This is a genomic window from Roseobacter sp. MED193 (genome assembly GCF_000152965.1).
GTDB lineage: Bacteria > Pseudomonadota > Alphaproteobacteria > Rhodobacterales > Rhodobacteraceae > Pseudophaeobacter.
The window spans coordinates 2,583,032-2,640,702 of sequence record NZ_CH902583.1 but is presented as its reverse complement, the minus strand read 5'-3'; the positions used below and the strand labels follow the sequence as shown (position 1 = coordinate 2,640,702).

The 57,671-nt window shown below is 56.3% G+C and carries 47 protein-coding genes, 2 tRNA genes and 1 pseudogene (2 of these 50 running past the window's edge); 19 read left to right on the top strand and 31 right to left on the bottom strand.

What is annotated here, in order from left to right; all coding sequences use genetic code 11:
• The 3 genes from istA to MED193_RS14970 form a co-directional block, all read left to right on the top strand.
• Positions 1 to 622, top strand: partial view of an IS21 family transposase gene (istA, locus tag MED193_RS14980; protein ID WP_039966242.1) — the 3' end only. Its footprint begins 908 nt before the window's first position; the window shows 622 of its 1,530 coding nt (coding positions 909-1,530); its start codon lies off the left edge, out of view; it ends in the stop codon at positions 620 to 622.
• Positions 612 to 1,403 (top strand): IS21-like element helper ATPase IstB, encoded by a 792-nt coding sequence (gene istB, locus MED193_RS14975; protein WP_009810588.1) that lies wholly within the window; start codon positions 612 to 614, stop codon positions 1,401 to 1,403. The genes istA and istB overlap by 11 nt, the downstream gene beginning before the upstream one ends.
• Before the next feature lie 115 nt (positions 1,404 to 1,518).
• Positions 1,519 to 2,676, top strand: a complete 1,158-nt coding sequence (locus MED193_RS14970; RefSeq protein WP_157041365.1) for a hypothetical protein — start codon at positions 1,519 to 1,521, stop codon at positions 2,674 to 2,676.
• 281 nt (positions 2,677 to 2,957) lie between these two features.
• Here the strand turns inward: MED193_RS14970 and MED193_RS14965 are convergent, their stop codons facing one another.
• The 3 genes and pseudogenes from MED193_RS14965 to MED193_RS23400 form a co-directional block, all read right to left on the bottom strand.
• Positions 2,958 to 3,629 carry a hypothetical protein gene (locus MED193_RS14965; RefSeq protein ID WP_039966240.1) on the bottom strand — a complete coding sequence of 224 codons (672 nt, stop codon included), beginning with the start codon at positions 3,627 to 3,629 and terminating at the stop codon, positions 2,958 to 2,960.
• 868 nt (positions 3,630 to 4,497) lie between these two features.
• Positions 4,498 to 4,800 (bottom strand): annotated as a pseudogene (locus tag MED193_RS22760) (IS30 family transposase); the annotation flags it as partial.
• Positions 4,709 to 5,080: a hypothetical protein gene (locus MED193_RS23400; protein WP_009810583.1), complete on the bottom strand. Its 372-nt coding sequence runs from the start codon at positions 5,078 to 5,080 to the stop codon at positions 4,709 to 4,711. The pseudogene MED193_RS22760 and the gene MED193_RS23400, both read right to left, overlap by 92 nt.
• Here MED193_RS23400 and MED193_RS23275 point away from each other — a divergent pair.
• Both MED193_RS23275 and MED193_RS14955 read left to right on the top strand, forming a co-directional pair.
• On the top strand, positions 4,974 to 5,375 hold the full coding sequence (locus MED193_RS23275) for a hypothetical protein (RefSeq protein WP_254655457.1): 402 nt from the start codon (positions 4,974 to 4,976) through the stop codon (positions 5,373 to 5,375). The genes MED193_RS23400 and MED193_RS23275 overlap by 107 nt on opposite strands.
• 169 nt (positions 5,376 to 5,544) lie before the next feature.
• Positions 5,545 to 8,862 carry a hypothetical protein gene (locus MED193_RS14955; protein WP_009810582.1) on the top strand — a complete coding sequence of 1,106 codons (3,318 nt, stop codon included), beginning with the start codon at positions 5,545 to 5,547 and terminating at the stop codon, positions 8,860 to 8,862.
• A 1,199-nt stretch (positions 8,863 to 10,061) separates the two neighbouring features.
• On the opposite strand, the gene MED193_RS14950 is transcribed toward MED193_RS14955, so the two are convergent.
• From MED193_RS14950 to MED193_RS14940, 3 genes are all read right to left on the bottom strand, one after another.
• Positions 10,062 to 10,682 carry a hypothetical protein gene (locus tag MED193_RS14950; protein WP_009810580.1) on the bottom strand — a complete coding sequence of 207 codons (621 nt, stop codon included), beginning with the start codon at positions 10,680 to 10,682 and terminating at the stop codon, positions 10,062 to 10,064.
• A 1-nt stretch (position 10,683) separates the two neighbouring features.
• Positions 10,684 to 11,001, bottom strand: coding sequence for a hypothetical protein (locus MED193_RS14945; RefSeq protein ID WP_039966239.1), 318 nt, complete (start codon positions 10,999 to 11,001; stop codon positions 10,684 to 10,686).
• Between the two features lie 93 nt (positions 11,002 to 11,094).
• Entirely contained in the window at positions 11,095 to 12,108 is a 1,014-nt protein-coding gene (locus MED193_RS14940) for a hypothetical protein (protein ID WP_157041363.1), read from the bottom strand.
• A gap of 629 nt (positions 12,109 to 12,737) precedes the next feature.
• Between MED193_RS14940 and MED193_RS14935 the strand changes: the two genes are divergently transcribed.
• Both MED193_RS14935 and MED193_RS14930 read left to right on the top strand, forming a co-directional pair.
• The gene (locus tag MED193_RS14935; RefSeq protein ID WP_009810577.1) at positions 12,738 to 13,355 is read left to right on the top strand and encodes a hypothetical protein; all 618 of its coding nucleotides are present in this window, start codon (positions 12,738 to 12,740) and stop codon (positions 13,353 to 13,355) included.
• 107 nt (positions 13,356 to 13,462) lie between these two features.
• Positions 13,463 to 15,058 (top strand): hypothetical protein, encoded by a 1,596-nt coding sequence (locus MED193_RS14930; protein ID WP_039966237.1) that lies wholly within the window; start codon positions 13,463 to 13,465, stop codon positions 15,056 to 15,058.
• Positions 15,059 to 15,147: 89 nt separating this feature from the next.
• Here MED193_RS14930 and MED193_RS14925 read toward each other — a convergent pair whose 3' ends face one another.
• Positions 15,148 to 15,525 carry a hypothetical protein gene (locus tag MED193_RS14925; protein ID WP_009810575.1) on the bottom strand — a complete coding sequence of 126 codons (378 nt, stop codon included), beginning with the start codon at positions 15,523 to 15,525 and terminating at the stop codon, positions 15,148 to 15,150.
• Positions 15,526 to 15,767: 242 nt separating this feature from the next.
• On the opposite strand from MED193_RS14925, the gene MED193_RS14920 reads away from it, so the two are divergent.
• Complete coding sequence (locus MED193_RS14920; protein WP_009810574.1) at positions 15,768 to 16,457, top strand: recombinase family protein; 690 nt, start codon at positions 15,768 to 15,770, stop codon at positions 16,455 to 16,457.
• On the opposite strand, the gene MED193_RS14915 is transcribed toward MED193_RS14920, so the two are convergent.
• The 17 genes from MED193_RS14915 to MED193_RS23100 form a co-directional block, all read right to left on the bottom strand.
• Positions 16,399 to 19,095, bottom strand: coding sequence for a DNA polymerase (locus MED193_RS14915; protein ID WP_039966924.1), 2,697 nt, complete (start codon positions 19,093 to 19,095; stop codon positions 16,399 to 16,401). The two genes, MED193_RS14920 and MED193_RS14915, sit on opposite strands and share 59 nt — an antisense overlap.
• A 975-nt stretch (positions 19,096 to 20,070) precedes the next feature.
• A complete protein-coding gene (locus MED193_RS14910) occupies positions 20,071 to 20,436 on the bottom strand; it encodes a hypothetical protein (RefSeq protein ID WP_009810572.1) in 366 nt (121 codons plus the stop codon).
• Between the two features lie 83 nt (positions 20,437 to 20,519).
• Positions 20,520 to 21,707 (bottom strand): site-specific integrase, encoded by a 1,188-nt coding sequence (locus MED193_RS14905; RefSeq protein ID WP_254655456.1) that lies wholly within the window; start codon positions 21,705 to 21,707, stop codon positions 20,520 to 20,522.
• Between the two features lie 99 nt (positions 21,708 to 21,806).
• Positions 21,807 to 21,881: transfer RNA gene (locus MED193_RS14900), tRNA-Phe, on the bottom strand.
• An 82-nt stretch (positions 21,882 to 21,963) separates the two neighbouring features.
• Complete coding sequence (locus tag MED193_RS14895) at positions 21,964 to 22,167, bottom strand: DNA gyrase inhibitor YacG (RefSeq protein ID WP_009810570.1); 204 nt, start codon at positions 22,165 to 22,167, stop codon at positions 21,964 to 21,966.
• On the bottom strand, positions 22,164 to 23,186 hold the full coding sequence (locus MED193_RS14890) for a ribonuclease E/G (RefSeq protein ID WP_009810569.1): 1,023 nt from the start codon (positions 23,184 to 23,186) through the stop codon (positions 22,164 to 22,166). The genes MED193_RS14895 and MED193_RS14890 overlap by 4 nt, the downstream gene beginning before the upstream one ends.
• On the bottom strand, positions 23,183 to 23,764 hold the full coding sequence (locus tag MED193_RS14885) for a nucleoside triphosphate pyrophosphatase (RefSeq protein ID WP_009810568.1): 582 nt from the start codon (positions 23,762 to 23,764) through the stop codon (positions 23,183 to 23,185). The genes MED193_RS14890 and MED193_RS14885 overlap by 4 nt, the downstream gene beginning before the upstream one ends.
• A 175-nt stretch (positions 23,765 to 23,939) precedes the next feature.
• Complete coding sequence (gene infA / locus MED193_RS14880; protein ID WP_005620785.1) at positions 23,940 to 24,158, bottom strand: translation initiation factor IF-1; 219 nt, start codon at positions 24,156 to 24,158, stop codon at positions 23,940 to 23,942.
• Positions 24,159 to 24,242: 84 nt separating this feature from the next.
• A complete protein-coding gene (locus MED193_RS14875; RefSeq protein WP_009810567.1) occupies positions 24,243 to 25,121 on the bottom strand; it encodes a carbon-nitrogen hydrolase family protein in 879 nt (292 codons plus the stop codon).
• Between the two features lie 88 nt (positions 25,122 to 25,209).
• Positions 25,210 to 25,812 carry a GNAT family N-acetyltransferase gene (locus MED193_RS14870; RefSeq protein ID WP_039966235.1) on the bottom strand — a complete coding sequence of 201 codons (603 nt, stop codon included), beginning with the start codon at positions 25,810 to 25,812 and terminating at the stop codon, positions 25,210 to 25,212.
• A 13-nt stretch (positions 25,813 to 25,825) separates the two neighbouring features.
• Positions 25,826 to 26,230: a ketosteroid isomerase-related protein gene (locus MED193_RS14865; protein WP_009810565.1), complete on the bottom strand. Its 405-nt coding sequence runs from the start codon at positions 26,228 to 26,230 to the stop codon at positions 25,826 to 25,828.
• A complete protein-coding gene (locus MED193_RS14860; RefSeq protein ID WP_039966234.1) occupies positions 26,227 to 26,685 on the bottom strand; it encodes a low molecular weight phosphatase family protein in 459 nt (152 codons plus the stop codon). The genes MED193_RS14865 and MED193_RS14860 overlap by 4 nt, the downstream gene beginning before the upstream one ends.
• Before the next feature lie 3 nt (positions 26,686 to 26,688).
• Positions 26,689 to 27,168 (bottom strand): UPF0262 family protein, encoded by a 480-nt coding sequence (locus MED193_RS14855; RefSeq protein WP_009810563.1) that lies wholly within the window; start codon positions 27,166 to 27,168, stop codon positions 26,689 to 26,691.
• A gap of 283 nt (positions 27,169 to 27,451) precedes the next feature.
• Complete coding sequence (hisD, locus tag MED193_RS14850) at positions 27,452 to 28,756, bottom strand: histidinol dehydrogenase (RefSeq protein WP_009810562.1); 1,305 nt, start codon at positions 28,754 to 28,756, stop codon at positions 27,452 to 27,454.
• Positions 28,757 to 28,925: 169 nt separating this feature from the next.
• Positions 28,926 to 29,402, bottom strand: coding sequence for a DUF2948 family protein (locus tag MED193_RS14845; RefSeq protein WP_009810561.1), 477 nt, complete (start codon positions 29,400 to 29,402; stop codon positions 28,926 to 28,928).
• Positions 29,403 to 29,405: 3 nt separating this feature from the next.
• On the bottom strand, positions 29,406 to 30,674 hold the full coding sequence (murA, locus tag MED193_RS14840; protein WP_009810560.1) for a UDP-N-acetylglucosamine 1-carboxyvinyltransferase: 1,269 nt from the start codon (positions 30,672 to 30,674) through the stop codon (positions 29,406 to 29,408).
• Between the two features lie 6 nt (positions 30,675 to 30,680).
• Positions 30,681 to 30,836, bottom strand: coding sequence for a hypothetical protein (locus MED193_RS23100; protein WP_009810559.1), 156 nt, complete (start codon positions 30,834 to 30,836; stop codon positions 30,681 to 30,683).
• Positions 30,837 to 30,919: 83 nt separating this feature from the next.
• Between MED193_RS23100 and MED193_RS14835 the strand changes: the two genes are divergently transcribed.
• Positions 30,920 to 30,994, top strand: a tRNA-Thr gene (locus MED193_RS14835).
• A 451-nt stretch (positions 30,995 to 31,445) separates the two neighbouring features.
• On the opposite strand, the gene MED193_RS14830 is transcribed toward MED193_RS14835, so the two are convergent.
• Positions 31,446 to 32,375 (bottom strand): ABC transporter ATP-binding protein, encoded by a 930-nt coding sequence (locus MED193_RS14830; RefSeq protein WP_009810558.1) that lies wholly within the window; start codon positions 32,373 to 32,375, stop codon positions 31,446 to 31,448.
• A gap of 82 nt (positions 32,376 to 32,457) precedes the next feature.
• On the opposite strand from MED193_RS14830, the gene MED193_RS14825 reads away from it, so the two are divergent.
• From MED193_RS14825 to MED193_RS22320, 4 genes are all read left to right on the top strand, one after another.
• The gene (locus tag MED193_RS14825) at positions 32,458 to 32,640 is read left to right on the top strand and encodes a zinc-finger domain-containing protein (protein ID WP_009810557.1); all 183 of its coding nucleotides are present in this window, start codon (positions 32,458 to 32,460) and stop codon (positions 32,638 to 32,640) included.
• Entirely contained in the window at positions 32,637 to 33,350 is a 714-nt protein-coding gene (locus MED193_RS14820) for a TIGR02117 family protein (protein WP_009810556.1), read from the top strand. Before MED193_RS14825 ends, MED193_RS14820 begins: the two co-directional genes overlap by 4 nt.
• A gap of 151 nt (positions 33,351 to 33,501) precedes the next feature.
• Positions 33,502 to 35,235, top strand: a complete 1,734-nt coding sequence (locus MED193_RS14815; RefSeq protein ID WP_009810555.1) for an alpha/beta hydrolase — start codon at positions 33,502 to 33,504, stop codon at positions 35,233 to 35,235.
• A gap of 120 nt (positions 35,236 to 35,355) precedes the next feature.
• Positions 35,356 to 35,772, top strand: coding sequence for a hypothetical protein (locus tag MED193_RS22320; protein ID WP_009810554.1), 417 nt, complete (start codon positions 35,356 to 35,358; stop codon positions 35,770 to 35,772).
• A 225-nt stretch (positions 35,773 to 35,997) separates the two neighbouring features.
• On the opposite strand, the gene MED193_RS14805 is transcribed toward MED193_RS22320, so the two are convergent.
• On the bottom strand, positions 35,998 to 36,432 hold the full coding sequence (locus MED193_RS14805) for a hypothetical protein (protein WP_009810553.1): 435 nt from the start codon (positions 36,430 to 36,432) through the stop codon (positions 35,998 to 36,000).
• 287 nt (positions 36,433 to 36,719) lie between these two features.
• Here MED193_RS14805 and polA point away from each other — a divergent pair, with 287 nt between their 5' ends.
• Positions 36,720 to 39,527 (top strand): DNA polymerase I, encoded by a 2,808-nt coding sequence (polA, locus tag MED193_RS14800; RefSeq protein ID WP_009810552.1) that lies wholly within the window; start codon positions 36,720 to 36,722, stop codon positions 39,525 to 39,527.
• A 364-nt stretch (positions 39,528 to 39,891) separates the two neighbouring features.
• Here polA and MED193_RS14795 read toward each other — a convergent pair whose 3' ends face one another.
• The 3 genes from MED193_RS14795 to MED193_RS14785 form a co-directional block, all read right to left on the bottom strand.
• A complete protein-coding gene (locus MED193_RS14795) occupies positions 39,892 to 40,128 on the bottom strand; it encodes a DUF2798 domain-containing protein (protein ID WP_009810551.1) in 237 nt (78 codons plus the stop codon).
• Positions 40,129 to 40,196: 68 nt separating this feature from the next.
• Positions 40,197 to 40,958, bottom strand: a complete 762-nt coding sequence (locus MED193_RS14790) for a hydroxypyruvate isomerase family protein (RefSeq protein WP_009810550.1) — start codon at positions 40,956 to 40,958, stop codon at positions 40,197 to 40,199.
• A 117-nt stretch (positions 40,959 to 41,075) separates the two neighbouring features.
• Entirely contained in the window at positions 41,076 to 41,663 is a 588-nt protein-coding gene (locus MED193_RS14785) for a DUF1285 domain-containing protein (protein ID WP_009810549.1), read from the bottom strand.
• Between the two features lie 64 nt (positions 41,664 to 41,727).
• Here MED193_RS14785 and MED193_RS14780 point away from each other — a divergent pair, with 64 nt between their 5' ends.
• From MED193_RS14780 to MED193_RS14765, 4 genes are read left to right on the top strand one after another with little or no spacing between them, the layout of a single operon-like run.
• Positions 41,728 to 42,735, top strand: a complete 1,008-nt coding sequence (locus MED193_RS14780) for a MoxR family ATPase (RefSeq protein ID WP_009810548.1) — start codon at positions 41,728 to 41,730, stop codon at positions 42,733 to 42,735.
• A complete protein-coding gene (locus tag MED193_RS14775) occupies positions 42,732 to 43,643 on the top strand; it encodes a DUF58 domain-containing protein (protein ID WP_009810547.1) in 912 nt (303 codons plus the stop codon). Before MED193_RS14780 ends, MED193_RS14775 begins: the two co-directional genes overlap by 4 nt.
• Entirely contained in the window at positions 43,640 to 46,450 is a 2,811-nt protein-coding gene (locus MED193_RS14770; RefSeq protein WP_009810546.1) for a DUF4159 domain-containing protein, read from the top strand. Before MED193_RS14775 ends, MED193_RS14770 begins: the two co-directional genes overlap by 4 nt.
• A gap of 11 nt (positions 46,451 to 46,461) precedes the next feature.
• Positions 46,462 to 48,531, top strand: a complete 2,070-nt coding sequence (locus MED193_RS14765; RefSeq protein WP_009810545.1) for a membrane protein — start codon at positions 46,462 to 46,464, stop codon at positions 48,529 to 48,531.
• Positions 48,532 to 48,550: 19 nt separating this feature from the next.
• On the opposite strand, the gene pbpC is transcribed toward MED193_RS14765, so the two are convergent.
• Together pbpC and MED193_RS14755 are read right to left on the bottom strand one after the other, a co-directional pair.
• Positions 48,551 to 50,554, bottom strand: coding sequence for a penicillin-binding protein 1C (gene pbpC, locus MED193_RS14760; RefSeq protein ID WP_157041489.1), 2,004 nt, complete (start codon positions 50,552 to 50,554; stop codon positions 48,551 to 48,553).
• A 104-nt stretch (positions 50,555 to 50,658) separates the two neighbouring features.
• The gene (locus tag MED193_RS14755; protein ID WP_157041361.1) at positions 50,659 to 56,025 is read right to left on the bottom strand and encodes an alpha-2-macroglobulin family protein; all 5,367 of its coding nucleotides are present in this window, start codon (positions 56,023 to 56,025) and stop codon (positions 50,659 to 50,661) included.
• A 358-nt stretch (positions 56,026 to 56,383) separates the two neighbouring features.
• Here MED193_RS14755 and MED193_RS14750 point away from each other — a divergent pair, with 358 nt between their 5' ends.
• Positions 56,384 to 57,671: the 5' portion of a response regulator gene (locus MED193_RS14750; protein WP_039966231.1), read on the top strand. 1,046 nt of this gene lie beyond the right edge of the window; only the first 1,288 of its 2,334 coding nucleotides appear in the window; it begins with the start codon at positions 56,384 to 56,386; its stop codon lies beyond the right edge, outside the window.

Here is a 57,671-nt window from a genome sequence, read left to right as displayed (position 1 = left end):
GGCATTGCCGCCCGCCTTCGACGGCTTTGTAGAACACAGTAAGCGAGTGTCGCCGACATGTTTGATCACTTTTGAGCGCAATCGCTACAGTGTGCCTGCCAGCTTTGCCAACCGGCGCGTCAGCTTGCATGTTTATCCAGAACGGCTGGTTATTGTGGCCGAGGGGCAAACCGTTTGCACACATGAACGCCTCATAGATCGATCACACCGTAAATCCGGTCGTGTTGTCTACGACTGGCGTCACTACCTTGCTGTAATCCAACGCAAACCCGGCGCTCTGCGCAACGGAGCACCGTTCATTGAGATGCCAGAGGCCTTCCGCAACCTGCAGGGTCATATGCACCGCAGAGAAGGCGGTGACCGCGAGATGGTCGATATCTTGTCATTGGTTTTGCACCATGATGAGAATGCCGTTCTATGTGCCGTAGAATTGGCGTTGGAGGCTGGCGTGCCAACCAAGACCCACATTCTGAACTTGTTGCACAGGCTGATAGATGGAACGCACAAAGATATCCCAGAGGTCGATCCACCTGATGCACTCGCATTGGAAACAGCGCCAAAGGCAAACGTGGACCGCTATGATGATTTGAGACAGGCTGGGGAGAAGTACCATGCGTCATGACCCAGCAGGAGCCTCAATCGTGATCATGCTGCGCAGTCTCAAGCTCTATGGCATGGCAAATGCGGTAGAAGATCTGGTTGCCCAAGGTGGCCCAGCTTTTGAGGCCGCAACACCCATGTTGTCCCAATTGCTCAAAGCGGAGATTGCCGAACGGGAAGTGCGTTCAATCACATATCAAACAAAGGTGGCCCGCTTTCCGTCGTACAAAGACCTCGCTGGCTTTGAGTTTAGATCCAGTGACATCAATGAAGCGACCGTCAAGCAACTGCATCGGTGCGAGTTCATGGAGAACGCTGAGAATGTCGTGCTCATCGGCGGACCTGGAACGGGCAAGAGCCATGTCGCGACCGCAATCGGTGTTCAGGCCATTGAACATCACAGGTGCAAGGTTCGCTTCTACTCAACCGTCGAACTGGTCAACGCGCTAGAACAGGAAAAGGCGCTCGGCAAGACCGGAAAGATGGCAGAGATGATGACCAAAATTGACCTCGTGATTTTGGATGAACTTGGCTACTTGCCGTTCAGTCCATCCGGCGGCGCACTGCTGTTCCACCTGCTGAGCAAACTCTATGAACGCACCAGCGTCATCATAACCACCAACCTCAGCTTCTCAGAATGGGCCCAGGTCTTCGGAGATGCAAAGATGACCACGGCGCTGTTAGATCGCCTCACACACCGCTGTCACATCCTGGAAACCGGAAACGACAGCTACCGCTTCAAAGCCAGCTCAGAAGCCGCAAAGAAAACACGAAAGGAAACGCCGACATTGACCAAAACATAACCGCTGATACATAAACAAAGGTGGGTCAAATCTCGGTGAAAATACCGGGTCAGTTCTCAACGCAAATCAACAGATTAACCGGGAAGGCGTGACCCTCAGCCAAGCTGATTTTGTAATGTCCAAGATTGCAGCCAATGAAGAATTTGGTGGGAACCAGATGCGCAAGGCCATCGACTATTTTTGCCATTTGGCAGTTGCTCCGGAATTTTATGGTCACATAGACGGAAACGATTCAGAATTCTCAAAAACTGAATACTTCTCGGCAATGCGATGGTTGCGAAATGAGAACGATGATCTCTACGACCCTTCATATAATGACATGCTTCGCGTGGCATACACATCCCAGTTCTCCAGAGGCAAACTGGCTGACCTGGTGGGCCTGTTGTCCGGGCGGAATTTTGAAACTCGCAAGTTCGAGAATGAAATTGCGGAGAAGTCGTTCGCTGACCTCCGCGATGGACTTCTCGGCTTTATGAATCAGACCAACTTCAAACGCTTCTTGATGATCCTAAAATCCGCGGGCTTCGTGGATAGAAGTCTCATCAGCGGGCAGGCACCTTTAAACTTTGCCTATATTCTGTTTTTGAGGTTGCGAAAAGACGGCGTGGCTCCTGAACTGATCGAAAAGTATGTACGCAAATGGTTCGCACTATCGCTCCTAACTGCAAGATACTCCGGTTCAATGGAGACACGTTTCGATCAAGATATTCGTCAGATTTCCGAAGTGGGAATGGGGCCGTACTTAGAGAGCAACGAAAAAGCGGTTCTTTCTGACGCATTTTGGGATGTTGGCCTGGTGCAGGCGCTCACTACGTCCAATAGCAAACACCCTGCGTTTAGGACCTTCCTGGCATCCCAAGTCAAGTCAAACGCAAGAGGCTTCCTGTCCAAAGAAATCACTGTGCGTAGCATGTTGGAACACCGGGGCGATGTTCACCATATCTACCCGAAAGACTATCTCAAAAAGACTTTCGGACTGACACAGTCCCAGTACAATCAGGTCGGGAATCTGGTCTACACCCAGCAAGAAATCAATATAGCAGTGGGTAATGCCCCGCCAACTGAATACCTCTCGGATCTTCGGAACCAATGCAGCACAGGCTTCGCAAAGTACGGCGGGATTGTTAACTACACAGATCTCGAACAAAATTTTTCAGTGAACGCGGTTCCGCTCGAGCTCTTAACGGGTGAAGTCTCCGATTATCAGGAGTTTTTGACGTATCGCCGTCAGCAGATCGCATCGACTCTGAAAGCCTATTACGCTTCGCTGTAGCAATAGTCTCTCAAACAGTGATCAGTGCGACGCAGATGTTTGGCGTTCTGATGTTTGGCGTTCTACGGTGTCTCAGAACGAGCCTTGGTACGGTGAACGAAGTTCACCGTATACAACAGTTCACTTCGCAAACAAAACCAACGTACTTGGCGAACACACACATGGTGTGTTCGCCGCATTAGTCTATGCTGCTGTCTTCTCTGGTCCCGTCAGATTGTGTGACATCCTTCCGAAACCTTGAACTTTGAGCTTGAACCGCAGATCACTGTGGCTCAACTCGACTAGTTCTGTTGCTCGAGGAACCATTGTTCTATTTCGTCGTTTAGCTGAGTCGCAGCTTCCATTTGCGATGCTGTTCTTGAGGGATCTGGGTAGACAAGGATTTCTTCGAAACCAGATACCATACAGCGGTCTCCTGTTGTGATGTTGCTGATCTTTCCTACATCTTCGAGGCCTGAGGGATGCTTGGCAGAGACCACATACAAATTAGCGGGCCCTAAGTTGTGCTCTGTCAAGATTTCAAACTCCCAGTGCAACGAATGCCCACTGGGACATGTGGAGTACAAACCATCCTCAGGACGACCGGAAATAGATGACAAGGCGGCTTCTACTGACCCGTATTTCGAAAACTCCTCCCAAGCGCGCTGTGCGAAGTTTGAGACAACGAACATCTCAATGTCGGTGAGCCGTTCAAGTTCAGCTGTGCTTTGGCCCCGCTTCTCAAGATCACCCAAATGAGTTTCACAGACGGCGTTCCGAAGTTCCTTTGCCGGAACCGCGGCGCAACCGTTGATGGCATCGAGAACGTGAACCCAAGTTTGACGCGCTATTAGTGGATAATGGTTTCGCATCATCTCCCCAAGTTCGAACATCCCCGTGAGGTATCTGTCCGATCCAGGTGTCCCAAGATATTCGGTGTTCGAAGCAGGTGCTGAAGCGTTAAGGTTGGTCATTTCGACTAGGTCCTCGTTATTAGTTGAGGCACCAAAGTTACCACTCTCGGAAACTAATAAAAGCCCGATATCCTTGCTAACCAATTGTTTTTATTTGAAAAGAATAGACACACGGGATTCCAAAAATAGATTGTAGCTAAGCAAGGATAGCCACGCCCTATTCATGGTATAAATGCAACATCCAGCTTCGAGCCAGTAAAAGAAATTTGAACCTATCCTTGGCCCGAATTTCTGATTGCGGAAGAATCGGGTGCAACAAACGATAAACACCCAAGTAGTTTTCACAGTTTGATTCGGATGGGAACAGATTGATTTGAATTCAAAGTCGATAGGTATTTGACGGCTAGCAGCTTTGTTTTGAGCATAAGTGTGAGGTGTTCCCTGTCTGATTTTTGAGTGACATAAGAAACTCGCCTACATGAACAGGAACACCGTCTCAGGAGTTTGGCTCGGCTTACGAAATTGATACGCTTCTCGGCCAGATAAGGTTGTAAGCGATTCATCTGGCCCCATATTTTGGTGCTTTCAGGAGCCTCATGATCTTTCTATATTGGCGCTACGCGCCAATACGGGAAAATAGAATTGGTGACCTTTTTCCAAAATTAAAATGGCAGCACGGTACTCCGGGCAACCGTCTTTCGATGCGATGTGAGGCTGCTGTACACAGATGCAACCTTTGCAAAGTTGAGCAAACGGTGTGTACCAGACATAGAATTTTATGAAACATGCTTCGATGCACCTTTCTCGAAGAATCCATTAACGACGTATTGAGGCACTGCAATACCTAAAGGCTCAAATAGCGCGTCCTCTTCCCATAGTTGTTGGAAGGGTAATCCCCCCTAAAATTAGTGGTGATGGATTCAGCCGGTCATTGCAACATCTGCTCTAGCCTACGCGCTGGTGTTAGAAACCCCAAGGTTTTCCGTGGCCGGTTGTTCAGGTGGTTTGCGACCTCATCCAACTGTTTCTGCGAGTAGTTGGAAAGGCAGGATCCTTTCGGGAAGTATTGGCGCAGCAAGCCGTTCGTGTTTTCATTTGTCCCTCGCTGCCAGGGACTGCTTGGATCGCAGAAGTAGACGTCAATATCTGTCGCGACAGTGAACTTCTGATGGGAGGACAATTCCGTACCCCGGTCCCAAGTGAGACTTTGTTTCAGCTGACTGGGCAATTCGGTCATCCATCCTGGAGGGCTGCGAGGGCACAATCACTAAATCAGCGACAAGAACTGCATCTATGAGGGAGGCGTCTGCAGATCCCTCAACATCAACGAGAACATAGTCCGCTTGCTCGGCGGCCTCGAGAGCTGCGCCTGTCAGATCACTTTGTTGCACCTGCCTAACCTCTATGCCCGGTGGCATCGGTTTCAGCCCTGCCCAACTTGAAAGCCAACCCTTTGGATCGCTGTCCAGGATGACAACTGACAGGCCTGATCGTGCTATTTCAAGAGCCATCAGGATACAGGTTGTCGACTTCCCTGAGCCTCCTTTTGGGTTGCAAAATGAGAGTGTGGGCATTGAATTATGCCTTGTTTCAAATGTGTTATCTTTGAACCCACTATGGCAAACCAAGGTTTCGCAAGAATTTATTTCAAATGCCTTCCATTGGAAGGGGGGAAGGGTAACCCTTGAGAAGGCAAACCAAGGGTTGGAATTCCAAGGTTTCCCAAGATCTGGATTGCCTTCACTTGCCTTGGCAAGGCTCAGTTATTCAGCGCTGGCAAACGTAAAAGACGGGCCGTTTCCTTAAATTTCAGCGAAACCCTCCCCCCTCATGTTGCTCCAAGCCGAGCAATTTCGCCGGCTGCAACAAGAGCCGCAAAGGCCGGATTTGAGCACATGATTTTCAAGAAGATGTATTTATCTGACATTTTGATTGCCCTCCTCCCGCGCCCGCGCTGGTCCCAGGAGCAGAAAATATGGCCACCGAAGCCACTCAAACCTTTTCAAAACAGGACGCCATTTCACAAATCCCGGTCACCATTCTGGAAGCCCTTGGCGGCAAACGGCTGACTAAGCGCTTCCACCCAAAGGGGTGCGAACAGTACAGCCGAGCCAAATGGTTTCGACCTCATACTTGTAAAGTCTCCAGTTTTTTAGATCTAGCCGAGCTCCTGGGTGAGTTGGAAGCCGATGTCAGCAAGGTCATTGTCATGGGGTCAGTACGGCCCGAGTTTCGCGAGTCTGATAAGATTTTACGGCGATCTCGATCCCGAGAAAACGCCCCCGCCACTCTCGAAGATATGGGATCACACCTGGTTCACTTTGACGTAGATAATATTGAGAAACCGGCCCACCTATGCTGGGATGACCCTCAAACACTGGCCAAATGGACCTGGGATAATGTGACTAACCAGCTGCCTGCTCTGAAAAGTGCTTCAGTTTTTTGGCAGGCTTCCTCCAGCGCCGCCACCAAAGGCAAAGAGTACCTGGCAAAGTTTCACTTCTGGTGCCTTGCAGACAGGCCACTCACTACTACTGAACGAAAGTATCTTTTTGCAACTGTCGGAAGCGACAAAAGCGCCGCCGGCATCGCACAACCCAACTACACTGCAGCACCGGTATTTGACGGTGTCGAAGACCCTTTGGCTGGACGGTCGAGATCCGGGTGTTTCCTGGGAGCGCGAGAGTTCATCGACACTGCAAGCATTGGCTTTCCAAGCCTTTCCTTGCCAAGGCCAGCCAAGAAAAAGAAAGCCCATCCGCCGTCCTCTGGCACCAAACAGAAACTGTCGCCGCCGATTTCAAGCTCGTGTGCAACGACGACTGATAAGGGGCGCCAGATCTTGCAGGATGTATGCGAGCGGATTCGATCTGGCAAGATGGGCAATACCGCAATTTTCAACCAATCCCAGCGTGTCGGTGGCTACGTAACTGGTAGCAAAATCAATTTGGATGAAGCCCGGTCAGAATTATTGGCTGCGGCCGCGGCCACTGGCCACAACAGATACGAAGAAGCCGTTGATAACGGGCTGCGCGTCGGCATCGACCGCCCACTTATTCTTGGGGAAAAACCTAAAGCACTGGAACCGTTTCATCCGGCGCCCACCGAAAATCGCCAGGTTGCGATCAAGAAACACTCAGACACAATCAGAACTTGGTTTAAAAATTCGACGCATTTTTTAAATGTTCAAAAGTCGTGTCCCAAGACTGGACCTGACTTACTGCCTCCTCGGGCCTTTTTGTCTGGTGCCATGGGAGTCGGGAAAACTTCTGTTCTGGTCGGGCGAAATGGGCAATCAGGGCTTCTGCATGAAGCTCACGGATTGGTTTCAGCTATGTTCTTGCCTCAACACGAGAAAGCTGGAGAAGCGTTTACTGACTACACAACTAATGCCCCAGCGGGAGCCCCTCCGGCAGTTGTGGTACGTGGGCGTAACCAACCCGATCCATATGCCGTTACCTCAGATACTCGAATGTGCCTGGCTTACAAAGTTGCCCATAAACTGAACGAACACGGAGTGTCAGTTCGCACCAATCTCTGTCCAAGATGCCCACTTAGAACACAATGCGGGTACTTGCGGCAAGAAGCTGAAATTGAGTCACATTTAAAAGGCGGACGCGGGCTGGTTATGTTTGCGCCACATGACTTTGCATTCATCGATTTACCTGGAGAAGCAAAGCCAGATCTCGTTGTATTTGATGAACGCCCCCGAGATTTCGCCGTGGAAAACGTTCATGTGACGCTGTCCCAATTGGTGGATGACATCATCCCGGATATTTCCCCTCATGTTCGGTCTGAAGACGCAAAGACGGTTCTAATCGGCGAGGCCCTCTTCGAACAACAGGCGGCAATCCAACCAATCAAGCACGCGCTGCTGAAATCGGCGGGGCAGTCAGCTGGTGTCTCTCTCAACGCTTTAAGGGAACAGGGCATCACCAAGGTACTATTGCAGCAGGCTATCGATGATCTTAGGCAGTTTGGCCCTCTTGGTGCAGTCCGAGAAGTTCACAGCGTCCTGCAGACTGATGGCAGAGAGGCGACACTGAATGACCTGAATTTATTGGGAACACGGTTACTCAGACTTCCGACGAAGACAATCCAGCAATTACAGATCCTGTTTGAGTGTATGATGGAGGAAATTGATGGTCCTAATGAGTTTGCCACTTCGGTTACCAAAGCGAGGAATGATAAGCGCGACCCTAACCAGCAGCCAGGCTTTCAAGCCGTCCGGATCCGGCCACTCAAACATGGGGCAGATCAACCTTTTCTCTATCTGGATGGAACGGCCGACGCAGATGTGTCGAGGGCTGTCTTCGGGACTAATCTGGCTTGCCACCATCATCCTGTTGAACGAAATGCACATGTCACACAGGTTGTGGGTTGTAATTTCTCAAAGCGCCGAGTCCTTGGAATTCAGAACAACGGGGAGCCACTTTTTGGCAAGATTGCTACGGAGAGTAAAAACTTGTTTCGCGATCTCCAGAACGTACTGGAGCGGCATCCAGAGGCAGCCCTGTTCAGCAACAAACCAATAATCAAAGAACTGGCATCTGCGGGGTCGCACAAGGCAGGCCACTTCGGAGCCCTGCGCGGCCGCAATTACTGGGAAGATAAGGACACCGTGATCGTCATCGGAAGGGAACAACCAAGCCCGCAGAGCGTCGAGGGCATCGCTCGGGCCTATGCTGCAGCAAGTGGCGCTGGATTTACGTCCGGAGACTACAAGAAGGTGCCTAGAGGCATCAGAACATCCGGGGACACGGTTTCCATTGATGTCTTCGCTCACCCGGACCTATGGGGAGACCGGATACTTCGGCAGATCCGCGAGGCTGAGATCGAGCAAGCCATCGACAGAATCCGGCTCATCCACAACTCTGAACCGAAGGCCGTTTACTTGCTAAGTCCAGTTGTCGTCAATGCCACCGTGGACAAAGTGGTAGGCTGGCAGGATTTCAAGCAGGGCGGAACTCGAACCGAGCGGGCCATTGAAAAATATGGGGTGTTATTTCTGTCACCCCGAGACTGCGCTCGTTACATGCCAGATATCTGGACCAACCCCCAAACCGCTTCCGCCGACCTTAACCGCGCGAAGTTAGTGTCAGATCTGCCATATAGAAGTAATCTATATGGGGTTTCTGACGGTAAGGGCCCCAGCCTAGTCCAGTTTTGGCCTAAAGTTGGGAAAGGCCAAAGGTCTAGGAAAAAGTCAGCTCTGGCGTTTGGAAGAGCTGACCAATTGAAGTGCTTGATTGAGGCACTGACAGGTCCGCTAACTGACTTCCGCTCAGGTTGATCAGAGGGGACCCCCTTTTCTCGGAGCACGGCAAAAAAGGGGGGTCCCCTCCGCTTTAAGAAAATTACGTAATAATTGGGATACATTATGGACAATGCTTGCCTGTTCCGCATTTTTGCGATGCCTTTTGCGCCAACGTGAAAGCCATCCAATCTCCTCAGATGCGATATTCCATGCAGAACGTACCTGAGCTTCTACTTCTGGCCCTCAGTTGTTCGGACTATCGAGGCCAGTGAGCTGCAATGCGGCCATACGGGGCGGCTCATACCAATACCGGGACTGCTTGAGGAGGGCACCAGCCGACTTACCCAAGCCTGGCGCAGAGCCGGATCGTCAAATTCTTTAACATCAGATTAACTGAGCTCTGGGAAATATGTCGACATAACAATTACCAGGCGAAGATCTTTGAAAATAACAATAAAAAAAATGGAAGAATATCAAGTTTACTTGGCTAAGGCGATTGCGAGCCGATCCGACGGTAGCTTGTATGTGCCACTATTCGAGAGGATAGAGTCAGAACTGACAGCTTTGAAAGCCGAAACAGATACAATGGAGCGTATCCGGAGACTTGCAAACGCCTAAAGTATGCCCACAGCTAGGGCGAGAATTTCCACCTGACTGACTATTTCACTTAAACAATTCATTGAGGCCGCTTTCAGATTTCTGAGGCGGCCATCTTCTTGAGGCGTATGCTTGGCGCCGCTCTAACTCAGTCACGAACAATGTGGTTCAACAGAACAAGACAGATTGAACTCGTGCTGGCTATTTATGCCTCACAAGCCAAATCGAACGAAGAAAACTCCTATTCAAAAACACTTGCACAGTAGCGCCAGCGCAACACGGGCAAGCCCCGAAATGTGATACAGTCACCTCCCTCAGGAAGCGCCTGTCAACAGAAGTATTCATAGTAATCAATATATTACGTGTATTATCCGTGTGGATAATGGTGCCCGGGGGCGGAATCGAACCACCGACACGAGGATTTTCAATCACATTACCAATAATAAAATCAAATGGTTACCTGTGAGTGCTAAGTTATGTGTATAACCTTTCTACCGACCGCAGGTGAAACTGCGTTAAGGTATTGAAATTAAGATAAAAATAGACAGACCGCGCCTGTGGTTCGACTCAGCCGGAGGTGTGCGACATCACCATCCGGCACAGAGCACCGCCCCACCCTCGATTGCATAGCGCTACGGCTACTTTTTGGGATCATGCATCAAAGGAACAATGTGGTGCCTGGTGTAGTACGTGCATCCGGAGTTTGCACACGTGTGCTCTGTTCGAAAATACAAGCGCTGGTTCTCGATATCTTCAGAAACAGCCACATTGTCATTCGCAGCTGTAAGACGGTCCCGCCATTCCTCAAGCACTGCACGGCTATCACCCTGCCGGTGGTAGATAATCAGTTCGCCGTGATCTCTACCCTCCATGGCGGTACCATACCTCGTGGACAGTTGCTGAAAGCCGTCATCAAGCCACTTGTAGCCGCCATGCACCTTGGCTTCTCCGAGCCACATGAAATTACCATTAGCACGGATCACAAGGTCGCAATGCCCGTTGACGTGTTCATCATGAACAGCAGGGATGCCGCCTGCGGCAAGCATGTTCGCAAGCTGCATTGTCAAAGCGTCCTCGCCAAATTTCTTGTCTTGGCCCCGTGTGTCAACGAGACGACTGTAGTAGTCAGCCAAGGCCTCTTCGATGATCTGCACTCGTGCCGAATGGGTCTTAGCGATTTGCCAGCGAAGAACGCGCGCTGCCGGTCCTCCACCGCAGAAAGCCAGATATTGCTCTAGCGTCAGGTCTTCAGGCGACATCCTATGCATCACCCCGCAGCGAGTAGAAAATTCGGACATGCGCCATGGGGTTCGGGACCTGTTCGCCCGAAACTGGGTGAACCAATTGCCCCGATACTAGCAGCTCGCTGAAATCTTCATCCTGCAGATGCAGCTGCCCTTCCTCAGCATCATCCAGATACCCGTGCATCTCCAGAATCGCACCCTCGAAACTGCATAGGATGCTTAGAGCCGGCAAAATTTCATCGTAGGAGGTATTCCCTTCAAGTCTCTCACGAAAAAAAGCCAAGCCAAGGTGTTGACCATCACCGGGGCGCACATCAGACAGCACGTCCGTCAACGCTAGGCAAACGCCTAGCGTACGCGGTTCTAGCCTAGAACTAGCTAGACGCTCTCTGAAATCACCTAGGTCCATGCCCTCACGCGGTTCCGTTCAACTATCTAGCTTGGCCTTTTTCCCGAGTCTTTCAATAACAAACTCATAGTCCGAAGCTCGCACACAGTTCTTAACAAGTGCGCCAGAGATCAGAGGATCCTTGCTTTGGGCGCCAGCTGGCCCAGAAGCCCCGAGCGTCACAGATGGGATGAAGTTCAGGTCGTCCTCGGCAAAGCCCCACTCAACAGTGATCCGATAAATTGCGATAGCTTCAACAGCCTCTTTTCCAGCAACATGGTATGCTTCTGTCCGCTGATCAGCGTCACGCCGCCGCCTGGGCATCTTCTCGTCTTTGATTGCACCAGTAGTCGTCTGAAACGTCATCTGCGTTACAGTGCCTTCGGTAGCGTCCTCGTAGAAGGGGAGCACCGCAGGGAAAAGGTTCACCGAGCCTTCCAGCTTAACAACACCCCACGCGTTTACCTCATCCTTCATACGTGAGTGCAGCGCGTGTATATCCGCTTCGATGATGCCACGGGGAGCGTCTACGCGGATCTCCAAAAAGTCCCTATGGTGGGGCATCCAAACGACGTGGTACATCTGGACAGGCTTCCGAGCGAGGCCAATGACCTCCTCATAGCGGTTTTTCATATCCTGAGGGTGATCGAAGTCCTCGAAAGAGATTTCCTCTCTTGTTTTCACCCAAAGAACCGACGAGTAGATGATACCCACACCATCCTCGTTGCTTTCGACCTGGACAACGTTCAGGTCACCCGTCCCCTCAGCCAGCTCTTTCTCAGACATTAGGTAAGGGTACGATGCCGAAGCTGGCGAGGTGCCAACGCTCGCGTTTGCAATCTTTGTCTGGATGGCGTCTCGAAGCGCCGGATCAACGGGATACAGCTTGGTGTATTTTTCCCCGCAAAGCAGGTGCTCGACAAAGCAATCTTCGAGTTTGCCGTAGTCGACCTTCACACCGCTCTCGGTGACCTTCTTCAGAGTTTGATCCCAACCATGACTGGTGGAAACCCCTCCCATCCGGAGAAGCATGCGTGCATTTGTCCACGTCATTCGGTGCCGCATAGACCGCAAGAGTTCCTGCATATACCCCTACTCAACTTTTGGTGTCCTTCGCCCACAACCCCTAAGTGAATCGGCGGGCAAACACCAGCAGTTTGCACTCTACGGGGCCAAGTCTGAAAATACCTGCCCTTTCAGCGTTGAAAGCTTCTCTTTTGCTCCAGCGAGTTAGCTGCTACGACTGCTCCCGACATGGCAGACGCGGCCATGTTGGGGCGTGGAAACCCCTCACGTACTAGGCCGTAAACTCGGCTGAACACCTTTGACCTATGGTCGGGGTGCCTGTGTTATACAACAGGCTCCGGCTAAAGGCACAGGGTCCGTGTACGTGCGGATTTCCAACACCCCGATCACCAGTCAACCGCGAGGGCGCTCGCTGATCGGGGCCGCATGAAGCCAAACACATCATCACATTTCTTGTGCTGGCGACCACCTTCTATCGCCATAGGCGGATTGTCATATGGGTGCGCGACCGGGTCAAAAAATTTCCGCCTGCCGACAGGAAACAGCCGTTGGCCTCCACCCCGCCAGCAGTGACCAAGCTATTACAGCTCGGAAATCCCAAACGCGTCCCGAGCATGCCCACGCAAAGCATCATTAACAGGAAAGCGAATACCAGCATGACAGACACCCAGGAAGGCGGCGGCAAGACAACCGCTGAAGCGAAGGACGATGGCAGCATCATCGACGTCATCAAGCTGATCCTGTTTCTCGGCATCTGCTACGTGATCTACACCATTTTCTTCACTGATCCCCGAGAAAGCAAATTCCAGGATCTGGCTGCAACTCAGGCCCCCTCCGACCAACGACAGTTCCTCGGTATCGTTGGCAAAGCCATTGCAGCGGCCGACGAAGCTGTCAACGATGCAGCAAAGGCTGCCGCATACATCACCGGAAACCAAAAGCTGTGCGCCCGTGCCCCGTTTGATCGTAAGACGGGCTGGGTTGGTATCTTCGATGAGGCAAACCTGACCGACTCCAGCGAAGACATGTACGTCGAGGTCGAAATCGGCTTCGGCAACAAGATCAGGGCCGAGGTGCCAAGCTGGCTTCGCAGCACAGTCTTGGGCCTCGAAGAAGGTGCGCCGGTCACGTTCTCAGGCTCCTTCAAGCGCGGCAACATGGACGAAAACCAGTGCCTGCGGACGACTTGGTCAGTTCTGACAGGCGGTACTCCAAAGCTGGCCCGCAGAACGTATTTGTTCGATCTGCAGGACCTCTCTCCCGTTAGCGAATGACCACTGAGGACCGTGAAAAGGTTTTCTCCCGGCATGTGGTCGCGCGTTAGTTGATCGAAAATGGTAACGCCGCTAGCCTCCTGAAAACACCTAAGGCCAATGAGATCATGAAAAAAAATGCATTTTTAACTTTCCTTGCACTGCCCATTTTTACGTTTTGTGAGGCAGTGCCAAGCATCGCCCAAACGACAGCACAGTCACGGACTACTGAAAGCACACACTGGCTGTTGGAGAGCGAGTTTAAAAATCTGGGTGAGCGTGACCGCATCAGAATCCAATCCCACCTTGCTGAATACGGCTTGTATGACAGTACGCTGGACGGTCTTTGGGGAAGGAATACGGCAAACGCCCTCCGTCATGCAGCTGGCATGATGGAACAGAACATGGGAACTGAGTTGCACCTGGATAACGCCGAACGCGCACGTGCCTTCTTAAGCCAATTTGCCGACGGTTCGGCCAGCGCCTTTATGTGGGGTGAAGGAGGCGAATGCGACGGCTGCGACCAGGTGGAGCAACAGACGTTGGCAAGCGCCGATCTCACTGTCCGCCTGCCAAAGAATTTTCAATGCAACGCGCAGCCGAGAGATTACTGGACCGGCAACATGGAAGTTGGCAGCATCCCGTGGCAGCAGGTGCCAGACCAGGTGGAAAAAATCATCGAGTCACTTGAAAACTCAGCGAAGAACGGCAGCGCTCTCAGGCCTTCAGACCAACGCCAAATTGAAAATATCATTGCCGACCACGAAATACCCATCGCGGCTGAATATTATGGATATGTTCTGTATGATATCGGTGATCACAAAGGAGCGCATGAATTTTGGGCCAAGGCGGCTATTCATGGTGAGCCTTCCAGCGCGACACTCCTTACGATATCTCTCATGGGCGGATATGATGAGTTCAAGCATTTGAGCTTTGCTAATCCGCCGGATGCGCGTGTGATCGTGGATTGCCTGCAATATGCAGCAGCCGGGAAAGATGATACCGCCTTGATCTGGTTGGCCAGTGGTTTGGTTGGCGATCCAGACCTCCCACAAGGGGTGAACGAGGTCCTGGGGGTAAACACTAACAGGGCGCGCGAGCTGCTAGATGCCATATCCCAAGAACACCGCGAAGAATGGGCGGATGATATTGCTGAAATCCGCAAGCTTGCCGATGAGCTGGATCAAGAAAGGCAGGCTAAAGAGGTTGCACAGGCGACAGATGCCGCAACGGGGCTAACTTCGAGATGCGACGGACTTGTCACCCTGAAGGGTATCTGCTGGTCGCTTAAGCTGGCGGAAATGCAAACCGTTCTCTTGGCCCATGGATATGAATGCAGTGACGACCTGCTTGGAGGGCTTTCCTGTAGTCGCGGCGATGCGCTCATTGATATCACAGAAAAGGAGATCACCTTCAGCTGCGAAACCTTTGACGTCTGCGCCTACAATTTCGAGCAAGTTTCAGGCTTCCTCATGGAGCAAGGCGTTGTGGGTGCAATGGAAGCGAGCCGACAATTCATAACCCAGGACACCGCCGAGGCGCTAGCAATGTCAGCAATGGGGCTTGGCCCCGCACTCGCATTCAGGGAGCCATACTGGCAGCTATCCAGTTGCGGCAAGGGAGCCCAGGGTCAAGTGCTTTGCGTCGAGCAGCCGGAAAACCGTGAGGTCAGGCTTGTCCTCAAAAAGGCCACCTTGGGCGCAAGAACTCCAAGCTTCGAATAAGTCGTCGGGACTTTGCGACTGTGTGCGGGCGGAGAAACTCTGCCCGAACTACAGAAGGCCCGGGCAGTTTCCACACTCGCTCAGAAGTATTACTCACAAGTTGTCGGGGAGCCTTCCGCTAAAACTTCTTGCCAGTTGGACCCGAGCTGTTGGCGGGCGGAAAGTGCATTTTTGGCTTCCCGGCTACCCTCGGGAACTACTTTCACGACCATGGATTGGTTGTGGCTCCCGCTCCAAAAGTCGGACTGCGACGCGTCGCCCGTCAGCATAAATTTATCGCCACCCCGACGAATGACTTCGATCGCCGCAGTCTTGAATGCAACATTGCGCGCGCCATTAGGTCCGCACGCTGGTGCCGCCACAGTGGACACTTTGAATGTGTCCAGCGACATCGGCTGAATGGTGGACTGTGCGCAGGCGGCAAGCCCAGCAGCAATACAAAGTGGCAAGAGGAATTTGCGCTTCACAGAAACGTCTCCAAGGTAGTTTGCAGTTTAGGGGTGAAATCTGGTCCAGATCGCAAACGGGAACAACAAAACACTTAAGGTGGAATCTTTATTCAAAGATGAGTGGCAAGAATGCAACTCGCCTTTCGCGGAGGGGCTACAGAAAGCGGATACGGTTCGGGTGTCAACCTGTTGAGATTTCGCCCAACCTGCCGGACGCCGTCTACGACAAACCAACGTTTGTCGGCTACGGAGGGAGCGGAATGGCAGAATATGTTGTCTACTATCGGGTTTCGACGGAACGGCAGGGACGGTCTGGACTGGGGCTGGAAGCGCAGCGGGCGATGGTCGAGCAGTTCCTTCAGCCCGCCGACAACGTGATTGCCGAGTTCACCGAAATCCAGTCCGGCAAGCGTGACGACCGGGCAGAGCTGTGGAACGCGATCAACCTCGTCAAGAAAACCCGGTCCAAGCTGCTGATCCCGAAGCTGGACAGGTTCTCCCGGAAGGTGTCGTTCATATCGGGGATCATCGACCAGGGCATTGAGCTGACCGTCTGCGAACACCCGAACGTATCGACGTTCTTCCTGCACCTGCTGGCCTGCTTTGCCGAGGAGGAGCGCCGTCAGATCTCAGAACGCACCAGAGCCGCGCTCAGAGCCGCCAAGAAGCGGGGAACCGTGCTTGGCCGGAATGCCCAAGCCTTGGCGGCGCAACGGCGGCTAGAGAAGCAGGATTTCTTCGAGACGGTGCGTACCGAGTTCGAGCGGGCGATTGCCGACGCAGGATCATTTTCCGGCGCTGCAAGGCTGTTGAACGACCGTGGCGTGAAGACTGCCAAGGGCGGAAGGTGGTATCCACAGACCGTTAGAAACTATGTCTCCTGCTGTGACCTCAAGCTACCGGATCACGGGGTGGCAGCGACATCTCAGCAACCTCCACATCAAGGCTGAACGCAGCCTCCGGGGTCAGAAACTGCTCCACCTCCAATTCGGGGAACAGCGTCTCCTTGATGTATCCCAGCAGCTCTACGGTTTTGGCTGTCCGCGGCACCTGATGCGGAACGAAAGCTGTCTTCTTCCGGGCATTGTCCACATCCATCTTCGTGCAAGGAATGCCAAAGCCATCATTCAGGATGCGCGCAAAGTCTTTGACCTTGAGCTTGCTGTCCGGGGAGATACCGCCGCCGCTGAACGACGCCACATTGATTTTGTGGGTGCCCGCCTTCCGCAGCTTATGCGCTATGCTGAGGTCCCGGCGGAGGCGTTTCAGGACACCGTCCTCTTTGGCGATGTAGGCCCCAGCAGGCCCCTGTGCTGCTAGCTTGCCCTCAAAATACCCGGCCCATGCTTGATAGTCAGCGAGAGACTTCAGGCAATACGGGGTCTGCTTGTTGTAGTCCGCCCAGATGTCCCGCGTGGTGTTGAACTGATCCACTGTGTCCCAGGGCTGGGTCGAGAATGCCAAATGGGTGCGGCTTTGCCCGCCGCCGGTTGTGACAGTAACCTCTCCCGCCGCCTTTGGCCTGCGTTTCCAGTCGAACTCCATAGACAGCCGTTTGGTCATGGTCTTGTCTACAAAATCCATTCCCTGCTCATACATCTCCCGGATGCCAGCGCCCATCGTCACCGTCAGGGTGTCGGTTGGCTTGCGGTCAAAGAACAGATCGACGATTTTGTCATTCTGCTCAGGCTTGGACAGCATGGCGTCCAGCTTGATCCCGCCCTTAGCCAGCACCACCCGCTCATCCTCTTTGGGCACCATACCTGTGCCGTCCCAGTCAGCGGCCACAGATGGGCGCAGCGTGGCTTGCCCTCTGGTCCGCCACCCAACAGGTTGGCGGATGATGTGTTTGACTTCGTAGATGCCCCATTGAGCGGCCAGCTTGATCCGGGAGTCCAGATACCTGCGGCCCAGCTGCCCCTTTGCAGCCTCCGTCATTTGCGCATCTGTGGCCGTGGTCAGAAAGCCGTCTGTGGTGACGCTGAATATCTGCACGTCCGGAGGTAGGGCGTTCATGATCTCGCTTAGCACGCCCCGGCAGAAAGCCGTGATAAAGGCGGCATAGACCGGATTGGTGATTTTGCTCGGCCCCAGCCGTTTGGTGTCTGCATCCCTCAGATCGTAAATCCGGCGCTCCCGCAGACCCTGTGCCGTCTTGCCGTATGTGGAATTGACCAGCTCTTTCCAGAACAGATTGTCCAGGGTCTTCTTTGGGTGCTTGGCCCGCTCATCGATGCAGTGACGGGCGAAGTTGTGAAACGGCTGCTTGGCGTTACCACCATATTCTCTGACGCCATCGTCTCTGCGGCTAATAATGCGGTCAGAATCGAGCCGCCGCCCCTCCACCAGTTCAATCTTTGCGCCCAGTTGCTTGGCCAGCAGGATTTCACTGATATGGGTGGTGCTGTTGCCTCTGCGGGGGAACAGCAACCCGTTCTCTGTGCGCACCGGCAGGACCGGGTACCGGACGTCTTCCGGGAATTCAAAGTTCACATTGGCAAAAGCCAGGTCTTCGACCGTCAAACTGGGACCCAGCAATTCTTCCGTGCTGGCGATGGGTGTGATGGTTGACCAATCAGGCTCCCCGATGAGCGCCATGGCCGATGGGTATGCGCTGGCAAGATCATAGTCGTACCAGACACCCTCGGGGGCAGGGCCGAACCAAAACTGTTCATTGCGCCCGCCATGATAGCACTCGGTGAAAAAGTCCTCGCTCCAGAACAGCTTCGGCAGGGACTTAGCCTCAGTGCTGGTCACATAGCGATTTGTCTTGGCGTTCCACCGCTTCTCCGCCACCATCTCTTTGCCGACGATTTCAAGCGGGTTGAGCCCTTGGGACCGCCAGTGTTCCTGGATCAGATCAACGCCGATGGACGTCAGTGTCACCGGCAGCTTGAACACCCCGGTCTTGTCAAAATACAGCCGGATCATGCGGATAGTGTATTGTGCACAGACCTCGGCATCCCGGATGGCATAGTCCCGGAACAGCGGCCAATCGGCTTCCAGCAACTCCCCCATGTTTTCTTTGTAGTGCTGTTCCCGCTTTGGGTCGTCAGACAGCTTCAGCTTCTCATAGCCAAGGATTTCCCCCAGCTTGGCAAGGCTTTTGGCACCCGTGGGCGCAAGAGCAATGGTGTCCCGGATTTTGACATGCAGCTTGATTGGCTTGAGCTTGTCGCCCCGCTTCAGGCTGACCTTGATATCCTTGCTCACATTCATGAACAGGCTGCGGATATTGTCTAAGTTCATGGCTTTCCGGGTCTTCTCCTCCTTGAAGTCAGAAAATCCCGGCACGTCAGCCCGTGTAAAGTGGGCCACCAAGTAAACATCCACCGGCAGCTTCAGATTGGGGTGCGTCGTGAATCCGTCCCGCAATGCATGTTCCAAGAACTCAGCCAGGGTCAGCCGGTCATCGTCAGATGGTCCCTCCGGCAGCACAATGCCGGACCAATGCTGCTCTGCACCAGCGTTGTCGGGTGTGATGGCATGGCAGCTATACTGATAGGACAGCACCTGATTGCGGACTTCGGCCAGGCCATCTGCATTTACAATTGCCTCCCGCTGGTACTCGGTGTCGAAGCCGATCACAAGATAACGAATGTGCTTCGAGCTTTTCCTGTTCTTGGGAAAAAACTGATCAGGCCGAAAATTGACTTTGGCTTGCATGGGACCCTGGATTTTGGTGAGGCTATGAGGTGAACGAGCCGCCTTGGCAAAAATGGTAAAAGTTGTTCCACTACACCCATACAGAACAAATACTATTTTTGCCAGCTGTGACGGCAGCCGGGGCAAACCGCCGGGGCCGTGGGAGAATCTGCCCCGTTTCCGGGTGTCTGGGGGAGTTTCTCCCTTTTTGACCAAATCGCCGTGAAACTCGGGAAACCCGTGGTCCTCGGCGTATAAATAGCATCACACACCGATACCCACCGCACACACAGCCATATTGAACACAGCTCGCAGCTCTCTCGTATCAGGAACGCGATACAGACAACCACATAGACAGCCCGAAGCGTCATGCAATCAGAAGGTAATCTCCGCCGGATGGTGCCGAACCGAATCCAGTAGGTCAGCAGACAGGACGTCATCGAATAGTAGGGTTAGGAGACAGCGAAAGCGGGGGAAGGATGAAAGCCCCCATCAGAGAGCCAGAGCAAAATAATTGTCATCACGAGACGGGGAAGTGCCGTCGCCGAGCTAGCCGAACTGCCGTCCACGTAAAGCTAGCATATCGGTCCGCTGTTTGAGCAGCACGTAGGCTGAGACCGGATAACCGCCAGCCGCGCTTTGGAAAGCAATCGTGTGTGGATGGTTTGTCAGACCTTCGGGTCTCACAGGCTTCTCCTCAACGGATAGGAGAAGTATGTCCAATGTCCAATAATACCAAACAGATACAAACGCAGTTCTTGATCACAAAGTGATCAAGCGATTGGCCAAAAATTGGCTATGGCTTCACTTCGTGAAGTGCTTCGCATGTGCCATAGGATTTGCTGGCTGTTTGGGCTGGGCGGGCTGAGTTTTGAGTTCGGCCTTTGGTCAAACTGGTTCTGCAGCCCGCCTGCCGTCTCATTTGCCGAAGCGGCTGCGGATGGCCGACGCGGCCCCTTCCAGCACATCATCCAGCTTGCCTTCGCTTGCCAGTGCCTTCAGCTTCTGAAGGTTCTCGGCCACCTCCTTGGCATCGGTGCATTTGATGGCGTTCAGGCCAGGGGCCAGCTCAAGGGGAGCCTTCCCGTAGCGGGGCGAGATGAACCAATCGCCCTGATCCGATTTCCACACCCAAGTGCTTTTGATCGTGCTGGCATCACCATCCGGCATACCCGCCAGCTGCTTGTCGATGGCGGCGATGAATTTCTGACGGCGCTGGCTCGACGGCTGGCTTGCCTTCGGCTTCTCGGCGGCTTCAAGTTTGAACTGTTTCTCAAGTGCCATTGGGGTCTCCTTTGCTACCCCAACGGCGTCCTCCTTATCCCAATCGCAGACAACGCCACTGTTCCAGTCAACGGCCTGCGGGGCTAGTCATCCCCACGTGTCTGTAGGTTTTCGATCAGCTCTTTCGTCGGGGCCATGTTTTTCAGATAGAAGCGCTCCAGCTGATCCACCGACGTGCCAGCATTTTTGGCCAGGGTGTAAAGGTTCACCTTCCCCTGAGACCCCCTGAGACGTGCCTGGATGGCAAAATGCCGGAGGGAGTACGGAGACAGCTTCCTGTCTTCATCCAGCAGCTCGGCCTTTTCAAGGATATGGTTGAACAGACGCCGGGCCGTATTGATGGCTGTCCTGCGGTTGGAATATTCCGGCATCCACACATAGCCGTTCCGGTCAGGTCCGTTCTCGTCGAACGGGTTCAGGGTTCCCTGATAGAGCGGAACGGCCAAAGGCATTGTCACGCTAGTGCGGCCACCGGTCTTGCCGCCTCGGACGTTCATTTCCAAGTGCGGCGGGTCGCCTTTGATCTGAATGTCCTTGTGCTTCAGCCCGAACAGCTCGCCCTCAGTAGGCCGAAGGAAGGTGTGAACGACAAACCGGAACATCTTGGCATGGTGGCCGGTGATCTGGACGCCACGGACCATATCCCCACGCTTGGCACACTCACCGGCAGCCTTCATGAACCGTTTGTATTCGTCGTCCGTGAAGGTGTGTCGTGGCGTGTCCACGGTCTTCTGCTTGGGCATCACCGGCAGCACGTTCAGAATGCCGTCTTCCACCGCCAGAGTCAGAACTTTGCGGATGATGATTGTGTGTTTGGCCTTGGTCGATTCTGCCAGCCGCTTTGGCCGGTTCTCGTCCAGATGAATCAGGTAATCCCGAACCTTGCCGGTGGTGATTTTCGTGACGTCATACTTACCGAAATAGCAGATCAGCCCGTCCTTGGAGCGGTTCAGCAGCTTGTTGTCGCCGTCCGACCACTTGGACTTGCCCTTCTGAATGCCCATCAGCTTCTTGGCATAGTGCTCGAAGCTGGTGGCTTTCTTCTGAGCATGGTCGCTGTTGGCCTTGCTGCGGTATGAGTCGGCAAACTCATAGGCCACTTCAATCGCTTCGAGACGCGATGTCTCCTTGGAAGACCGGTGGACGTATTTCCCTGCAAGGGGGTCTCTGAAGCGAATAAGCCAGTACGGGCTTCGGGCTGTCAGCACGATGGCCAGCCCTTTCCGGAGATGCTTGATCTTGAGTATTCGGTTTTTGGAATCTTGGGACAAATCGAGCCCGTCAGAGGAGTGTATAACTGTGTGTAACTTTTACGGGTGAAATCTGACGATCTCAACGGACCAAATAAATCAACTATTTCAGTGATTTAGTGGTGCCCGGGGGCGGAATCGAACCACCGACACGAGGATTTTCAATCCACTGCTCTACCCCTGAGCTACCCGGGCACGGGAAAGGCTGTTCACCTTGGGTGTGGGCCTTCTATGACGTCCATGCGGTGGTGTCCAGAGGGTTTTTTAAAGAAAACTATTAATGCTGAGTTGGAGAGCTACTGGCAGGTGACACCCCGACTTCGCCTAGCTCTTTCAATGCGTTTTCAACATCTTCCGGGTTGTCACTGGGAAGCGCGTAGCTGCCATTCAACCATTTGGCCAGATCTAAATCTGCGCAACGTTTTGAGCAAAAGGGACGATGCGATTTTTCGGTTTCCGTTCCACAGATCGGGCAAATCATTTCAGAAGCTCCGCCAACACCACACGAGACCGTTTGCGCTGCAACTCAAAATTCCCCAGATTGGTCCACCCCAGCATAGTTGTCTCTTCGCTATCGGCGCGGAGCGCAGCGCGCAGGGTGCTTTCAAAGGTACTGCGATCTTTCTTAGGCATTGGGGCGACATCGATCACGATCTGCCCAGCAAGGCCGCGCAGGCGTAGAGCGCGCGGCAGAAGTTTCGCACAGGCGATATTCGCCTTGGTTCCGGCCGCAAAAGAGGTGTCGCTGCCGGTGTTTACATCCACAGCCACCAGGGCGCGCGTAGCTTCTATAAACAGATGCGCCCCACCAGTAAGAGGTTCGCGAATAGTGAGTGCGCTATCCAGCGCATCAAGCACACCGTGATGTTCAAAATCGCCAGCATCCCGAAAGACCTCTGCAGGATCCGACCACTCTCGCCAAGCCCGCAGATGAGGGCCATCCCCTTCGGTCAACACGTCCATGTCCCCCTCAGCATCCGCAAGCACTTGCGCAGCCAGATCTGCCATGGCCTCGATATCTTCTGCGACCTCATCCCCATCGGCCCCGGCACAGGCTGAGCGCAGAATCATACCATAACTCGCGCCCTCCAGCGCACCATGCGCAATCTCCAACAGCCTGTCGCGCTCATCATCGTCACGAATTGAGCGGGAAATATTGACGCCTGGCGCCCCAGGAGTCGCAATGGCATACCGGCTTTTGAACAGCAATTTCTGCGTCACAGGTATTGCCTTGCCTGGCTCGGCATAGCCGGTGACCTGCACCAGTAACATCTGCCCGGGCGCCAAGCCTTTAACCTGACGCAAAAATGCCGGTCCATCAGGAGTCGAAAGAAACATCCCGCCCTGCCCCTTAACGGGGCGATCTGCGCGGGCGCGATAAATGGTTCCAGGTAGTGGTGCATCACCGTCGATAAGGAAATCATCAAGCCTACCGTCTACCATGAGAGCTGCGGCTTCACGGCCTTGGATGTGGTCCAGAATAATTGAGCGCCCCTTCATGCGGCAGCCTCCTTATAGAGCTGACAGCCAGCGGCTTGCAGCATATTTGCAGTCTCAGCCAAGGGCAGGCCAACGATTCCAGTAAAAGATCCACTTATCCAGGGAATAAAGGCACCTGCCGCACCCTGAATACCATATCCACCGGCCTTGCCTTGCCAATCATTGCTGGCAAGATAGGCGTTCAGCTCGCTGTCAGACAGCCGCTTCATTTTAACCTGGCTCACTACGGATCTCTGCCAGAGCCGCTCGCCACAACGAACGGCAACAGCTGTAATGACTTGATGGCGACGCCCGGCGAGGGCCAGTAAAAATTCAGCGGCCTGGCCGGCATTCTCAGGTTTTCCCAAAATGCGCCGCCCCAGCGCCACGGTAGTATCCGCACAGAGAACCACATCACGAGCGTCAGAAGTCACCGCCGCTACTTTTTCACGGGTGACCCGGGTACAATAGTTTCGCGGCAGCTCCCCAGCCAAGGGCGTCTCATCAATGTCAGGCGGGCGCACATGGTCAGGCTTGATGCCCAACTGCGCCAAAAGCTCCAGCCGTCGCGGGCTGCCTGATCCAAGAATAAATGCCATCAGCCTGGCCCCTTTTCCAATTCACCCCGTCATAAAGCGGAAAGTTCCTGCAGGAAAGAGCAGCCGACCGCATCATCTTTCCATAAATATTCCCGCCGGAGGCAGTGGCCCGCAGGGCCACACACAAAAGCCCGGCACAGAGGCCGGGCTTTTGTGCAACGAGCGAATCAACAGCTTACTTAAAGCGGTAGTTGATCCGACCTTTCGTCAGGTCATAGGGGGTCATTTCCACCTGTACCCGGTCGCCAGCCAGAACACGGATGCGGTTCTTGCGCATCTTTCCTGCCGTATGTGCGATGATCTCATGGCCGTTTTCCAGCTCGACCCGAAACGTCGCATTAGGCAGGAGTTCCTTCACGACACCGGGAAATTCGAGCGTATCTTCCTTGGCCATGTTGTCTCCATCTTCACATTACCCCGCCTAGCTGCGGGAACTGGCACTAAATGAGCCTATTTGCCCAATATTTCAAGGGCGCAATCACTGCTTCATGAGGATTCTAGAGGTTTTTATCCTCTGATCCTGTTCTGGCCAATGGCTGCGATTGCGCACCACACCAGTTGTCCGCACCTCTGCTATGGTTTTCAGATCGACCTCTGCCAATGTCCAGCCAGGCTGACCGATCTGCCCCTCAGCCAAAACCCCAGTTGCAGGGAAGCCCTTATCTGGTGGACCAAAAACACCTCCCGTGCCGACATTGACTTCCACCGAAGTGGACCAGGGCGCAGTCCCCACTATTGAGGACTGCGCCGTCACGCATTGCCCCTCAAGCGCCCGCGACATTGCCCCTATGCGGACCCGCCAATAGCCCGCAAGCGCCTCAGTACAGGAGGGAACCAAGAGGATATCCGCCTCGTTCAACGCCCGGCCCAACAAAGGGAACTCGCTGTCATAACAAATGAGCACGCCAATCTTGCCCAGCGCCGTATCAAATAGCTTTAACGGCCCACCAGAGCCGATCGCCCAGGGGGCCCGCTCAAACAGAGTCATAATCTGCTTGTCCTGATGATCTCGCGCACCACATGGACTGTAAAACTCCGCCCGGTTTACAGGCAGGTCAAATTCAGCCTGCACCGGCGCGGAAGACCCTAGAATATATACGTTAAATTCAGCTGCGAGTTTTTGATGCAGCGCTGCGGCCTCTTCCATGCGCCCCGATACGGCATTGATAGAGGCCTGCAAATCCGCCGCCACATCTGCCCCGTCCAAAGTGGACAGCTCCATGGCGCCATATTCAGGGAATACCAACAGATCAGCCCCCTGCTCCGCTGCATCAGCCACCCAGGCCGCCAGTTTGTCTTCATACTGCGCCCAGCTATCGAGCCAATCAAGCGGGTAGGCAGCAGTTGCAATTTTCATGTGGGTAAATCCTCAGTCAACTTGGCTTTGCCACAACAGGCCAGACCACAGAAAGAATGGCAACTCTTCCTAATGATATCTTCCCGCCTTAAGGGGACGGAGACAGATCCTGCGCCCAAAATTGCAACGGCTTATCTGTTGCACAGGAAGAACCGATATCTTTCCAGGAAAACTGTGCAACAACTCCCTGCAGTGGCGCATAGCCCCGCTTGCGCCAAAATGGATCCAAAGGCGCATAATCTTTATCTTTCATGGGGTGGTCTTGTGGGCGCAACACGCCACAGAAAGCCGAAAGCAAAAACCCGCGGTCACGGGCATGAGATTCACGAGCATCAAAAAAGCTATGCCCCAGACCCAACCCTCGATAGGCCGGCAACAGAACTGATTCGGCGCAGTAGAAGACAGTGTTCAGATCGATTTCACTGCCCGCAAAAGCCACAGCAAAGTCCTCGGCATGGTCAACCAGTGGGGTTCCTGTGGAAGCCCCGACCAGCCTGTCACCATCAAAGGCCCCGACCACAATTGCATCCTTGCTATTTCGGTACCTCTGTAGATAGGCCTCCTCATAGGCTAGATCGCCATCATAGAGGTAAGGCCATTCGCGGAACACTTTAATTCGAAGTCCCGCGAGGGCTGGTAATGCAGCCTCCAGTGAGGGCCCTGTCAAAATTTCAAGACGAACAGTATGCACAGCGCCCTCAGGCTCAGCTCGATTTTTCAGAAACCTGCGCCATCCAGTCGGCCAGATTGTAATAGGTGGTCACCCGCTTGATCTTGCCGTCCCGCAGCTCACAAAATGATCCACCAGGCAGACGATATCTCTGCCCTTTGGCCTCTGGTAGCCCGTCATCGGTTTCCAGGTAGGTTCCGTTGACGATGAACTCCGCCGCCGCACGCGACCCATCTTCACTGCCAAACAGAACAATATCCGTAAGTTCCTCTTTGTAGCAGCGACTCATATGAGCGCAGAACTCCGCGAACCGATCCTTACCAAGGCGAATCTCACCCTCATTGACGTGATGCGCGACATCCTCACACAGACAGTCCAGCATGGCTGCGGTATCGCCAGCATTGAAAGCTTCAAAATAGCGGGCAAGGGTCTTGGTCATGTAATCTCCGTGGCTTCTCCCCAGCGGGCAGTAAGCTGCTGGATAATCTGATCGCGGGTCTGCCGATAGCTGTCCAGTTTAGCTTCGCGCGTCTCGCCAAGTCCGGTTGGATCCATGATCGGCCAATATTCAACGTCCAGATGAAAGACCCGCGTTAGTTCCAGCGCCCGCCTCTGGCTGGCAGGGGACAAGGCAATGACGAGGTCAAAGGAAGAAAGATCATCCCCCCATTGTTCCATTTCGTCGAAGGACCGCGACCGATGGCGTGACAGTTCGACATCGACTTCTTGGCAGACCGCAATGCAAAACCCGTCGATTTCCAAGTCATTCTTGACACCCACAGATTGAACATAAGTGCCGGTACCATAGAATTTCTTCATGATCCCCTCAGCCATGGGCGAGCGGACCGCATTGTGGTCACAGCAGAACAAAACAGACTGCGGCAACTCGCTCACGCATCAGCCCCCAAAATGCAGCACACAAATGAGCGTAAACAGACGGCGCGCCGTGTCAGTATCCACCTCCGCCTTTCCCTCCAGACGCTCTTGCAACACGCGACTGCCTTCATTGTGAATACCGCGCCGCGCCATATCGATGGTCTCAATTTGGCTAGGTGGCAGGGTTTTAACGGCCGAGAAATAGCTCTCGCAGATCTGATAATAGTCTTTCACGACTTGTCGGAAGGGTGACAACGACAGATGAAACTCCGCTGCTTTCTGTCCGGTCTCTGTCTCCAGATCAAACACCAAACGTTTTTCACGAATGGCTAGGCCCAAATGATAGGGACCATCAACAACGGGACGGTCATCCCGCTCTGGTAACGAAAAGCTGTTTTCTTCGATCAGATCAAAAATCGCCACCTTACGCTCCTGCTCGATTTCCGCAGTGGGCGGTGGCAGATTGCGGTCGTCCAACTCAATTTGGCTAATGCGGCTCATAGGCTTTGACCTCTGTCGAAAAAGCGGTTCTCTCATCTCTCTAATGTATCGCGGAGGCAGGGGCAAATAGACAGTCAAGGGATTAACACCCGTACAGCAAAAAGCTGCGGTGAACCTTACGAAAGCTGAACGCAAAAAGAGAGTCCATGCCTTCGGCGAGGATATTTTTCGACCAAATGAAGCCTCTCGGACTGCGCCCGCGCAGCACCGAGAGGTAACATCCATTCATTTGGCCCCAAATATCCCAGGGTGAATTGGCCAAAGGCCAAGAGGGGCAGCGCCCCTAATCTTCATTCAGCGCCTGGAGCCGCGCAGTCACCGAAAGGCCATGCGCCTCCAGTCTTTCACTTTTTGCAAGAACCTCTGCGGCAGGACCTATTTTGCGCAAAGCAGCAGGGGACATTTGGCTCAATGTGGTTCGCTTAACAAAATCCATTACCGACAGCCCTGACGAGAAGCGAGCAGATCGAGCGGTGGGCAAGACATGGTTAGGCCCCCCAACATAGTCGCCAATCGCCTCCGGAGTGTACTGACCTAGGAAAATGGCGCCTGCATGGACAGTTTTGAGGCTTAGCGCTTCCGGATCAGTAACACAAAGCTCCAGATGCTCCGGTGCAATTCGGTTTGAAAGCTGAGCCGCTTCATCCAGATCGGACACTGTGATTATGGCTCCAAAATCACGCCAGCTTGCCCCTGCAATCTCCCTGCGTTCTAGGGTTTGCAGGCGTGCCTCTACGGCTTCGGCAACCGCGCGACCAAATTCTGCATCATCTGTAATCAGCAACGATTGAGCACTCTCATCGTGTTCTGCCTGGCTCATCAGGTCCAGCGCGATCCAGTCTGGTGTATTGTTCTTATCCGCAATGACCAGAATTTCGGAGGGACCCGCGATCATATCGATACCAACCTTACCAAATACACGTCGCTTGGCGGCGGCGACAAATGCATTTCCAGGGCCCGTGATCTTATCTACGGGGGCGATGGTCTGGGTTCCATACGCCAGCGCGGCAATCGCCTGGGCGCCGCCGATGCGGTAGATTTCTGTAACGCCCGACAGCCGGGCTGCAAGCAGAACCAGTGGGTTCAGAACGCCGTCTGGCGCCGGGACAGTGATTGCAAGGCGTTTAACCCCGGCCACCTGAGCCGGAATCGCATTCATCAAAACAGATGAAGGGTAGGACGCAAGCCCGCCGGGCACATAGAGCCCTGCCGCAGACACCGGTGACCAACGCCAGCCAAGTATCGCACCAGTGGCATCCTCCCACTGCGCATCCACCGGCAATTGTCGCGCATGATAGGAGCGGATTCGCTCAGCAGCCAGTTCTAGCGCTGCGCGTTCTTGCGACGAAACCGTCGCAATTGCGGCATCCACTTCGGCTTCAGATATTGCCATCTTATCCGCTGTAAGATCCAGCCGATCAAACTTGGCAGTGAGCTCAAGTACCGCAGCGTCACCGCGGGTCCGCACGTCAGCAATAATTGCGGCGACTGCAGCGTCGACATCCGGGCTGTCCTCACGCTTTGCATTGAGCAGCTCAACAAAGGCGGTTTCAAAATCTGCGTCAGACGTGTCTAGGAAAACGGGCATATCTACTCTCTCGGACTGTTAGAGCCGACATATCGTCCCAAAGGGTCAGCGACAAGCATTACGGTACAGCCGCGGCAGTCTGCATCTAGAGCGCCACCGATATGCCGCAGGGGATACCTGTGAGGCAAGATCCGCGCCTTAACCGCCTATCGGCCTTCTTTGGTTTTCGCTAGGTGCCGTGCTCAGGTGCCTGCTTTGACGGAGCAAGATAGGGACGGGTCACATCGCGCAGGCTGGCGTCCAGTGCCTCTACTGCCAAACGGATACTGCCATCCCCTGCAAGGGTCAGCAAGACATGCCCTGCGCCCTCTGCACCGGGTTCAAAATGGACCGAGAGCAGGGATAAAACCATATCCTTATCCCTACGGTCGATCCCCTGCGAGGCAACCCCCAAAACGGTATCGAAGACCAAAAGAGATTGAACCCTTTCAAAGGGACGCCCGCGTTTTTCTGCGCTTGATAAATCCTCCCAACGGAACCGGTTCAGCAGTAGCGCAAAGCGGCGCTCCTTGGAACGCCAGCTCATTTCTTGGATAGGAAAGACAGCATCTTGCACCAGGGTTGAGATCACCTGGAGATCCTCGGCCTCCAGCGCGCCAAGGTTCAGAGGCGCCTCGCGCCCATCATGAAAGCTCGCGTCTGACATCCGTCAGCTCCCCTTAATACGTTCGATCTGAGCGCCAACACCCGAGAATTTGCGCACCACCTGCTCATAGCCCCGATCCAGATGATAGACCCGATTAACGATAGTCTCGCCTTCTGCAGCGAGCCCGGCAAGGATCAAAGAAACCGAAGCCCGCAGGTCAGTCGCCATAACCGGCGCGCCTTTTAGGCGATCAACACCTGTCACGGTGGCATGCCCACCCTGTACGTCGATCTTGGCACCCATACGGATCAGCTCAGGCGCATGCATAAAGCGATTTTCAAAGATTTTTTCTTCCAACACACTGGTTCCGTCAGCCGTGCACATCAGCGCCATCATCTGGGCCTGCAGATCTGTGGGGAAGCCTGGGAAAGGTTCCGTGGTCACATTCACCGCTTTAACGCGGTCTGCGCGGCGCTTGACCTTCAACCCCGCCTTGGTCTCGAGGACATCAACACCGGCCTCGTTTAGCTTTTCGACAAATGCGCCAACCAGATCGAGACGCCCCCCCAGCAATTCGACCTCGCCACCTGCGATTACAGGGGCCAGCATATAGGTCCCCAGTTCAATCCGATCGGTGACCACTGGATGTGTGGCACCATGCAACCGGTCTACACCCTCGATTGTAATATCACTCGTGCCTGCGCCATCGATATGAGCACCCATCTTTCTCAAGCAATCTGCCAGATCAACGATCTCGGGCTCGCGCGCGGCGTTTTTAATCACCGTCGTTCCCTTGGCCAGGGTCGCCGCCATCATGATGTTTTCAGTAGCGCCAACAGAGGCAAAGCTGAGCTCGATCACCGCCCCCTTGAGGCCGCGCGGGGCCTTGGCATGCAGATAGCCGTCCTTCAATTCAATCTCGGCACCCAACGCTTCGAGCCCATGAATATGCAAATCCATGGGGCGGGCGCCAATGGCGCAGCCGCCTGGCAGCGAAACCACTGCCTGCCCCAAGCGGGCCAGCATCGGACCCAGCACCAGGTTTGAAGCCCGCATCTTGCGCACGATTTCATAGTCCGCAACGTGATTATCGATATTGTGGCTCGACAGGGCCTGAACCTGGCCATCCTGCAGGCTGGAAACTTCGGCCCCCAGAGATTGCAACAATTCGGTCATGGTTTTGATATCGCTGAGCCGTGGCGCATTGGTTAAGGTCAGCGGCTCTTCGCTGAGCAGGGTCGCTGGCATCAGGGCGAGGCAGGCATTTTTTGCCCCCGCAATCGGAATTTGACCATTCAGGGGGCCGTTCCCTTTCACCAAAATCGAATCCATCTGCCTCTACCTTTCCGACTCTTCGGTCGTTGTGTCTTGTTTCTGTGCGCGCGCCTTTGCCTGCGCCTTACGACGCGCCATATTGGCCTTCAACGAGGCTTTTAGCCGATCCTCACGCTGGGAGGCAGCCTGGCTCAATTTCTGTTGTTTTTTCTCTGCCATAGACCTTCTGTAACTTAGTGAGAAAAAACCGTCCAGAAGCTCTTGCGCCCTACAAGGTTTATCCCTAAAAGCCCCTCACCGGCGCTGCTGTAGCTCAGAGGTAGAGCACTCCCTTGGTAAGGGAGAGGTCGAGAGTTCGATTCTCTCCAGCAGCACCAGGTTAACCCCTTGAAATTGATAATAATCTGTAATTTAACAGAAAAGCTCCACCTCTCTGGTACATGAAGGTGGTACATCATCGGAAACAGGCATTACATGCGAGTCGCCCCACCGGCTGACCTCGCTAAGGCCATCAAAAGCCAACGCATCTCCATCCCTTTAGATCCCCAATAGACGGCGCGTTCAAATCGGTGAGAATCGGAACACATGTGAAGGTCTCACTGGGCACAAGTGAATCGGTAGAAGCCCTGAAAAGATACCTACCAGCCTATCGGGCGGTTCTTGCCTACTGGGAGTGTCCTGCGAAATGGTCCGCAAGATCAAATCAAAAAGAATCGAGGCTCATGTGAAAGATTCGCCTCGAGAAATGCTAAATCGGCAGGCGTTTTGCAAAGATCCACCTGCCTGGGCACTGTGTTGACCAGAACAAGAGCCAGCATGCTCAGCGCTTCATCCAGATTTCGTCAGCGCCAGGAAAACCTCTTCGAGGTCCGCCTCGGCGGTTTTAACATCGCGGATGGAAATCCCGGCTCCATGCACTGCGGCCAGTACGTCTTCGGCACTGGTCTTTGCGCTGTGATACTGCAGCACAACTGCCCCATCATCTCGCAGCTCCGCGGTAATTCCTGCGCCCTGGGGAAGCTCGGTTACCGGAGAGGCCGGGTGAACCACCATGGATTTTGAATCCAGCCGTCCCAATAGATTGGCGGTGCTGTCACGCGCCACCATTTCTCCCTGATCGATAATGGCGATCTCGTCGCACATCTCTTCGGCCTCTTCCAGGTAGTGCGTGGTCAGGATGATGGTCATCCCCTGCTTATTGAGCTTGCGGATATTCTCCCAAAGCATCTGCCGCAGACCAATATCGACCCCGGCGGTGGGCTCGTCCAGCACAAGGATATGCGGATGATGCACCAGAGCCTTGCCCAGCAAAAGCCGCCGCCGCATACCCCCCGATAGGGTTCGGGCATAGGCATGGGCCTTATCTGTCAGCCCCACCATCTCAAGAATTTCATCGCTGCGGCGATCCTGTTTTGGCACACCATATAGACCGGCCTGTACCTCCAACGCGGCGCGCGGGGTGAAAAACGGGTCCAAGTTCAGCTCCTGTGGCATCACGCCAATGGCGGCGCGGCTTTGACGTGGATTGGCATCCTGATCAAAGCCCCAAATCGTCACTTGGCCGGATGTCTTACGCACCAGCCCAGCCAAGATATTGATCATGGTTGATTTCCCAGCGCCATTTGGCCCCAGCAAACCAAAAACGGAACCACGCGGAATAGTCAGATCAATCCCTTTTAGTGCCTGCTTTTCGGGTTGGCCTTTGGCACCGCTGTAGGTTTTGCGCAAGCTTTCAATACGGATTGCGTCATCTCTCATAGCAGTACTTGCCCCCGGTTTTTGCATCAGACATACATGGTTCCACCATGCGCCTAGCCGAAATTCATAAGGACCGCCAGCGATGACTATTGAAGCGCCCGAAACCAAGATCGTTGAAACCTACCGCGTTGCCTGCGACGGCAGCGAAGGCGCATTGGGTCACCCCCGGGTTTACCTGCAAATCCCCGAGGGCGAAGGCTTTGTTGAATGCCCCTATTGTGACTGCAAGTTCATCCACAAGGATTATGTAGACACCGCCGCATGACCTCCTCACTTCTGGCGAGAGCTCTGCTTTTGCCAGTGGGGTTTATCTGCGCCTATTGCCTCGCCGCCCTCTTGGGCGCCATGATCCCTGCGGGAGCGGCTATGACCCCCGCAACGGTGCGCAGCCATCAAGTGTTCCTGGTCGCGGGACCGATTCACTATGATTTTCTACTGCCTCTGGATGCGCAGGCGCGGGCGCAGTTCCAGTTTCTAATCCCCAGCGGATTGCCTGTGAGCCATCCCGATGCACGCTGGCTGGTCATTGGCTGGGGCGCCCAAGGCTTTTACACCACAACAAACTATCGGGACTTGACGCCTGCGACCCTGTTGAAAGCCGCCTTCGGAGATCGTTCTGTGCTGCGCGCCGAAGTACTGGGAGCCCTGAACACTGTGCCCGAGCTGCCTAGCCTCAACTTTGATGCCGTGGAATATCAGGCCTTCCTCTCAGCCATTGCCGAAAGCTTTGAAAAACCAGAATCCCCCCCAGTGCAAAGCCTGAAAGTCCCCGGATTCACCTTGGAGGACCGGTTTTACGCCGCTAAAGGGCGATTTCATCTGTTTCGCACCTGCAATACTTGGGTGTCCCGTATGATACGGGCCTCAGGACATCGATTTGGCATCTGGACCCCATTGCCCTATTCGGTTCGTCTGTCCCATTGGCTCTATGCCGATACAGCCAGATCCGCCCCCACGCCACTACCAGAGACATAGACCAAGGGGCCTGCTTCAGGTATTCTAAGGGCATTATTTGAGACCAAGACTCAGAATGCAGGGATTTTCTCTGGTTCGCAGGAGCTTGGCGACCAATTTTGCGACCGATATCACCCGTTTTGGGTTAAGTTTTTTGTGAGTGCATTTGTCTATGGCCAATCTATTGGATATCAGTGAATCCGACGCCGATCAGACCTCTTTGATACAGACTATCTATGAGGTTGCCGTGGATCCCCATGTCTATGACCGGTTGGTTGATCTATGGGGTCAACACCTGATGGCCAGCCTCAGCGAAAACCCCTTGGAGAGTGGTGGTCCTACGGCGCCCTCCGATGAGATTGCCAAGCATCTGTTGCGCTCGTTTGAAATTCTCGACCGTCTGGGACGGGCCGAACAGCCCAGCGCACGCCCGGCGCTGGACCGGGCGGAACTAAAAATCTCTCCGCGCGGCAAGATCATCAGCTGCAGCCCCCTGGCCGCTGAAACGCTTGGCGCGACACTCGGGGGGGAGCTGTTAGATCTGGCCATGTCCGCCGAAACCACCACCCGGCTCAATTGGGAGCTGAATGGCAAACAACCCGGCCTGCCGGGAGAGGTCTATTTGTTTTTTGCCAAAGGGGACAAACACCCCTACCCGATGGTGCGCGAGCAGATCGCAACTGAAAGTGGCGGCGACGGTGCAACTGGCTTTGTTCTGGCGGGGCTTCACAGCCGCTGGACCAAGGCACATGACCAGATCCTGCGGCAGATGTTTGGTCTCACTCAGGCTGAGACCCGCGTTGCACGCGAGTTACTGACTGGGGCCAATCTCCGTGAAATTGCTGAAACGACTGACCGATCGGTCGACACCTTGCGCACCCAGCTAAAAGCGATCAGGCGCAAGACATATACCGCCAACCAACAACAATTGGTGCGGATGATGACCGGGCTGGAAGCCCTTATAAAAACCAACGGGCCAGATGTGCCTGCGGGCAGCACCATGGATCGGGCCTTCACTTTGCCGGACGGTCGCAAGATGGCCTATCATCTCTTTGGGCCGACAGATGGCACCCCCTGTCTATTCATTCATAACATGTTGAACGGACCTAATTTTACATCAGGACTCATCGACGATCTGCATCGGTTGGGGCTTCAGTTCATCTGCCCTATCCGCCCTGGTTTTGGCACCAGCGACCTGGACCCCGTCTCCAAACGGCGCCCCGAAGAAGCCCCCGATCGCTTCTGTGCAGATATGGTTCCCTTTCTTAAGCATCTTGGCTGCTCAAAGATCTTGGCCATCGGGCATATGTCTGGTGCGCTCTTTGCTTTTCGTCTTGCACAAAAGCACCCAAATCTGGTGCAGGGGGTGTTTAATATATCAGGAGCGGTGCCGATCACCGAAATGAGCCAGATCCGCTCCATGCACTACCGCCAGCAGGTCATGGCACTTACGGCGCGGTTCACCCCCCGAATTTTGCCCACTCTGTTGCGCGCTGGCATTGCCCAGATTGACGCCGGCGGGGTTGAGGGGTTTCTCAAGGCGCTCTATCGCCCCGACAGTCCAGACCGTGCCCTGGCTGAACGCCCAGAATACCGGAACATGCTGTTCACTGGCTTTCGCCAGATCGTGCAGCAGGGCCATTGGAGCTTTGCCATTGATTCACATAATGTGGTCCGTGATTGGTCTCGTAACTGCAGCCACCTGTCACAACCCGTAACGCTGGTGCATGGTGGCGCCGACCCGGTTGTCACCCTCTCCAGCGTTCAGGATTTTGCGCGCCGCATGGGGTTTACGCTTCACAGCTATCCAGAGGTGGGGCAGCTGGTGCTCTATCAGGAGACATCGGAGGTCCTGCAACGCATCGCTGCCATGGCGCAGACCCAAAGCCCGGCTCTGGCCCAATAGCGCGCGGTTTTTTGCCAGAACGTAAATTTCTGGTCAAAATTCGTCCCCCTACCCCATCTGGGGTATGACCACAGACACTTCCGCTGGTTACCAGTTCCCTATTGTTAAGGGAGTTTCCTGATGAGTGATATTATCCTCTCATTGCGGCAGTATCCGGAGGTGCTGCAAATTATTGGTGTTATTGGTTTTTCACTATATATCACCGCCTTTACCCTGCTGCAGACCGGGCGCATCTGTGGCAATAGCATTGGCTATACTTGTTTTGTCATCAGCGCGGCCTCTTGCGTCTTGATCAGCCTCATTTCGGCCTTCAACCTGGCTGCTTTTCTGATCCAGGCAAGCTATGTCAGCCTGGGCCTTTTGGGCCTGTCGCGGCGCTTTGTTATCCACAAGCTGAAGCATACAAATTCTGAACCCGAGCCGCTGAGGCAAAGCTTTGCGGCGATGCGGCGCCAGGCTCGGCAACGCCCCCGCACCGGTCAAACCGCACAGCCGATGGCGCAACACAGATCACTAACCTCTTCACCGCAATACTGACCGAAAGTAAAACGGCACAGGACATGGGGGCGATTTCCACCAGATCTCTCCACACCCCCTTGTTCCCTGCCCCGGCGGTTTTACCTCCCACCGGGGCAGGGGTTATTGTGCGGTTCTCACGCGTCAAACCAAGAGCTATGACCAGAACAGAAGGATCCTGTGGGCGGTTCAGGAGTGCCGCAGGCATTCAGACATCTGACGAGGCCAATGAGACATCTGCAAAAATCAATCTGCGATACTGCGCCAATTCTGCGAGTCAAACAGGGTTTCGGCTGTCCCTTGTAGTCCCAGCCAGTTCATCGCGGCCTGAAGATCATCAAAGATCTGGATATCAAGCTTTGACGAGATATCCGCATAGCCCATATACATACGCGCAATTCCGTAGGGCAGAGCATGAGGCGCGTAGAGCGCTTGCTTGATCGGTTTGGCCAATCTCTCGACCTGCGCCTTGACCGCCGAACTCTGTGCAAACATATCACTGCTGGTGATCGTGGTCGATGTCAGAGCCGACATATCAGAGATAGAATTCGTAAAGGGCCCAACGCCAAACACTGCCGCCATTTCTTTGAACAATCTATCTTGCTGCGCGGCTGTGCTGCGCCCCTCATAGACCATCAACATCACTTCGGCCTGCGGCAGGTAGTTATATCGGACAGTCATGGCAGTACTCCCTGCAAATTCGCACGCAATCAGGCTGAACCTCGTCGCTCCCCAACGCCCCCTATCGGTCATATTACCATCGTTTCAAGATGACGCAGAGTAAAGTCACCCCTAGGCATCGAAGCGCACAGATCTCTACCGTTTTGCTCTGGCTCCGCAGCGCTGCGTTGCCCGAGCTTTGACGAACCAAAGAACCCTGAGGCTTCAACAGCAACGAATGGGCAATTGCCCTTATCCTCTGGATCGCGGATAACGGGGCAAACGCGTAACACCCGGAGCATCAGCCCATGAGCGAGAGTAAATTCGGCAAAGGCTGCCACCTGCATTTGATTGATGGCTCGGCCTTTATCTTTCGGGCCTACCATGCGCTGCCGCCGTTGACGCGCAAATCTGATGGGCTGCCCATCGGGGCTGTGGCGGGTTTTTGCAACATGTTGTTCAAACAGGTCGAAGACAACAAGGGGCCAGATGCCCCAACCCATGTGGCGGTGATCTTTGACCACTCCGGCAAGAGTTTCCGCAATGACATGTATGAGCTTTACAAAGCCAATCGCCCGCCCGCACCCGAAGATCTGCGCCCACAATTCCCGCTGACCCGAGACGCCACCCGCGCCTTTAATATCGCCTGCAAAGAGGTCGAAGGGTTTGAGGCCGACGACATCATCGCAACCCTCGCCCATCAGGCCCGCGATGCAGGCGGTCGTTGCACCATCATTTCATCGGACAAGGATCTGATGCAGCTGGTCGGCGGCGGTGTTGAAATGCTGGACGCCATGAAGAACAAGCGCATCGACAGCGAGGGCGTGCACGAGAAATTCGGCGTTGGCCCTGACCGGGTGGTCGATGTGCAAGCCTTGGCCGGCGATAGTGTCGATAACGTGCCCGGCGCGCCTGGCATCGGCATCAAAACCGCTGCTCTTTTGATCAATGAATATGGCTCGCTCGAGGAATTATTGGATCGCGCCGAAGAGATCAAACAACCCAAGCGGCGCCAGACTCTGATCGAGAAACGTGACCAGATCGAGATGTCCAAACGACTGGTGCAGCTGGATTGCGCCATGGAGCTGGATTTCTCCCTCGAAGACCTGGAAGTTCTGGATCCAGATCCAGAAGTACTGTTGGGTTTCCTCGCTGATATGGAGTTCCGCACCCTGACCAAACGCATGGCGGATCAGCTGGGGCGTGAGGCTCCAGCTATTCCAGAGGTCAGCACCTCTGGCGGTTCTGCTGCGCCCGAAACCCCCATTGCCGTGGCTTTTGATGCTGAGAAATATCAATGTATCAGCGATGCCGCAGGCCTGCAGGAGTGGATCGACCAAGCCTATGAGCGTGGCTATGTGGCGATAGATACCGAAACCACCGGGTTGGATGCCATGGTTGTGGATCTGGTGGGTGTGTCGCTTTGTGTCGAACCGGGCACCGCCTGCTATATCCCGCTCACCCATAAACAAGGGGGCGACGATCTCTTTGGTGGCGAAGGTCTGGCTGAGGGGCAGATGCCATTGGAACAGGCCCTCGAAATGCTGAAGCCGATGCTCGAGGATCCCGCGGTGCTGAAAATCGGCCAGAACATGAAGTATGACGCTAAGATCCTACATCGCTATGGCATTGATGTAGCCCCGATCGATGACACTATGCTGATGTCCTATGCCCTGCACGCGGGCGAGCATAACCACGGCATGGATATCCTGTCGGAGCGCTATCTCGATCATAAACCGATCCCAATCAAACCTCTGCTCGGCACCGGTAAATCCGCCATCACCTTTGACCGGGTGCCCATTGCCGACGCGGTGCCCTATGCCGCCGAGGATGCCGATATCACCCTGCGCCTTTGGCAACACTTCAAGCCCGAACTGCATCAGCGGCAGGTAACAGTGGTCTATGAAACCCTGGAGCGCCCGCTGGTCCCCGTGCTGGCTGAGATGGAACGCAATGGCATCAAGGTGGATCGCGACACCCTGAGCCGCATGTCCAATGCCTTTGCCCAGAAAATGGCGGCGCTGGAAGATGAAATCCACGCGCTGGCGGGTCAGCCCTTCAATGTCGGCTCACCGAAACAGCTTGGCGAAATCCTGTTTGATAAGCTTGAGCTGCCCGGCGGCAAAAAGGGTAAGACCGGCGCCTATGCAACGGGTGCAGATATCCTCGAGGATCTGGCCACCGAGCATGCCCTGCCTGCGCTGGTGCTGGATTGGCGGCAACTGAGCAAACTGAAGTCAACCTACACGGACGCGCTTCAGGACCATATCAATCCGGACACGGGCCGGGTACATACCTCCTATATCCAGACCGGGGCAAATACTGGCCGTATGGCCTCATCGGATCCCAACCTGCAAAACATTCCGGTACGCTCCGAAGAAGGCCGCCGCATCCGCGAGGCCTTTGTGCCGGAACAGGGCAATGTGCTCCTGTCGCTCGACTACAGCCAGATCGAGCTCCGAATTCTTGCCCATGTGGCCGGGATTGACGCGCTGAAAGCCGCCTTTGCCGCCGGTCAGGACATTCACGCCATGACAGCCTCGGAAATGTTCGATGTGCCAATGGAAGAGATGACAGCAGATATCCGACGCCAGGCCAAGGCAATCAACTTTGGCGTCATCTACGGCATCTCGGGCTTTGGTCTGGCCCGCAATCTGCGCATCCCTCGTGCCGAGGCGCAGGGCTTTATCGACCGCTATTTTGAGCGCTTCCCGGGCATCCGTGCTTATATGGACCGGACCGTGGAATTCGCCAAGGAACACGGCTACGTGCAGACCCTGTTTGGCCGTAAGATTCACACACCTGAAATCGCCGCCAAAGGTCCGCGTGCCGGCTTTGCCAAACGTGCTGCCATCAATGCGCCGATCCAGGGCACGGCCGCCGATGTGATCCGTCGCGCCATGGTGAAAATGCCGCCCGCCATCGCCCATCTGCCTGCGCGGATGCTGCTGCAAGTCCATGATGAACTGTTGTTTGAAGTGCCGGAAGCGGCGGTGGAAGAGACCATTGAGACTGCGCGCCGGGTCATGGAAAACGCAGCGGATCCCGCCCTTCATCTGGATGTAAAGCTCAGCGTTGATGCCGGCAGGGGCAACAACTGGGCCGAAGCGCATTAAATTCCTGTTGCAGAGGGGGGCTCCCGCCCGTCTCGGAACAATCAAAGATTGATCCTCCCCCGTTGGGCCTAGCGCCGCGCCGACGCGCGACGCGGCAGCGCCAATATGCAACCCATTTCCTATTGGTTCGGCCCTGTGGGGCCGATTCGGGTCAAGGGCGGCAAAGCCGCCGCGCTCTGGGCGGCTTGCCCTTGAGGCTACTCGGATTATTCTATCCTAGCAATCGCGCGTCAGGGCAGACCTGACCCTTATGCGTATCTCAGCAATTTCTCTGCGCGTCGCGTCAGCGCGGCGCCCCCCCAACAATAGAGAGACACCCTCGGGATGTCTCGGAATTTGCGGGAGCGCCAACCGTGGAAAAATTTCAGACCTTCGAAGACGACTTCACCCATTTCGAAACCAGACCACGCACCGCCGGTCCTGCGATTAGCACCACCGCAAAGGCAATCGGCCAGCCAAACAACCAAGCATTCAACCAAGTTGGAAACACTTCATCGTTCAAGCCTAGTGTTTTCACAGTTGCCACCAGAGTAACGATACAGGACATCAGTCCCGAGAGGATCAACCCAACCAGTGCAGGGGCAAAACGAGCGGGAATCAATGCAGCTTTCCTTGTGAAATGACAGAGGTGCTACAAGTTACACATTCCACATAAAGAATGTAAATAGCCTAACCTTGGGCAGGCAACCAGCCCAAGCTATCCTCTGTCCGTAGTGTAGAGGGGGTGTATTCCGCACTCACCCAGCCCTCATATCCACTGTCATCAATGGCTTGAAATAGGGCACCAAAATCAATTGGCCCGGTACCAGGTTCGCATCGGCTGGGTGCAGCACCAATCTGCACATGTACGGCCTGTTTGCCAAAACTCTCCCAGACCTTGGAGGCATCGCCATGGATCATCTGCGCATGATAGGCGTCATACTGCAGCCCCACATTGGGCCGGTCCACCGCCTCCAGGACCTCGGCCGCCAGATTGTAATCATCCAAAAAATAGCCAGGCTGATCACCGGCATTCAACGGCTCAATGGTAAAGCGCTGCTTGGGCGCAAAATCCGCCGCCCAGCGCAGGTTGGTGATAAAGGTATCTCGCGCCTCATCGCCTTTCGCATAGCCTGCCATGACATGGATGAGCCCCACATTCAGCACCTCGCCATAGCGCAGCACCCGGCGAATATCCCTTTGGAACCGGTCGGTACCGCCGGGCAGTGCCGCATACCCCGGCTCGCCACCAGTATAATTGGGCGGCGGCGCGTTGATCAGCAACAGATCCAACCCATTGGCCAACAAGGCCCTCTGGGTTTCCTTGGCTGCGAACTCATAAGGGGACAGGATCTCCACCGCTTTGAACCCTGCGTTGGCTGCCGCTGCGAAACGATCCAGATAGGGCAGCTCAGCAAAGAGCATAGAGATATTTGCCGCAAATCGTGGCATGTCAGAGACCTCCTGTCTGTCGTCGTCAACGGTCTAACCCCAACACGGGCCCTCAGCCAAGCAGAGAAAACAACGCATTTTTTCTAATCCCCAAAGCGGCCTTAGCCCCAAAAAACACTAGGGCAGTTCATCCGATGGGATCACCGGAAAGAACGCCCCCCCTGACCAGAGCCCAAACCAACCGTCATGATGACAGCCCAGCTCCACCAGGCGGTAGAAGCTCTTGCGATCAATCAACGCCTCCAGATCACTGCGCACCAGCACATAGGGGGAAGGTTCGCCGGTCTCGGCGTCGCGTTCGACCCGAATCGGATGATCATGGCCTGCCAGCATCTGGTCACCAACATGGGTGGTAAACAAAAGTTCCTGCGCCGCACCTTCGCCTCTGGCTTCAAAATCAACCGCAACAAAGGGGGCATCATCTACGGTGATGCCGACCTTCTCCACCGGGGTCACCAGAAAATACTTGCCCTCTTCGCGCTTTAGGATCGAGGAAAACAGCTTGACCAGCTCAAATCGCCCAATTGGCGTGCCCAGGTAGAACCAGGTGCCATCGCGGGCGATCCGCATATCCAGATCACCGCAGAAGGGCGGGTTCCACAGATGCACCGGCGGTAAACCGCCCTTTGCGCTAGCCTTGCCCGCTGCCTTGATCGAGGCAGCCAGCCCATCTGCCGATGGAGTCACAGTATTTTGTCCACTCATTGCTTTTGCCATTTCCCTCAACCGCGATACAGTAAGACCATATATGCGCCACGAAAGGAATGTCATGTCCGAACCTGACGATCTACTGGACCAGATTGAAGCTCTGGAAGCAAAACTACAGCTCGCACGAGAGTCGATCACCCGCCGCTTCATCGGACAAGAGAGGGTCGTCGACCTGACACTGGCCACCCTGCTCTGTGGCGGCCATGGTTTGCTGGTAGGGCTTCCGGGGTTGGGCAAGACCCGACTGGTTGAAACTCTGTCAACAGTCATGGGGCTAGATGGCAAACGGGTGCAATTCACCCCAGATCTGATGCCTGCAGATATCCTTGGCTCCGAAGTGCTGGATACCAATACGGACGGCAGCCGCGCCTTTCGCTTTGTGCCTGGTCCGGTTTTTTGCCAGCTTTTGATGGCGGATGAGATCAACCGTGCCAGCCCGCGTACCCAGTCGGCTCTGTTGCAGGCGATGCAGGAACGTCAGGTAACCGTCGCAGGCGAGAATCGGTCCTTGGGGCTGCCCTTTCATGTGCTGGCAACGCAAAACCCGATCGAGCAGGAGGGCACCTATCCCCTGCCCGAAGCGCAACTCGACCGCTTCCTGTTTCAGATTGATGTGCCCTACCCCACCCGCGATACTGAGCGAGACATCCTGCTGGCCACCACAGGGTTAGAAGAAGACACAGCGCATCAGGTCTTTTCCCCTGAAGATCTTATCGCAGCGCAGGAGCTGCTGCGACGTATGCCAGTGGGCGATTCCGTGGTAGAGATGATCCTTGACCTCGTGCGTGCCTTCCGCCCCGAAGAACCCGGCGTCTCGGACCGGGTGGCGCAGACCGTCGCTTGGGGCCCAGGCCCTCGCGCAGCCCAGGCCCTGATGCTAGCGGTACGCGCTCGTGCCCTGCTACAAAGCCGTCTGGCTCCCAATGCCGAAGACGTACTCGACATGGCGTTGCCGGTGTTAAGCCACCGGATGCAGCTGACCTTTGCCGCCCGCGCCCGCGGAGACAGCCTCAGCGATCTGATCGCACAGACCGCTACAGATCTGGGCCAGAACGGGATCGCCGCATGACCCAAACCGCCACGTCCCAACACACCGTCCCCACAACCGGGGCCGTACAGCTGCGCGTCGGTGCCGAGAGTGCCGCCAGTGCTCTGCCGCCGCTCTTGGTGCAGGCACAGCAATTGGCCGGCTCAGTGCTAGGCGGTGATCACGGACGGCGGCGGGCTGGTATGGGGGATGATTTCTGGCAGTACCGCCCGCTACAACAAGGCGACAGTCGGCGGATGATCGATCACCGCCGCTCTGCTCGCGGGGATCAGCAATTTGTCCGTGAACGCGAATTGCAGATTGCCCAGACAGTGCACCTCTGGATTGATCAAGGGGCTTCCATGCGCTTTGCCTCAACCCCCGAGCTGCCACGCAAGATTGATCGTGCCCGGTTGATTGGCATGGCCCTGTCGATCCTGATGCTGCGCGCTGGTGAGCGGGTTGGGCTCACCGGAGGGAGCTTGCCGCCGCGACGGGGCAACCTGCAGATCCTGCGGCTCTGTGATGCGCTGAGCGCCGATGACACCCAGGACTATGCCCCTCCCGAAGATCGCGCCATGGCACCCCATGCCCGCGCCCTTTTCATTTCCGATTTCCTTGGCCCCTTTGAGCCCTTGGAACGCGCCCTCTCCAAGGCTGCAGATCGCGGCGTGCATGGCGTCCTGCTGCAGGTGCTGGACCCGGCTGAAGAAGGCTTTCCTTTTGCAGGCCGCACCCGCTTTGAAAGCGTCAGCGGCGCGCTTTCCCATGAAACACTCAAGGCTGCATCCCTGCGCGATGAATACCTGAGGCGCTTGGCAGAACGGCGCGATGCACTGGACCGCCTGTGCCGCGCCGCGGGATGGCGCATGGGGCAACATCACTGTGATGACCCTGCGCTTGTCGCTCTGATGTGGCTCTATCACGCGATGGATCGGGGGCAGACATGACGGTGATTGGTGGCCTTGGCTTTACTGCGCCATGGCTGTTGCTGGGGCTGTTGGTGCTGCCGCTGCTGTGGATCCTGCTCCGCGCGGTGCCACCGGCACCAAAGAAACAGATCTTTCCTGCCGTAACTCTTTTGCTGGGGCTCACTGATAAGGACCGCCAATCCGATCGCACCCCCTGGTGGCTCCTCCTGTTGCGGCTTTTGGCCGTGACGGCGGCGATCCTTGGCTTTGCTGGGCCAGTACTGAACCCAGCCCGCAACGACGCCGGGTCCGGGCCGCTTTTGCTGGTGCTGGATGGCACCTGGGCCGGGGCCACGGGATGGCAGGAAACCACCAAGCAAATCACTGCCCACCTGGAAGAAGCAGGTCGCGCCAACCGTCCTGTCGCGCTGCTACAGCTCACCACTCCCAGAGCGCTACAATTCCAGGCTGCCAGTACTTGGCAACAGCAATTACCAGGCCTGCTGCCGCAGGCCTGGCAGCCCACTGGCGATCAAATCAGCAGCGCTGTGACCCATTTGGCCGCCAGTGCCGAATCTTTTGACAGCCTCTGGTTTAGCGATGGTCTGGCCTATGAGGGGCAGGATGACATAACTGAGGCTCTTAAGCTCCAGGGCCACGTGACGGTGATCTCCTCTGGCCTGCCTGTACTGGGGCTCATGCCCCCCGTTGCAAAAGATGGGGCGCTCGAGATTTCGCTAAGGCGCAGCCAGCCGCAGGGCACTGCATTGGGTGCCCGCGCAGTCCAGGTCTTGGCGCGCGGCCGCGATCCTGGCGGAACCCAGCGCACCCTAGCGCAGGGTACCGCAGAGTTTGCCGCAGGTGCCGATAGCGCCAGCCTGCAGCTCTCTTTGCCGTCAGAATTACGCGCCCGAATTGAACGCTTTGAGCTCCTGGACCAGCGCGCTGCCGGGGCTGTGGCGTTGAGCGACGACAGTCTGCGACGCCGCGAGGTAGCCCTGGTGTCTTCTGGTGCACCGGATGAAGGTCTCGCCCTGCTGTCACCGCTGCACTACCTGCGCCAGGCGTTGAAACCCACTGCGGATCTAATTGAGGGGACATTGGGCGAAGTTTTGCCTGCAAACCCGGACGTAATCGTTCTGGCCGACGTAGCCCGCATAGCACCGGATGTTCAAACAGAACTGACCGCTTGGATTGAGGCAGGTGGGCTTCTCCTCCGATTTGCCGGACCGCGCCTGGCGGCCAGCGATACTGCCCGCGACAGCGAAGAGGTGTTGCTCCCCGTGCGCCTGCGTATTGGCGGTCGCAGCATCGGTGGCGCCATGAGCTGGGGCGAGCCCAAAACACTGGCGCCCTTCCCTGAGGCCTCTCCCTTCTTTGGCCTCACCATCCCGGCCGAGGTCTCTGTTGCCTCACAGGTGGTGGCACAGCCCGACCCAAGTCTCGCGTCTCGCGTAATTGCCGCCCTTGAAGATGGCACGCCTTTGGTCACCCGCAAGGAGCTGGGACAGGGGCAAGTGGTGCTGTTTCATGTCACGGCCAATGCAGAATGGAGCAACCTGCCAATTTCCGGCCTATTTGTGCGTATGTTGGAGCGGCTCGCAGTGTCTTCGGCTGCAAAACCCCCAGAGGCACAAAGCCTGGAGGGAACCACGTGGCGCCCCATCGCCGTGCTGGACGGGTTTGGCCGCAAAGCCGATGCCGCGACACTTCCCGGGGTGACCGGTCCCGACCTGGTCGAAGCCCCAACCGGGCCTGAGCTGCGACCTGGCCTGTATCAAAGCAATGGCCGCAGCCTGGCACGCAATACGCTTTCTCAGGGCGATCTGCTGACCGCCGCCACCTGGGGAGCGGATGTCACCGAGGTCGGGTATAACAAATCCCAAGAGCAGGCTTTGGCGGGGGCATTGCTAGGCCTGGCACTGGTTATGCTCACCCTCGATGTGGTGGCGACGCTGCTGATTAGTGGCCTGCTGCCCCGTGCAAAGAGCCTGGCGATGATTGCCCTTTTCCTGGGAACCGGGTTCGGACTAGGGCTTGCAGGCGTATCTCCCGCGACAGCGCAGGAAGATCTATCCCCCGAAAGCGCACCCGTCGAACATGTCTTGCGCGCCGGGGAGTTAACTCTGGCCCATGTGCTGACGGGGGATGCCCAAACAGATCGAATAGCTCTCGCCGGGCTGCGCGGGCTGTCGGATACGCTGTTCTTTCGCACCTCTGTTGAGCCTTCCACTCCGGTAAGTATTGACCTGGAACGTGATGATCTCGCGCTTTATCCTCTGCTCTATTGGCCTGTCACCCTTCGCCAGCCACTGCCCTCGGCCAAGGCCTACGCACAGTTAAATCGATACCTCGGCTCTGGTGGCATGATCCTGTTTGACACCCGCGATGCGGGACATGCGGCCAGTGGTACTGCCAGCCCGGCCACCCGGCGGCTACAGCAGCTGGCGCTGCCGTTAGATATCCCGCCCTTGGAGCCCCTGCCCAGTGACCATGTGCTCACCCGCTCCTTTTACCTACTGCAGGATTTCCCGGGCCGTCACCCGCGTGGCGCGCTTTGGGTCGAAGCTGCGCCCGCGGATGCCGAACAGGTCGAGGGCATCCCCTTTCGTGATCTGAACGATGGGGTGACGCCGGTTGTGATCGGCGGCAATGACTGGGCCGCAGCCTGGGCCGTGGATAGGGATGGCAGACCGATGTTGCCAGTGGGGCGCGGCTTTTCTGGCGAACGCCAGCGAGAGCTCGCCTATCGCTTTGGCGTCAATCTGGTGATGCATGTGCTCACTGGCAACTACAAATCTGATCAGGTCCATGTGCCGGCCCTGCTGGAACGGCTGGGACAATAGGAGCGGATTTGATGAACCACACAATACTTTTTGACCCGCTACTGCCCTGGCCCGTAATCTGGGGCTTGGCCACATTGGTGCTGGCCAGTCTGGTGCTGGCGCTATGGCGGCGGTTGCCTGGCTGGGGCCTGCGCGGTCTGGCCGCGCTCTGCCTGCTGGGCGCCCTGACTGGCCCCCTGCGCCAAAGCGAAGACCGGGCACCACTGAGCGACATTGTGCTGGTGGCGGTCGATAACACCGCCAGCCAGCAGCTGTCAGATCGGCAGGCGCAGATGGCCGAGGCCCAAGCCTCGCTGGACCGCCAGCTCAAGGCCCGCCCCAATACCGAGACCCGCTGGATCACTCTTGAGGATGGCACCGGAGACAGCGGGACCACCCTGCTGCAGGCCCTGTCCCAGGCGCTGGCCGATGAGCCACAGGGGCGCGTTGCCGGCATCATTGCTCTGTCCGATGGCCAGATACATGACACCGACCATCCGATTGAATTGCCCGCGCCAATGCACTTGCTGATGACGGGCAGGCAGGGAGATTGGGATCGGCGCCTGATTCTGCGCAATGCACCAGCCTTTGCCATCATCGGCGAACCTGTGACCCTCACCCTTCGCATTGAAGATCAAGGCGCTGCCCCCGCAGGTCAACGTCAGGCACCGCTGGAAATCTCTATCGATGGCGGCCCGCCGCAGCGCTTCAACCTGCCGCTTGGCGTGGATTTTGATTTGCCACTTACCCTCCCCCACGGTGGGCGCAATGTGATCCGCTTTGCCACCCCCGACGTCGACGGCGAGCTCACTGATCGCAATAATGCCGCTTTGGTGCAGATCAATGGCGTGCGGGATCGGCTGCGTGTGCTTTTGGTCTCGGGCGAGCCCCATGCTGGCGGGCGAACCTGGCGCAACCTGCTTAAATCAGACAGCTCGGTTGATCTGGTGCATTTCACCATTTTGCGCCCGCCGGAAAAACAGGATGGGGTGCCGGTGGATGAACTGTCCCTCATCGCCTTTCCCACCCGAGAGCTGTTTCTGGAGAAAATCGAAGATTTTGATCTGATCATTTTTGACCGTTACAAACGGCGCGGCATCCTGCCCGCGATCTACCTCGACAATGTGGCCAACTATGTCGAACAGGGCGGCGCTGTGCTGGTGGCAGCGGGGCCGGATTTTGCCAGCGCTGATTCCATCTATCGCTCACCGCTTTCACGGGTGTTGCCCGCAGCCCCCACAGCGCGAGTGTTGGAACAGGCCTATCGCCCTGAGATCACTGATCTCGGTCATCGTCACCCCGTTACCGCAGGGCTGGAGCCACCGGGGCCGGAAGGCATGCCGCATTGGGGCAGCTGGCTGCGCCAGATCGAAGTAGCCGCACCACAGGGCCATGTCCTGATGGAGGGCGTTGAGACCCGGCCTTTGTTGGTGCTGGACCGGGTGGCAGCCGGACGGGTAGCACTTTTGGCCTCGGATCACGCCTGGCTTTGGAGCCGGGGATATCAGGGCGGCGGACCCCAGCTCGAACTTCTGCGGCGACTGGCCCATTGGATGATGAAAGAACCAGAACTGGAAGAAGAAATGCTTTGGGCCGAGGTCACTGGACAGACTATGCAGGTGTTTCGCCGCAGAATGAGCGGCACTGCAGGTGAGCTGAGTGTGATCGGTCCCGATGGTGGCGAAACCCTTTTGGCAATGACAGAACGCGCACCGGGCCTGTGGGAAGCCAGCTATACTGGCGCCGAGCCCGGTCTTTACCGCCTCTCTGAAGGCGCCGCCGATGCGGTTGTTGGCCTTGGCCCTGCGGCTCCGCGAGAGTTTCAACAAACCATTGCCACTGCAGATCTTATGGCGCCTGTGCTGGCCCCGCTGCGCGGTGGCGCCCTGGCGCTGGAAGAAGGATTGCCCCGCCTACGCGATGTCCGCGCTGGACGCCCAGCATCTGGACGCGGCTGGATCGGGCTCACGACCCGCAGCGCCTATGAGACACGCTCTGTCTCGCAAATCGCACTGCTACCCGCCTGGCTTGGCCTCATACTGGCGGCAGGTTTTGTCATCGCTGGCTGGCTGCGAGAAGGACGACGTGAGCGGCCCTTGTGATGGCAGGCTAGAGAGCAGGTCAGTCAATCTCGACATGAACGCTCGTGCTATGACCTGCACTGTCCACAACGACAAGATTGGCAAAGCCCGGTCCCGGATTGGGCACCTCGAATTCGTGCCGCCGCTGGCCTTTGACCAGAACCCGGCCATCAGCCAGGAGGGCAAAAGGCGCGCTGCCGCCGCGAAGTTTGACCACCAGAGGTGCCCCGTCCAGTGCCAGCCCCGCGCCATCTGGAGGGAATAATACCTGCGGGGCTGCCGCGTTCTGGGCAAAAACCGCGTCACGCGGACGGAAGCGGCGCAGCGGCAGCGGCAACTCGGCAGCCCCCAGAATCAGGGTTGCCGCTGGCGGTGCTGGTGGCGCAGTGACTTCAGGTTTTAGACGTCCAAAGGCCTCAAACAACACTGGTGCGGCCAGTTCACCTCCAAAGGCACCCGGTACCGGTGTGCCATCTGCACGGCCCATCCAGACGCCAATCACATGTTGCACATCCCATCCGATCGCCCAGGCATCGCGGTGACCGTAGGATGTCCCGGTTTTATAGGCCAGTACGTCGGCCCGCGCCCCAGGTGGGGGCGCCAGCCCGCGCAAGATATCCCCCAATTGCCAAGCAGCAACCTCTGACATCATACGGGACAGTTCCTGCGCACCGCTGGCCTGATCTGCCCGCAGCTGCATCCCCCTGCCACCGGCAGCTATCCCGGCATAGATCTGCACCAAATCCTGCAGGGAGGTGCCGATCCCCCCCAGGCTAATGGCCAGTCCAGGCTTGCCCCCTGGCAGCTGAGGCCTAGCCCCCCCGCGCCGCATCACCGCCAAGAGCTGCGCTGGACCGATCTCGCGAGCCAGCCGCACAACGGGGATGTTCAGCGACAGTTGTAGCGCTTCACGCACCCGCAGATCACCGCGAAACTCCCCATCAAAGTTCTGCGGCGCGTAGCCGTCAAACTCTATAGGACCGTCATGGATCAGGCTTTCAGGGTGGACCAGACCGGAATCAAAACCCAACCCATAGACCAGAGGTTTCAGCGTGGACCCCGGCGAACGCGCGGCCTGTGTCATATCGACAAACCCTTGGCGGGTGCTATCCTGATAGGAGGGCGAGCCCACCGAGGCCAGGATCTCGCCGCTGCGATGATCCACCGCCAAAAGCGCGCCTGAGACCCGCGCCCCGGCCCTGCGGGCTGCCTCTGCCACGAGGGTCTCCATTTTGGCCTGTAGCTGTGCATCTAGGGTTAACGCCAAACGCGATACACCAGGGCGCGCCGCCAAAATCCGATCTGACAGATGCGGCGCCAGACGTGGGAAGCCCTGCATCCGGCGCGGCAAGGGCGCCTGCCCCGCCACATCGACCTCTGTGGCGTTCAACAGCCCGGCCCGCATTAGCCGTTCCAGCACCCGGTCCCGGGCGGCACCAGCCGCCGCAGGTGCGCGATCCGGGCGGCGCCGCTCCGGCGATTGTGGCAAGGCGATCAACAAGGCCGCCTGAGAAGGCGTCAACCGCTTAGGCCCTTTGCCAAACCAGGCATAGCTCGCAGCCCGAATACCTTCGAGATTGCCGCCATAGGGCGCATGGGTGAGATACAGCGTCAGGATCTGCGACTTGGATAGACGGCGCTCTAGCGCCAGTGCCAGACGGATCTGGCGCAGCTTTCCAGCCCAGGCCCCAGTGGTGCCATCTTCCAGCAGCCGCGCCAGCTGCATGGTCAGGGTTGACCCTCCCGAGACGGTCCGCCCGTGCCAAAGCGCCTGCCCCGCGGCCCGCAACATGGCCAGGGGGTCAACCCCCGCATGGGAGAAGAACCGCTTATCCTCATAGGCGATCAGCATGGCGACAAAATCTCGGTCCACCTGCTCTAGCTGTGGCGCCATGCGCCAGATACCATCCCCCACCGGATAGACCCGCAACAGCGCTCCGTTCCTGTCCAGCACCTCAGTCGAGGTCTCAGCCAACGTCACCGGTAGCTCGGTCTCACTGATCCATTGTTCAAACCGCTGAAAACCCGCCACGGCAACGGCCATAACAACAGCCAAAGCAAAGCCCAGGTACCAAAGCCCCCATCCAGATCTGCTCCTTTGCTCAACCAAAGACGCAGACATGCGTGCCTTTGCTGTATAGCGCCAAATCACCGGACAATAACCGAACCCGCATCAGTATGCGCCCGATAGGCAGGACGATACATATCCTCAACCTGGGCCGCCGGACGATGAAAGCTCCCTGGCGTTACAGCACGGCTGATATAGGCCAGGGTCGCGGTTTTGCGCCCTGAGAGGTCAATCGCCGCCAAGAACCGGTCACTGCGGAACTCTGCATGTTCTGCCGAGCTGGGCTTCAGCCAAGCCAAATCGCGCAGATCCCCCGAGCGCAGCAGGTTGGGATTATCGATTTCAATGCCGGCCGCCAGCGGATCATTGACCATCAACCGCGCCCCCACGGCTTCATGCGGTGTGACCTTCAGCACAGTGACAAACCGCTCCCCGACCCTAAAGGCATCGCCTGGCAGTTCCTGTCCCTCCAGGCTGTAGTAGCTGCGCTCGATAGTATAGCCATAGCCACCGGCAGCGGGCGGGACTTCGGGCACGCCCAGGGTGGTCAGAGTGAGATCTGTGGCAGCGCCATTGGCGCTGGAGATCGACATCTCTGGCAAGCCCTGGCCACCTGCGACCTGCAAGAATGGCCCCTCTGAGGGTTGACCATTTACCAGCATCCCCGAAACCTCGGGGTTTTTGATCAGCGCATGAGCCGCCAAGAGCGTCCAAGCGGATTCCTGCGTCGACATCCGATCGGTATCAGCGGTGACACGGCGGCTCAGCATCTCAGCGCTGATCACGTCGGTGCCGGCCTCGGTGATCAAAGCCAGTACTGCCGCGGCATCGCGGCGCTGGGTACCATAATCTGCACGCCAGACCGGGCCTTCCCGCTCTGCCTGCTGCAGCAACTCTGCAGCGCGGGCAAACATCCTGTCAGCCCGGCGCTGGTCTCCATAGGCTGCCAGGGCCCCGCCAAGCTGCGCCGCAGCCAAGGGGGTAGCAAAGGCACGCGCCTTAACATCTGCATAGTAGCGCAGATCCCCCATCGAGGCGGCACCCTCGCGAGCAAGGACCAATAGCGCGTAGGCCACGTCCTCGCCGCCGTCATCAAAGTCAGAGGCATAGTTCAGACGATTACGCAGATTGTCCATTGCCCGCATAAATGCAGACTCAGGAACCGCGTGACCCTGCCGACGCGCCCGCGACAGGAAATCAGAGGCATATGCATCCAGCCAGAAGTCACCGCTTTCGGCCCGCCACAGGCCAAAGGCGCCGTTGCTGGCCTGGCGCGTCAGCACCCGCTGGATCGCCGATTGGATTCGGGCATCAACCTGAGGGCCGCGCCCCAAGCCCAGTGACTGCGCCACCGAAGACAGATAGAGCAGCGGCAACGCCTTAGAGGTCACCTGCTCAGTACAGCCATAGGGATATTGATCCAGGCTTGCGAGCAGGCCTGGAACATCAAATTTCGCCAGTGGACCTGCCGACAAAACCGCCCGTGCGGTCCCCTGCCTGAGCCCAGTAAAGACATCCTCCGTCAGCTGAAAACTGCTACCTTTGTTCAAAGTAAACCGGCGGGTGCTGGCCAGAACCGGATCGTTGGCCCGCACCGGCAGGCGCAAGACCTGGCTCAGATGCTTGCCATCCGGGGTAATCAGCGACAGGACCACCTCGGGGTCGCCCACATCCGTTGCCGTGACCGGCAACTCCAGTACCGCCTTACCCTGATCGCCCAGGGTGATGGATCCGGGTAAATTACCCAGCGTGATGCCAGCGCCCAGAGACTGCGCCAGTAGGGTCATCTCTCCGGTGGGACCATCGGCATGAACCAATTCGATACTGATACGACTTTGATCCCCAGGAGCCAGGAAACGTGGCAAGGACGCTGTGACAACAACCGGATCTCGCACCAGCATATCCGCCTCAGCCTGACCTACCGCGGTCTTCGACCAAGCCATGGCCATCAACCGCACGGTGCCATTGAAGGCGGGCAATTCCATCGGAAAAGCAACCATACCGTCGGCATCAACTTTCACAGCGCCAGAGAAGAAAGCCACCAGGTCCTGCGTGGGTGGTGGGGATTGCATCTGCAAGCCGCGATCTGCGTCGCCGCCAGAGCGCAGTTGCCCAAAAGCCCCGTTTCCCGGATCAATCAACCGTCCATAGATATCGCGCAGCTCCATGCCCAGACGGCGCTGGCCGTGGTAATATGCACTGGGGTCCGGGCTCTTGAACCCTGTGAGATTGAGAATACCCAAATCCACAGCAGCTACTGTCAGCCAGACCTCTTCGCCCGGTGCGGCGCCTGTAACGGAAATCTCCGCCATTTCAGTACTGCGGGGGCGAGCCACCTGAGGCACCTCGATGGCGACTTGCAACTCCTGTCCCGGTTGGATCACCGTGGCATGGGCCAGCCCCAATGCCCGGGTTGGGGTGCGGCTGGTCTTGCCAGTCAGCGGCTGTAACATCATTGCAGTGACATAAGCGCCGCTACCCCATTCCTGGGTGACCGTAAGCGGCACCAGCACTTCGCCCGCCTCGACTTCAACCGCGTGGCGTTCGATCACTTGGTTCGACAACACCGATATCAGCGCCGTTCCTGCGCTTTGTGGCACCAGCCGCAGCTGGGCCGTATCGCCGGGCTGATAGCTCTCGGCATCCAGGGAGATCTCCAACTGGTCCGGCGTGGCCGAGGCATCGGCGGGGGCGTACCACCCCGCATAGAAATCCAGGGCTGCCTCAACGTAGGCGCCATCCAGTCGTTCAATCACCAATTCATAACGGCCCCAATCCGTGGGCGCGGACAGCAGAAAAGGTGCTTCCTCCAGCAGGGCTTCGCCCGTGGCGACGCTTTTGCGACGGGTGCTGCGTTCCCAGTTCCAATTGCCATAAAGCTGATACCAGTGATAACGAGTCTCGATCCGGTTCAGGCTCCATTTCACCCGCATCGGCATCAGCCTTTGGTCCGGAGACAGGGCTATCAGCTCAAACCCCGCCTCTGTGCCCTCGGCAACCACACCATCGAACAAGGGCTTGATGCCCAGAATCGGACCAGAGGGGCGTACCGGCAGATCCATTGTGCGCTCAACCGGGCGACCAGATCCATCTGTCAGCCGGGTAGACAATGTGGCCTCAAAGGGCATGCCGGCGGCCTCAACCATCGGGAGCTCTACGGTTACGCGGGCTGCGCCACTGGCATCGGTATTGTCACCACCAAAATAGTTGCGCTGGCTGTCGCGCGGCGCATCAAAGCGGCCAAAGTGATATTCAGGCCACTTTTCCAGGGTGCTAACCGGGCGCAGGCGCAGATCGCCATCAATGCCCAGATCCGCCCCTGGTGCGCCAAAGAGATAGCGCGCAGCGATATCAAGCTGGGCAAATTCTCCGGGGCGCAAATTCTCCGCGTTGGCAATGCTTTGGTCAAAGTCAATCCTCTCTGGCATGAAATCTTCGACCAGAATTTGACGACTGGCCAGGGCTGGCGCTTTGACATCGCTCTTGATCTCTAATCGCCAGGTGCCGCGAGGTGCTGTGCCCCCCACTGGCAGAGCAAAGACATGCCCCCCCACCTCGCCACCGGTTGAGACATGGCGGCTGTATTCCACCCCATCTGGACGAGAGAGGATCGCGGTGAGCGGCAGGCCGTCAATCGCCTGCGCCCTGCTGTCACGGGTCAATGCGGTGACATGGATCACTTCACCAGCACGGTAGGCGCCCCGGTCGGTGGCCAAAAACACATCCACAGGCCCCGGAGAAGGTCGCCCCTCGACACCCCGATCGGACAGATCAAAGGCAGCATCTTTCAGGGACAGAAAAGCAAAATCCTCAACTCCATCCTCGCCCATGACCTGGGCCTGGAGCATTGCTGCAGCAGCACCGCCCCGCCCACGCGCCAAACCGGGAGCAAAATGCGCATAGCCGCTCGCGTCGCTCTCTGCCTTGCCCAGTACAGCATTGGCGTTGGAGATCAGCGTTACCTTAACTCCGGCGCGGGGCATGGCATCAGACAAGGCCTGCACCTGCACATGCAGCCCGTCGCTGCCGGACATGGTACTGAGGCCAAGATCCGTCAGGACAAACCACTGGGTGGCACTGGGGTTTTCATAGGGGTCAGCGCCCTTGTAACTGGCCGAAAGCGCATAGATGCCCACCGGCTGATCAGCAATGGCCTCAGTCAGAGGCAGGCGTGTGATCATATCTTGGTTCAGCGTGCTTTGCACCGTTGCCGTGCCGCTCCAGACCTCCTCTGCGATGTCGCTGGCAAAGTGCTCCTCCTGCCACTGCGACAGGGGGCGGCCAAAATAGCCATCCTGAATGCTGCGCAGCAGGTTGCGGTCGCTCACGCGACGTAGTTGCAACGTCACCTCTGTCAGGTTGACAGTCTCAATCGGCAAGGCCGCCTGATCGGTTTTGGCCAGCACATAGGCCCGCCCAGGGAAACGTACCGCTGGACTGCGGTCGCTGACATAATGGGTAAGCTCGACATCCTTGATCAGCGCATCCCCATTTCCTGCGGGCAGGCCACTGCGCAGGGTCATCCGGTAACGCCGCCCATGTTCGAGCCCTTCGATACAAAGCTCACGCCCCTCGGCGGTGGCCACAATACCTGGCGCCGATAGTTTAAGGTAATCCTCGTAGGTAACGCCGCTCAGCAGCAGGGGTTCGGAAAACTCGACGCAAAGACGCGGAGTAGCGCTGTCGCTTTGCACCCTGCTGTCAGTGACACGGAAGCCGTATTTCTCGATCATCCGGTCCAGCAGTCGTGCCGTATCCCGTCGCGGCGCGATTTCTTCGGCCAAACGCAGGAGCGGCAGCATATCCTTGCCCCGTCCCAATTGTTCGAGAGCCTGAGCCGCTGTAACCAACCCGTTGACCTGCACCTCATTGCCAGAGGCACGCAGATAGGCATTGAGGCCAGCCGCCAACGCCTGTTTGCGCATCTTCCGCTTGGTGCTGGTGTTTCCAGATGAATTGCTATGACGCAGCAGTACCGCAGAGTATTCAGCCCAAAGCCCGGCCTCATCACTGAGCGCAACCGCCTGCGCCAACCAACGCAGCGCGCCTGAGGTATTGCCGCCGCGGGCCTGGATTTGCGCCGCCGCAACCATGTCTTCCAGCGCCTCTCCTTCAGAGGGAAACAGGCGGCCAATCTCTTCAGCTGTCTGATTGGCCAGGGTCCAATCCCCCTTCCGCAGAGTGCTTAGCCTTTGAGCACGCGCTGTGCCTTGGGCCACAAGCTCGGCAGGCTGGATCTGTTTCAACGCGGAAATAGCCCCGATGAACTGCGAAGCTGTCTGCATTGTCTGTTTTGGGAAACAGGCGTTGGACCGCGAGTTGTACACAAAGCCAGAACAGTTGCTCTGCGCACTACAGGCCGCCTGGCACGACGTCAGATCGGTATCAAACAAAGCCTGCAAATCCGAACCATAATAGTCGGTATCCATAAATGCCTGATACCGCATCGATGGAATCACCGGTTCGGCCCGCGTCATGGTTGCGAAGAATGTTGCAAAAACAGTGATGTACGAAAGTGACAGGACGCTTGCAGCCGCCGAAAGGCAGCGGCCTGCACGCCCTTCGCTGTCCCTTCGCCACGCTGGTCGAAGAGCACCCAGATAAAACTCATGAACAAAAATATGGAACCGTGCAAAGAAACAAACTGGCATAACGCCCTCCTAAATCACTCATAGGCTGGCACGGGCTTAACGCCATAGCAAGAAATTCACGCGTAAGACAGATGCCAAGACCTTTAATTTTACACCCGACGTTCCTCCCCTTTTTTGGGGAAACTGTTTGTTATATTTGATGGAGCCCGCAGGGATGAGCCTTGCTGACAAACTCGCGGAAGAACGCCGGGCAAGACTGGCGGCGGAGCGGCTGCTTGAACTCAAGCAGGCCGAATTGTCAGCTGCGAATCGCAAGCTGGGCCGCCATGCGCTGGCGCTGACCAAACAGATTGGTGAAACCCAGGCAGAGGTGGCAACTGTCCGAGATGAAAATGCCAAGGTTAAATCAGACCTGAGCCAAGCCAATGAAAAGATCGAAACCGCCGAGCGAAGGCTGTGGCACTCGATCCAGGCTTTTCAGGATGGTTTCGCCTTTTTTGACGCCGACAGTCGGCTCATCGGCGCCAATACCGCCTATCTTAACCTTTTTGATGGGCTGGAGGAGGCCGCGCCGGGTATATCCTACATGCGCATCTTGCAGATCCTGACGGACGAAGGGTTGGTCAACACCGGCGAAATGAAACCCGATAGCTGGCGCGCTATGATGAGCGAACGCTGGTTATCAATGTCACCAGAGCCGGTGGTGATCCAGATGTGGGACGATCGCTATCTTCGCTTGATTGACCAACGCGGCCATGGGGGCGATGTGGTGAGCCTCGCGCTTGATATCACCACCTCAGTAAACTACGAGGAAGAACTGCGCAGCGCCCGTGAGCGGGCCGAAGCCGCCAACCGGGCCAAATCCGCATTCCTGGCCAATATGAGCCACGAAATTCGCACGCCTATGAACGGCGTTGTCGGCATGGCTGAATTGCTCAACGACACCACGCTGAGCGATGAACAGAAACTCTACGCCAATACCATCAAGAACTCAGGCGAAGCACTGCTTGTGATCATCAACGATGTGCTCGATTACTCCAAGATCGAAGCCGACAAGCTGGTATTGCACGAAGAAGTCTTTGATCTGGAACGCTGCATCCATGAAATCGTCATGCTGTTGCAGCCGACAGCCCGCGATAAAGGGCTCACGATTCTGGTGGACTACGATCTGTTCCTGCCAACCCAGTTTGTGGGCGACCCAGGGAGAATTAGGCAGGTCTTGACCAACCTGGCCGGCAATGCAGTGAAATTCACCAACGAAGGCCATGTAACGCTCCGCGTGACCGGCATTTCCAACCCCGAAGAGGGCACCTGTGCAGTGCACTGCATGATCGAGGACACCGGAATTGGCATCCCGGTAGAAAAAATCGATCACGTGTTCGGAGAGTTCAACCAAGTTGAAGACGAGCGCAATCGTAAGTTCGAGGGTACCGGTCTGGGACTGGCAATCTCGCGCCGTCTGATCGAATTGATGAAGGGTGAAATCTGGGTCGAAAGCGACG

Excerpts from the sequence above, each read along its gene's own strand:
- istB (WP_009810588.1), top strand. The coding sequence starts at position 612 with ATGCGTCATGACCCAGCAGGAGCCTCAATCGTGATCATGCTGCGCAGT.
- MED193_RS14970 (WP_157041365.1), top strand. The coding sequence starts at position 1,519 with ATGTCCAAGATTGCAGCCAATGAAGAATTTGGTGGGAACCAGATGCGC.
- MED193_RS14965 (WP_039966240.1), bottom strand. The coding sequence starts at position 3,629 with ATGACCAACCTTAACGCTTCAGCACCTGCTTCGAACACCGAATATCTT.
- MED193_RS23275 (WP_254655457.1), top strand. The coding sequence starts at position 4,974 with ATGCCCGGTGGCATCGGTTTCAGCCCTGCCCAACTTGAAAGCCAACCC.
- MED193_RS23400 (WP_009810583.1), bottom strand. The coding sequence starts at position 5,080 with ATGGCTCTTGAAATAGCACGATCAGGCCTGTCAGTTGTCATCCTGGAC.
- MED193_RS14955 (WP_009810582.1), top strand. The coding sequence starts at position 5,545 with ATGGCCACCGAAGCCACTCAAACCTTTTCAAAACAGGACGCCATTTCA.
- MED193_RS14950 (WP_009810580.1), bottom strand. The coding sequence starts at position 10,682 with ATGTCGCCTGAAGACCTGACGCTAGAGCAATATCTGGCTTTCTGCGGT.
- MED193_RS14940 (WP_157041363.1), bottom strand. The coding sequence starts at position 12,108 with ATGACGTGGACAAATGCACGCATGCTTCTCCGGATGGGAGGGGTTTCC.
- MED193_RS14935 (WP_009810577.1), top strand. The coding sequence starts at position 12,738 with ATGACAGACACCCAGGAAGGCGGCGGCAAGACAACCGCTGAAGCGAAG.
- MED193_RS14930 (WP_039966237.1), top strand. The coding sequence starts at position 13,463 with ATGAAAAAAAATGCATTTTTAACTTTCCTTGCACTGCCCATTTTTACG.
- MED193_RS14920 (WP_009810574.1), top strand. The coding sequence starts at position 15,768 with ATGGCAGAATATGTTGTCTACTATCGGGTTTCGACGGAACGGCAGGGA.
- MED193_RS14910 (WP_009810572.1), bottom strand. The coding sequence starts at position 20,436 with ATGGCACTTGAGAAACAGTTCAAACTTGAAGCCGCCGAGAAGCCGAAG.
- MED193_RS14895 (WP_009810570.1), bottom strand. The coding sequence starts at position 22,167 with ATGATTTGCCCGATCTGTGGAACGGAAACCGAAAAATCGCATCGTCCC.
- MED193_RS14890 (WP_009810569.1), bottom strand. The coding sequence starts at position 23,186 with ATGAAGGGGCGCTCAATTATTCTGGACCACATCCAAGGCCGTGAAGCC.
- MED193_RS14885 (WP_009810568.1), bottom strand. The coding sequence starts at position 23,764 with ATGGCATTTATTCTTGGATCAGGCAGCCCGCGACGGCTGGAGCTTTTG.
- infA (WP_005620785.1), bottom strand. The coding sequence starts at position 24,158 with ATGGCCAAGGAAGATACGCTCGAATTTCCCGGTGTCGTGAAGGAACTC.
- MED193_RS14875 (WP_009810567.1), bottom strand. The coding sequence starts at position 25,121 with ATGAAAATTGCAACTGCTGCCTACCCGCTTGATTGGCTCGATAGCTGG.
- MED193_RS14865 (WP_009810565.1), bottom strand. The coding sequence starts at position 26,230 with ATGACCAAGACCCTTGCCCGCTATTTTGAAGCTTTCAATGCTGGCGAT.
- MED193_RS14855 (WP_009810563.1), bottom strand. The coding sequence starts at position 27,168 with ATGAGCCGCATTAGCCAAATTGAGTTGGACGACCGCAATCTGCCACCG.
- hisD (WP_009810562.1), bottom strand. The coding sequence starts at position 28,756 with ATGCCCGTTTTCCTAGACACGTCTGACGCAGATTTTGAAACCGCCTTT.
- MED193_RS14845 (WP_009810561.1), bottom strand. The coding sequence starts at position 29,402 with ATGTCAGACGCGAGCTTTCATGATGGGCGCGAGGCGCCTCTGAACCTT.
- murA (WP_009810560.1), bottom strand. The coding sequence starts at position 30,674 with ATGGATTCGATTTTGGTGAAAGGGAACGGCCCCCTGAATGGTCAAATT.
- MED193_RS23100 (WP_009810559.1), bottom strand. The coding sequence starts at position 30,836 with ATGGCAGAGAAAAAACAACAGAAATTGAGCCAGGCTGCCTCCCAGCGT.
- MED193_RS14830 (WP_009810558.1), bottom strand. The coding sequence starts at position 32,375 with ATGAGAGATGACGCAATCCGTATTGAAAGCTTGCGCAAAACCTACAGC.
- MED193_RS14825 (WP_009810557.1), top strand. The coding sequence starts at position 32,458 with ATGACTATTGAAGCGCCCGAAACCAAGATCGTTGAAACCTACCGCGTT.
- MED193_RS14820 (WP_009810556.1), top strand. The coding sequence starts at position 32,637 with ATGACCTCCTCACTTCTGGCGAGAGCTCTGCTTTTGCCAGTGGGGTTT.
- MED193_RS14815 (WP_009810555.1), top strand. The coding sequence starts at position 33,502 with ATGGCCAATCTATTGGATATCAGTGAATCCGACGCCGATCAGACCTCT.
- MED193_RS22320 (WP_009810554.1), top strand. The coding sequence starts at position 35,356 with ATGAGTGATATTATCCTCTCATTGCGGCAGTATCCGGAGGTGCTGCAA.
- MED193_RS14805 (WP_009810553.1), bottom strand. The coding sequence starts at position 36,432 with ATGACTGTCCGATATAACTACCTGCCGCAGGCCGAAGTGATGTTGATG.
- polA (WP_009810552.1), top strand. The coding sequence starts at position 36,720 with ATGAGCGAGAGTAAATTCGGCAAAGGCTGCCACCTGCATTTGATTGAT.
- MED193_RS14790 (WP_009810550.1), bottom strand. The coding sequence starts at position 40,958 with ATGCCACGATTTGCGGCAAATATCTCTATGCTCTTTGCTGAGCTGCCC.
- MED193_RS14785 (WP_009810549.1), bottom strand. The coding sequence starts at position 41,663 with ATGAGTGGACAAAATACTGTGACTCCATCGGCAGATGGGCTGGCTGCC.
- MED193_RS14780 (WP_009810548.1), top strand. The coding sequence starts at position 41,728 with ATGTCCGAACCTGACGATCTACTGGACCAGATTGAAGCTCTGGAAGCA.
- MED193_RS14775 (WP_009810547.1), top strand. The coding sequence starts at position 42,732 with ATGACCCAAACCGCCACGTCCCAACACACCGTCCCCACAACCGGGGCC.
- MED193_RS14770 (WP_009810546.1), top strand. The coding sequence starts at position 43,640 with ATGACGGTGATTGGTGGCCTTGGCTTTACTGCGCCATGGCTGTTGCTG.
- MED193_RS14765 (WP_009810545.1), top strand. The coding sequence starts at position 46,462 with ATGAACCACACAATACTTTTTGACCCGCTACTGCCCTGGCCCGTAATC.
- pbpC (WP_157041489.1), bottom strand. The coding sequence starts at position 50,554 with ATGGCCGTTGCCGTGGCGGGTTTTCAGCGGTTTGAACAATGGATCAGT.
- MED193_RS14755 (WP_157041361.1), bottom strand. The coding sequence starts at position 56,025 with ATGCGGTATCAGGCATTTATGGATACCGACTATTATGGTTCGGATTTG.